Consider the following 44,682-nt stretch of genomic DNA (forward strand, 5'->3'; position numbering starts at 1 on the left):
ATGCTGGTGCGGGGGGTGGGGTTACTCGGAGAGGGGGGCGGCGGCGATCGTGGCGCGGGCGTTGGCCGCGCGGCGGTCGATCTCGGCGAGGGAGGCGGGAGCCGCCGGCAGGGTCTCACCGCGACGCTTCAGCGCAGCCGCGAGCAGCCAGTCGGCCAGCGCCGGGTTGTTCGCGAGAACCGGCCCGTGCAGGTGGGTTCCCACCAGGTTGCCGACCCAGTAGCCCTCGACCCGGGCATCCGGAGCCACCCGGACGGTGCCCTCAGCGGTCGCGCCCGAGGCCGCGATCGCCGCTGCACCTGCCGTCGCGCCCGCACCGGTCGCCGCGACGTTGCCGCGCCCGTAGACCACCCGGCCGACAGGCGCCGCGTCACGGATGTCGATGTACGACCCGCGGTTCTCGAAACCGACGAGGGTGCCGAGCACCGGCGACTCGACGACGAAGTCGCCGACCACGCGCTCACCGGCGACCACGGTGCTGACCGGGAAGACGCCGGCACCCGTGAGCACCGTGCCCTCCGCGAGCGTCACCGTCTCGCCGAGCAGCTGAAAGCCGGCTCCGACCGCGAGGAAGGGCACTCCGTGCTGCGCCAGCGCCCGCAGAGGGGGCGCGACGACGCTCAGCCACGGGTGCGTCTCGAGCTGCGCCGAAACGGGGCCGCTGCCGATGAAGACCAGGTCCACCGCCGCGGGCAGGGAGTCGCCGTCTTCGTAGCGCTTCACGTTCACGCTGAGCCCCCGGGCTTCGGCCCGGTGCACGAGGATGTCGACGTTGCCGTTCTCCCCGTTCATGCCGAGCGTGCGCGGGAACAGGTGCAGGATGTTCAGTCGCTCTGCGGCCGGGTGGGCCGAGAGCACGTCTGACCGGTCGCTCATGCCTGCCCTCCCCCCTCGAGGTCTTTGAACCCGAGGATCTTGCGGATGCCCATCATCTGCTCGTAGTTCAGGATCATCGTCTTGCGGCCCTTCGTCGGCTTCGGCAGCGCGAGGAACTGCCGCACGGCGGCCCGCACGTCGAGATCCACCGTGCCGACCGGGATGCCGGCGTAACCGAGGCGAACCGCGAACTGCCAGGCCTTCGAACCGGTGATGACGTCGACGTGCGACAGGTTCGACAGGTCGATGTCGTAGATCCACGACGGATCGGGGGTGCCTTCGTCGATCGCCATGAAGACCTGCTCCGGCTCGGCCTCGAGCGAGTCGAGGTTCAGCTGCAGGCTCGCCGGGTTCTTCATCATGATGATCTCGATGCTCTCCCCGCCGACCTGCAGCAGTTCACCGCGGCCGTACACGGTCGAGAGACCGCCGAGGGCCGAGGCGACGCGCTCGGGCTGGAAGTCGCTGCCGAGAATGGATCGGGCCGTCGCGGCGGCGCCCGCGGCATCCAGAGCGTAGTGCAGCCCCCGCGCGGGCAACCGCACCTCGACCTGATGGCCGTCGATGCTCAGAACCGCGCTGGAGTCGCCGAGGGAGACGACCGTGACTGAGGCCTCGCGCTCCCCGGCGCCGGCGTGCGAGCTGCCGAAACGGTCGGCCGATGCGACACCGTGCGCGGCACCGGCGATGAGCTCGGGCGAGGCGCCGAAGAACGACACGGCGCGAGACCCCGGAATACGCTGGTCGAGGTCGACCAGATGGTTGTCGTCGCGGTTCAGGATGAGCGCGTCGGTCGACGTCATGGCGACCTCTTCGAGCATGCGCACGACCCTGTCGGGCTCGTGGTACCGGTTCAGCTGGTCGATCTGGATGTTCAGGAGCAGCACTGTTCGCGGCTGCAGCAGCTTCGCGATCTTCGGGCCGTAGCCCTCGTCGACCTCGAGGATCGCAATGTCGGCGTCGAGCTTGCCCGAGAGCGAGACGCTCGACAGCACCGAGGAGGCGATACCCTGCGGCAGGTTGCCGCCGGACGGGTTCGTGAAGACCTTCAGCCCGTGCTCGCGGAGGATCGCCGCCAGCATGTTCGTGGTCGTCGACTTGCCGTTGGAGCCCGACACGGCCACGACGCCGCGCGGAATGGCGGCGATCGTGTTCTGGAGGAACCGCGGCGAGATGTTCAGCGCCACCGTTCCGGGAATCGCAGAACCGCCCCCGCGCAGACGCGCGGCGACTCGTACAGCGCGGCCGACTGCGACGGCAGCGCTGGTGCGAACGCCCACCGGTCTACTCGAGGTAGTCGCGCAGCGACTGCGACCGCGACGGGTGCCGGAGCTTGGCCATGGTCTTCGACTCGATCTGACGGATGCGCTCGCGCGTCACACCGAACGTGTCGCCGATCTGGTCGAGGGTCTTCGGCATTCCGTCGCCGAGGCCGAAGCGCATGCGGATCACGCCGGCCTCCCGCTCGGAGAGCGAGTCGAGCAGCGACTCCAGCTGCTTCTGCAGCATGGTGAAACCGACGGCGTCGGCGGGAACGACCGCCTCGGTGTCTTCGATCAGGTCGCCGAACTCGCTGTCACCGTCTTCACCCAGTGGAGTGTGCAGTGAGATGGGCTCGCGGCCGTACTTCTGTACCTCGACGACCTTCTCGGGTGTCATGTCGAGTTCGCGGCTCAGCTCTTCGGGCGTGGGCTCGCGACCGAGGTCCTGCAGCATCTGTCGCTGCACGCGGGCGAGCTTGTTGATGACCTCGACCATGTGCACCGGGATGCGGATAGTGCGGGCCTGGTCGGCCATGGCACGCGTGATCGCCTGCCTGATCCACCAGGTGGCGTAGGTGCTGAACTTGAAGCCCTTGGTGTAGTCGAACTTCTCGACGGCACGGATGAGGCCGAGGTTGCCCTCCTGGATCAGGTCGAGGAACTGCATGCCGCGACCGGTGTAGCGCTTCGCCAGGCTGACGACCAGGCGCAGGTTGGCGCCGAGCAGGTGGCTCTTGGCGCGCTGGCCGTCTTTGGCGACCCACTGCAGCTCGCGCTTGACCTGCGGGGTGAGGTTGTCGGCGTTCGCCAGCTTGTCTTCGGCGAACAGGCCCGCCTCGATGCGCATGGCGAGCTCGACCTCCTCGGCAGCGTTCAGCAGGGCGACCTTGCCGATCTGCTTCAGGTAGTCCTTGACGGGGTCGGCTGTCGCGCCGGTGATGGCGCTCGAGTAGACCGGAACGTCGTCATCGTCGTCGACGATCGAGAGCACGAGGGCGCCCGAGGGCAGCGTCTCTGCGCCGGCCGGGGCCTTGGTCTCCTCGTCTGTGTCGTCGTCGGTCGCGACGGCCTCGGGGTCGACGACGACCACGGCGGCCACGACGTCGTCGGTGTCGTCGCCGCTGGTCTCGTCGGTGCTCGAGTCGTCGGTGTCGACCTCTGTCACGTCATCGATGTCGACGACGTCTTCTTCGTCGGACTCGGGGCCGGCCTTCGCCTTGCTGGCGGTCGCCTTGCCCTTGGCGGCGGTCTTGGTCGCCGTGCCGGCGGGCGCCTTGGCGCCGGCGGCGGTCTTCGCGGCGGCGGCAGCCTTGGCGGCAGCAGCCTTCGTCGGAGCCTTGGCGGCGGGGGTCTTGGTCGCGGATGCGGGAGTCTTCGTGGCAGCGGCGGTGGCCGCGGGAGCCTTCGTGGTGGCCATACTGATCACCTTTCACACTGGAGGAGGTAACGGGAGGAACCGAACGGCACCCCCGCGCCAATGTCAACCAGAGTTGTTTTTTGACATTACTAAGACCCATGTCAAGTGCCGGGTTTTTGCGTGGCCGACGTACAGGCCACCCCAACACAAGAACGGGTCTCTGGTGACAATTATTGCACGGATTGCGAACCTTGGCTGACAAGTGGCGCTCTTGTCAAGTCCGCTTTCTGGTCCATGCTGCAGAGAGTGCAACCCACAGGGGGCCGACCGATATTCCCTCGTCCTCCTCCAGCTGCAGTCGCGCCCGGCGTCGTGCGTTCAGCAGGAACAGCACTCCGATGCCGATCACGACGTACTGAACGGCGAACGCGACGCGAAAGGCGCTGACGTCGTAGAGGTTGGCGCTCCACCCGGCGCTGTGCAGGGCATCCAGAATCACCCCGATGAGAAAGAGCATCACGAAGCTCGCCGTGAACCCGCCCACGTTCACCACGCCGTTCGCCGACCCGAGCGTCTGCGGGGGGTTGAAGGTGCGGGCGAAGTCGAACCCGATCAGCGAGCCGGGGCCGCCCGCTCCCATCGCAACGACCAGCAGCACGATCAGCCAGAGCGGTGGAGTGCCCGGCCAGACGAGCACCGCCGTCCACACGACGCCCAGCATGACCACGATGCCGAGCACCAGGTTCGAGCGGCGCATCGGGAACCGCGCCGTGAGCAGCCCGAGGATCGGTCCCGAGATGAGACCGACCACGACGATGACCACGAGCAGCCCCGAGGCGAGCGTCGGGCTGTACCCGAGGGCCGAGACCATGAACGGAAAACCCCAGAACAGGGCGAAGACCGTTCCCGACGACTGGGTCACGAAGTGCGACCAGAAGCCCAACTGTGTGCCCGGTCGCCGCAGGGTCGGGCCGAGGCGCTTCAACACCGCCGCGAGCGTGGGCGTCTCGATCGCCGCGACCCCGGCCGGCCGGTCGCTCAACACGATCAGGCTCAGGATGAACGCCAGCAGCGCCACGGAGGCCGCCGAGGTGAACGCGACCGACCAGCCGGCGGAGTGCAGCACGATCGCGAACGGAACGGCGCTCAGAATCTGCCCGATCGCCCCGAGGTTGCCCATCCACTGCGACAGCTGAGGCACGATGCGACCCGAGAACCACGAGTTCACGAGCCGGATGACCGAGATGAAGATCGCCGAGTCGCCGGCGCCGACCAGCACGCGGCCGAGGATGGCCGGACCGATGTCGGTCGAGAACGCGAGAGTGAGCTGGCCGACCACCATAATGGCCGTGCCGGCGACCACCAGGGCCTTCGGCCCGATCCGGTCGATCAGGATGCCGTTCGGAATCTGCAGTGCGGCGTACACGATCAACTGGACGACGGCCAGACTCGACAGAACAGCCGCCGACGCGTCGAACCGTTCGGCCGCAGAGACGCCGGCGACCCCGAGGGTGCTCCGTTCGAGCACGGCGGAGACATAGGCCACGGCGGCCACGGCGAAGACGAACCACGACCGCTTTGAGTTCACCCACCAAGTTTACCGGCGGGGCGGGAGGGGCGCGTCTCAGCCGGCCCTCCCCGTTTGCCGCTACAGCCCGACGAAACCGGGACCCGAGTCATCGCCCCGGCGCTTGATCGCGAGAAAGTTCTCGAGCTCGGCGGCGATCTCGTCGGCCGACGGCAGCTCGCCGTCTTCATCGGTGAGCGGCGACCGCAGGCCGGCGTTCTCCATATAGCTGTCGTGCCGCTCTTCGAGGGTGCCGACGAGCTTCTCGAGTTCGGTGTTCGACTTCACCTGCTGGTCGATCTTCGTCAGGAACTCCCGACCCTCTTCGCGCAGCCGGTCAGTCGGAAAGATCAACCCGGTCGCCGCACTGATGCTCTCGAGGGAGGCGACCGCGGCCAGCGGGTACTCCGTGTCTGCGAGGTAGTGCGGGATGAGCAGAACGAACCCCGCGACCGGGTGCCCGAGCTGCTGCAGCCGATACTCGACGAGGTGCAGGGCGTTGGCCGGCACCTGCGTGTGCGGCCGCCAGACCGACATCGCATCGGTCAGCTCGACACGGTTGCCGCTCACGGTCACACTGATCGGCCGCGTGTGCGGAACGGGCATCGGAATGGCGTGCACCCACGTCGTGGTCTTCACCTGGAAGCGATCGACAAGGCCGAGCACGGCCGCCGTGAACTGCTCCCAGCGGAAGTCGGGCTCGAAGCCGTGCAGGAACAGGAACTGCTGCCCGATCTCGTCGCTGACGAGAAAGAGACGGAGGGTCTGCGGCTGGTAGTCGGTGAGGTGGTCCTGGTCGAAGTCGACGATCGGCCGGCGAGCCCGGTAGTCGAGCAGGGTGTCGGCGTCGAACTCGGCGACCACACGGTTGTTGAGCGTGTCGAGCACGTAGTCGCCGAACTGGCTGACGGCCGCCCCCGCGTCTGTGAAGCCCGTGAGGGCGGCCACGAGCGGCAGGCCCTCCGGGATCATGCCGACCTCGTCTGCCAATTCGAACAACTCAGTCGGATCCTTCATGTTTCCACTCTAATCAGCTTGCCGCCCGGCTGGCCCGGGTGGCGTCCGCCCGTGGCGAACGTTCCCCCGGCACAGCGGGAAGGCAGGCCCGGGCGGCCCGCCTCGCACTGCACATCGGCGTAGCTAGGGTTAAGCACATGAGTCTTCCGAGTATTTCCGTCAGCCCCCAGCCCGCCGCAGAGATCGACGCCGACGCCCTCGTGCTCGCCGCCGCGAGTGTCGACGATCGTGTGGTGATCCTCGGCGACGATGCCGTGCCCCACGAGGCGCGATCCGCGCTCGAAGCCCAGTTCGAGGGCCTCGGGTTCGGCGGCAAGAAAGACGAGGTGCAGCGCATCGGGTCGGTCGCCGGCATCCATTCGCCCATCGTGATCGTCGTCGGGCTCGGCCAGCAGGAGGCGACTCCGGATGCCCTCCGGTACGCCGCAGGTGCCGCAACGCGCCGGGCGCGGGGCTTCGAGACGGTCGCGCTCGGTCTGCCCGTCACGAGCGCTGCGGATGCTCGGGCCGTGCTGGAGGGCGCAGCCATGGGTGCCTACGACTACACCGAGTACCGGGCCTCGTCGCTCGAGGGCCGCCCGGTCGCTGCCTCATCGCTCGTGCTGGGCGCATCCGGAACCGCCTCTGTCTCGACCGACGACCTCGAGGCGGCCGTCGCGGCCGCCCTCGAGACCGCCCGGGCCGTCGCGCTCGTGCGCGACCTGGTCAACGCCTCGCCCCTCGATCTGTACCCGGCGTCGCTCGTTGAGCGAGCGCAGGCCGCGGCGGAAGGCCTCCCGGTGACGCTGAAGGTGTGGGAGGTGCCGGAGCTCGAGGCAGACGGGTTCGGCGGCATCCTCGGTGTCGGGCAGGGTTCGACCCGGCCGCCCCGCCTGATGCGCGTCTCGTACGAGCCCGAGGGAGCATCCCAGCACCTGGCCCTCGTCGGCAAGGGCATCACGTTCGACTCGGGCGGACTCTCGCTGAAGCCGGCCGCCTCGATGATCGGCATGAAGAACGACATGACCGGGGCCGCCACCGTTCTGGCCGTCGCCCTCGCCGCCGCTGCTCTCGCTCTGCCCCTGCGGGTCACAGCCTGGCTCTGCATCGCGGAGAACATGCCGTCGGGGTCGGCGATCCGGCCGGGCGACGTGCTGACGATCCACGGAGGGAAGACGGTGGAGGTGCTGAACACCGATGCGGAGGGTCGCCTGGTGCTCGCCGACGGGCTCGTCGCCGCCAGCGAGGAGCAGCCGGATGCGATCATCGACGTCGCCACCCTCACCGGCGCCCAGGTGACGGCCCTCGGCAACCGGTACGTCGGAGTGATGGGCTCGAACGAACTGGTCGCGTCGGTACTGGCGTCGGCGGCGGGCACGGCGGAGACGCTCTGGCACATGCCGATGCCTGCAGAGCTCCGACCCCTGCTCAACTCGGACATCGCCGACCTGCAGAACATCAAGCCCGGCAACACCGCAGGCGGCATGCTGATCGCGGCAATCTTCCTGCGGGAGTTCGTGGGGCAGACCGCAGACGGCAGCGGGCCGATCCCGTGGGCGCATCTCGACATCGCGGGGCCGGCCGTGAACGGCGGCGACGGGTACGGCTTCACCGGGAAAGGCCCCACGGGAGTGGCCGTTCGCACCCTCATCGACCTGGCAGAACGGATGTCGGGGAAGTGAGTCGTAGTAGGCTCGGAAGGGCGAAAAAATAACTCGCCGTCAAGACACCTGCGCAGCTGCGGGTGCAGTCACCATGCTCGATGCATAAGGGAGTCTCTCAAGTGTCGGAAACCAATTTTGACATCGTCGTTCTCGGCGGGGGAAGCGGTGGCTACGCTGCTGCCCTCCGAGCCGTTCAGCTCGGCTTCACCGTCGCACTGATCGAGAAGGACAAACTCGGCGGCACGTGCCTGCACCGCGGGTGCATCCCGACGAAGGCGCTGCTGCACTCGGCCGAGGTCGCCGATGTGTCGCGCGAGTCGGCCAAGTACGGCGTCAACACGACGTTCCAGGGCATCGACATCGCCGCGGTCACCGCCTACCGCGAAGGCATCGTCTCCAGCAAGTTCAAGGGCCTCGAGGGGCTCATCAAGGCGCGCAAGATCACGGTCGTGCGCGGCGAGGGCAAGCTCGTCGCCCCGAAGACGGTGCAGGTCGGCGACGATCTCTACACCGGCAAGAACATGATCCTCGCGACGGGCTCGTACTCGCGCACGCTCCCCGGCCTCGAGATCGGCGGGCGCGTCATCACGAGCGAGACCGCTCTGGCCCTCGACTACATCCCGAAGAAGGTCGCCATCCTCGGCGGTGGCGTCATCGGCGTCGAGTTCGCCAGCGTGTGGAAGTCGTTCGGCGCCGACGTGTCGATCATCGAGGCGCTCCCCCACCTCGTTCCGAACGAGGAGGAGTCGATCTCGAAGCAGTTCGAGCGCGCGTACCGCAAGCGCGGCATCGAGTTCTCGCTCGGCATCCGGTTCCAGAGCGTCACGCAGAACGACCAGGGAGTCGTCGTCACGCTCGAGAACGGTGCGACCGTCGAGGCCGACATCCTTCTCGTCGCCGTCGGCCGTGGCCCGTCGACCGCCGGGCTCGGCTTCGAAGAGGCCGGCATCACCATCGACCGCGGCTTCGTCATCACGAACGAGCGGCTCCAGACCAACGTCGAGGGCGTCTACGCGGTCGGCGACATCGTGCCCGGCCTGCAGCTGGCCCACCGCGGCTTCCAGCAGGGCATCTTCGTCGCCGAGGAGATCGCGGGCCTGAAGCCGCAGATCGTCGAAGACGTGAACATTCCGAAGGTGACCTACTCCGACCCGGAGGTCGCCTCCGTCGGCTACACCGAGGCGAAGGCTGCCGAGAAGTACGGCGTCGACAAGATCTCCTCCTACGACTACAACCTCGCCGGCAACGGCAAGAGCCACATCATCGGCACCTCGGGGTCGGTCAAGGTGGTGCGGGTGAACGACGGCCCTGTCGTCGGGATCCACATGATCGGCGCCCGCGTCGGTGAGCTCATCGGTGAAGGCCAGCTGATCGTCAACTGGGAGGCCTACCCCGAAGACGTCGCCTCGCTCGTTCACGCGCACCCGACGCAGAACGAGGCCCTCGGTGAGGCCCACCTCGCTCTGGCCGGCAAGCCCCTGCACGCCATGTAGTACCGGAGGTCCGCTGCCCGATCGGGCGACGGGCCTCCACCGGTCGGCGCGCATCCTGCGATGTGCCCGACCGGGCTTCACCCTGCGAGGGGGCTGCCAGCCTAAACTCGTATCGACACACTGAAAATGCAGACAGAATCTGTTTTTCGAAGAGGAGACAAACTGATGAGCGAATCCGTCAACCTTCCGGCACTCGGCGAGAGTGTAACCGAGGGAACGGTGACCCGCTGGCTCAAGAACGTGGGCGACCGCGTCGAAGTCGACGAGCCCCTACTCGAGGTATCGACAGACAAGGTCGACACGGAGATCCCCTCCCCCATCGCCGGTGTGATCGAGCAGATTCTGGTTCAGGAAGACGAAACCGTCGAGGTCGGTACGCCCCTCGTGACGATCGGCGACGGATCGGGTGCCGGCGCAGCCGAGCCCGAGGCGCCCGCCGCTGAGAGTGCGCCCGCCGAGGCCGCACCTGCTGAGGCTGCACCCGCTGAGACCGTGCCCGACGCTCCCGTGCAGGCGTCGACCGACGCCGCCGCCCCCGCGGCTCCGGCCGCCTCGGCAGAGATCCCCTCGTCGGATGCTCCGACCGAGGCCGAGGCGCCCGCCCCGGCACCCGCAGCGCCGGCCGCTCCCCCGGCACCCGCCCAGGCTGCAGCCGCCGCCTCGACGTCGGAACCGATGCCCGCCGCTCCGGCCGCGCCGTCTGCTCCCACGTCGACCCCCGCTGCCGCCGCCGCCCCGGCCCCGGCCGCTGCTGCAGCTCCGGCTGCCAGCTCGGCCCCTGCCGCCGATGCGGGCAGCAACGCCGGCTACGTGACACCCCTCGTTCGCAAGCTCGCCAATGACAACGACATCGACCTGAGCACGGTGACCGGCTCGGGTGTCGGCGGCCGCATCCGCAAGGAAGACGTGCTCGCCGCTGTCGAGGCCAAGCCCGCCGACGGTGCGACCAGTGCGGCCGCGGCTCCTGCCGCAGCTGCCGCGCCCGTGAAGCTCGAGACCTCGCCCCTCCGCGGAACCACGGTTCCGATGTCGAGGCTCCGCAAGGTCGTCGCCGAGCGCGCCGTCATCTCCATGCAGACGAGCGCCCAGCTCACCTCCGTCGTCGAGGTCGATGTGACGAAGGTCGCCGCCTTCCGCGACTCGGTCAAGGGCGAATTTGCCGAGAAGACCGGCACGAAGCTGTCGTTCCTCCCGTTCTTCGCCATGGCCGCCGCCGAGGCGCTCAAGGCGTACCCGATCGTCAACGCGACCATCGACGGCGACTCGATCGTCTACCCCGACCACGAGAACATCAGCATCGCGGTCGACACCGAGCGCGGCCTGCTCACGCCCGTCGTGCGGAACGCCGGCGAACTCGACCTCGCGGGTCTCGCCAAGGAGATCGCCGACCTGGCAGCCCGTACCCGTGACAACAAGCTGAAGCCCGACGAGCTCGGCGGCGGAACGTTCACGCTCACCAACACCGGTTCGCGTGGCGCCCTCTTCGACACCCCGATCGTCTTCCTCCCGCAGGTCGCGATCCTCGGCACCGGCATCGTCGCGAAGAAGCCCGTCGTCGTGACGGTCGACGGCTCCGACGCCATCGCCATCCGCTCGACGGTCTACCTGGCGCTCAGCTACGACCACCGCATCGTCGATGGTGCAGACGCTGCTCGCTTCCTCGTCGCGGTGAAGAACCGCCTCGAAGACGGCAACTTCGCCGCCGACCTCGGCATCTAGGCCGGCAGGCGCGCCGCTACTCGCGGCGCCGCCGGCCGCTCTCAGGGTCACTGCTACCCCTCGAAGATCGCCCTGATTCGCCAACCGGCCTCGCCCTTCACCAGAAGGAGCGAGGCCGGTTCTCGTTGTGCGGCCTTCGCCTTGTCGCTCAGCGCGGCGTCGGCCGCCACGGCGCTCGGACCAGCTGCCGCTGCGGCGCCCGAACCAGCCGCCGCGCCAGCGCTCTTCGTGGATGCAGACCCCGCGCCGACCTCTGCTCCGCTTGGCTCCGCGGCCATTGGTGACGCAGTGCCCTCCCCCGACGAGGCGTCGGTCTCCGTCGTCTCCAGCAGCGCAGTAGCGCCAACGGTCTGCACGAGTCGCAGCGCGGCCCCGGCGACATCCGCGCCGGCGGTTGAGCCAGGGGTCGCGATGCGGGCGTTGATGGCGGCGCTGTCTGCGGAGATCACAGCCGACCCAGGCTGATCGGCTCCGTCGAGGCACGGTACCGACAACGCGGCAAGGCAGCGCGCCCGAACAGCCAGCAGCGCCACCCCGGCGGCCACGGGGTCGGAGCCGGTAACGGCGGCGCGATCGACCTCGCTCTCGGCAGCAGCTGCTGGCCCGCTGTCCTGCCGACCCATGCTGCCAGGCCGGGCCACTGTTGCGACCGGCGACATGATGTCGGACGAGGTCGCATCCTCCGCTCCGACGTCCCGCGTCTTGGTGCCTCCTGGCGGGGAGTCACTAGGTGCGACGATGCCCGGTGCGTTGTTACCCGGGGTCTCGCGGGACCCGACCGCAGGCGGGGCGGGCGGGGAGGCGGTCGACGTGGAGCCGCGCGCGCCGACCGCGGGTGGTGTGGACTCGGCAGGCGTCGAGGCAGAGGGCGCAGTGTCCGCGGGTGCGGAGCCAATGGGCGCGGCGCCTGCGGGCGAAGTGTCCGCGCGCACAGTATTGGCGGGCGCAGTGACGGCGGGCGGGGCCGTTTGGCTCGGGGCTGCTGGTTGCCCGCGACCGGGAGGGGCGTCGGGCGCATCGACACGCTGGGGTTCGGCGGATGTCGGGGGAAGTGCGAACGTCGCACCGGCGACGGCACAGCCTGCGACGAGAACGGCGACGAGGACGGTTCGCGGCTTGGGGCCTCGTCGGGCGCGGCCGGCGGGCGTGTCACCGCTGGCACCGGTCGCCCAGCCACGCAGCGCGGCGGCACGCTGGACGATGGCGCGTCGCGACCATGCGAAGAACACTCGAAGACGCACACGAAGGCGTCGTGCCTGCAGGTCGTCGCGCTCCAGTTCGTTCACGTCGTCCGTGACAGCAGCCAAGACAGCGGCACGCTGCGCACCCCAGTCGAACTCCGGCTCGTGCGGGCCAGCCCCGGAACTGTCTGCACGACCGGCTTCGGCGCTGGCTCCGGGGCGAGCCTCGGAGGCGAACGGCGACGCCGCCGCCTGGGCAGTGTGCCCATCGGCAGCATGAGCTGGCAGAGGCTCGCCGAGATTGATGGGCAGCGGGGAGGCCAGGGCGAAGAGGGCCGCCTCGCACTCGCGCACGAAGGGTTCGCGGCGGCCCCGTTCCAGCCGTGCCAGCTCCGCAGCGAGAAACGCTGGAGAGCGCGGCGCCACAGCAGTCCGGTCCGCGAGGCCCGCGCGGTCGAGTGTTGCCCTGGCCAGCGTGACGAAGGCGCGATAGTCGTCGACCATGGCCGCGCGGAAGGTCGGTGCCCGCGTCTCGCCGCGGCGGTGCTCGACGCATCCCTGCCAGTCGGCGAAGGTCGGTCGGCCGCCTGGGTCGAAGACCACGGCCTCGAGCGACACGCGGCCATGGGTGCAGTCGAGCGCGTGCAGGTCGTCGAGGGTCTGCAGCAGGGGCACCAACACGGTGACGGCTTCACCCAGCTCGAGTCGACGCCGAGCGAGAAGCGCCGCAAGCGTCACGCCGACGGTTCCAGGGCTGGCGGGAGCCGAAGCCACCCCAGACGCCGAAGACGGCGGAGACGCATCAGACGCCACAGAAGACACAGCCGACGAAAGCCGCGACGACACGGATGCGCGAGTCAGGGCAGAGGGGCGGAAAGGGGCGGGAGCAGGTCGGGTCATGACCACAGCGTGCCTCCGTGAGGGCGCTGCCGAGCATCCAGAACCGGGATCTGTGGAGAGTTCGCCCAGAGCACCACAGGTGGAGGAGGAGACCGGCCCTGAAGAGCATCCAGTGTCGGTGCGACTCGGTACCATAGAGCTATGGCACGCAGTAATGAGAAGGCTCCGAAGGCTCCCAAGAAGCCGAAGGAAGACGGTCGCATCAAGCAGATGTGGCAGGTCTTCCAGATGACCCGTCGGTACGACAAGAACATCGTGCTGCTGCTGGTCCTCAGCATCCTCGTGCCTGTGGCCATCGGCCTCGTGCTCGCCCTGCTGCTGAGCGAAGGCAACGGTTTCGTCATTGCCATGTGGGTCGTCGCGGGGCTGCTCGCGGGCATCCTGATCGCCCTCATCGTGCTCGGGCGACGTGCCGAAGCAGCCGCCTACGGGCAGATCGCCGGCCAGCCCGGTGCCGTGGGCGCCGTGCTCCGCAGTTCGCTGAAGCGCAGCTGGCGCGGCAGCGAGATGCCGGTTGCCGTGAACGGCAAGACTCAGGATGCCGTCTACCGCGCCGTGGGGCGCGGCGGTGTCGTTCTCATAAGCGAAGGCCCCAAGTCGCGCACAACGCGCATGCTCGAGGACGAGCGCCGCAAGGTTCTGCGCGTGCTGCCGAACGTTCCCGTGACATTCCTCTACGTGGGTCCCGACGACGATTCGGTTCCGCTGCACAAGGTGCCGGCGCGACTGAACCGCATCAAGCCGAACCTCACCAAGCCCGAGGTGCTGGCCGTCAGCAACCGGCTCACCTCGCTCGGCGCGGGCAACCTGCCGATCCCCAAGGGTGTCGACCCGATGAAGGCGCGTCCGCAGCGCGGGCGCTGACCCGCACCGCCACTTCCGCAGCGCGGGCGCTGACCCGCACCGCCACTCCCGAACCGCGGCGCGCTGACACGTACCGGCAGAACCCAAGCGGGGCGGCCTAGCGGCGAACGAGCACCGTTCCCGCGAAGACATCGTGCAGTCCGCGCTGGTCGGAATCCCAGATCAGGGCGGGAATGGTCAGCACCAGCAACCCCGTGCGGATGATGGGGCGCCACCAGCCCGCGAAGGTGCCGTCGACCTTGACCAGCCGGAGGCCCAGGATCAGGTGGCCGAATCCGCTGCCCGTGAAGGCGAGCAAAATGACCTGCTCGATGATGAAGATGATCGTGGCGGCCCAGGGGTTGCCGAAGAAGAACGCCGCGTACACGACGAAACAGACCGCCCAGTCGATGAGCAGGGCGAAGATTCGACGGCCGGGCCGGGCGACCGAGCCGCGCCCCTCCTCGGGGAAGCCGAGCCGCTCACCGGGCCAGACGCTCGGTGCGGCGCCGGACCATCGGGCAGGGGGCTTCGTGTTCGACACCCGACGATTCTAGGTGAGACACCTGCGGCCTTCCTGCGCGTAACAAGCCGGAAACAATGGCGACACGGCCGAGTAATGGCCGCCCTGTACCCTGACGGAGGTTGTACCAACAGCCCGAACGTACAAAGCCATTCAGTACCAAGCCATTTGGAGTCTCTCAAATGTTCAGCGATTCTTCCGAGGTGCTCAAGTTCATCAAGGACACCGACGTCAAGTTCCTTGATATCCGCTTCACCGACCTTCCCGGCGTGCAGCAGCACTTCAACATCCCTGCCTCAACTGTTGACGAGGACTTCTTCTCCGTCGGCCAGATGTTCGACGGCTCGTCGATCCGTGGGTTCGCGTCGATCCACGAGTCCGACATGCAGCTCATCCCCGATGTCTCGACGGCATACATCGACCCCTTCCGCGTCGAGCGCACCCTGATCGTCATCTTCGACATCTACAACCCGCGGAACGGCGAGATCTACTCGCGCGACCCGCGCCAGGTTGCCAAGAAGGCCGAGAAGTACCTCGCCTCGACGGGTATCGCCGACACAGCGTTCTTCGCCCCCGAGGCCGAGTTCTACATCTTCGACGATGTGCGCTACGAAGTGAAGCAGAACAAGAGCTTCTACTCGGTCGACTCCAGCGAGGGCGCCTGGAACTCGGGCCGCGAAGAAGAGGGTGGCAACCTCGCCAACAAGACTCCCTTCAAGGGCGGCTACTTCCCGGTCAGCCCCGTCGACCAGCACGCTGACCTCCGCGACGACATCTCGCTGAAGCTCATCGACTCCGGCCTCATCCTCGAGCGCGCCCACCATGAGGTCGGCACCGCCGGCCAGGGCGAGATCAACTACCGCTTCGACACCATGGTGCACGCGGCAGACGACATCCTCAAGTTCAAGTACATCGTGAAGAACACGGCCAGCCAGTGGGGCAAGACCGCCACGTTCATGCCGAAGCCGCTTTTCGGTGACAACGGATCGGGCATGCACACCCACCAGTCACTCTGGAACGACGGTTCGCCCCTGTTCTACGACGAGGCCGGCTACGGCGGGCTCAGCGACATCGCGCGCTGGTACATCGGCGGCCTGCTGAAGCACGCCCCCGCAGTGCTCGCCTTCACGAACCCGACAGTCAACTCGTACCACCGTCTGGTGCCCGGCTTCGAGGCTCCGGTGAACCTGGTGTACTCGGCCGGCAACCGTTCGGCGTCGATCCGTATCCCGATCACGGGAACGAACCCGAAGGCGAAGCGCATCGAGTTCCGTGCTCCGGATGCCTCGGGCAACCCGTACCTCGCATTCGCCGCGCAGCTCATGGCGGGCCTCGACGGCATCCAGAACCGTATCGAGCCGCACGAGCCCGTCGACAAGGACCTCTACGAGCTGCCGCCCGAGGAAGCGAAGAACATCCCCCAGGTTCCCGCATCGCTCGGCGAGGCCCTGCTGGCCCTCGAAGCCGACAACGAGTTCCTCACCAAGGGAGGCGTCTTCACGCCCGACCTGATCGAGACCTGGATCGAGTACAAGCGCGAGAACGAGATCAAGCCGATCGCGCAGCGCCCGCACCCGTTCGAGTTCGAGCTCTACTACGGCGTCTAGTCGTCGCACCACCTCGGCAGGGCCGCGCTTCTTCTTCGAGGCGCGGCCCTTCCTTGTGAGTGCGGTCTGAACCTCAGGCCCCACTCTTCGAAGATTCTCAGCCGTGTCACCCGAATGGGGGGTGTCGATGACCTAGGCTGGATGTGTCCGGGTACGGCATCCGGTCCGCACTCGCAGGTGCGCGCGGGCCGCGGGCGGCCATCGAAGGGGTCTTCATGTCGTCGAGCAGCAACGGGCACAGAATCCGGCTGAAGGGTTCGTTCTGGCGCAGCCAGACCTGGGTCGCGCTACAGATCGGTGGGCTCCTGGTCGGCGCCGGTATCGCGCTGACACTCGTACTGCTGGCGCTCCGCCGCTGACTCGCCCGCCGCTGACTCCCCCGCCGCTGGCAGGCGACTCAGCTGAGCACCCGCCGGGCGACGACCGGGCTCAGGATGCTCTGCCGACGGGCCTGGAACTCCCGTTCCGAGAGCTCCCCTTCTCGACGGAGTCGGCCGAGTTCGTGCAGGTCGTCATCGATGGCACGGAGATGCGACCGTTCCGCTGCTGCCGCCAGCGCCCGCTGGGCGCGGCGCTGGGCCTTGAGAAGTCGGGAAGCTTTCACAAGAGAGTGTTTCGGAGCCCTCCGAAAGTCGGTTTGCACCCATCAACAAACTTTTCGAAACCGTTTCCGCCGTCAACCGATCTCGACGATGATGTTCATCTCGTGCAGCACGGCGCCGCGGAAGAAAGCTTCCAGTGTCGTCAACTCCTCTGCGCACTGAGCCAGTAACTGCTGGATCGCGTCGGTGGACCAGTGCGCTCCCGGGTAGATCGCCGCCTGTCTGAACTCCTCCACGGTGCGTCTGGCCAGCAGGCCGGGCACGTCCTGCTGCTCGAGAGCGCCCACGATTGCCCTCAGTCGTTCTGTAGTCGTATACGCGACGAAGCTGACATCCGATCCGAGCAGACGCCCCTCACCCGTGATCGCTTCGCTCAACGCATCGCCGTGTCGTGCATGGCGAGCCGATACCCCGGTCAGGAGAAAATGAACACCGTCCCACGCCGTACCGATATCCAATTCGGGTACGTTTTCGCCCTCTGATAAGTCGAAGACGCGGTCCTCGATCTGACTCAGAGGCAGCGATCTGATGTCAACCAGCTCGGCATCGCTGACCTGCGTGTAGATCCCGTAGAGGCCCACAGTGCGCGCGCCCGATCACTGCTGGTTCTGCGTCAGCGTCACCCCGTACGACGCCTCCGCGCTGTTGAAGAAGGTGTCGCGGTCGCGCACGATCGCCTGGGGCGGCAGTTGCTCCGAGCGCGTCGTCGCAGTCGTCGAGCGTGCGACGGCCGTGCCGATCGCCAGGAACTCGATGAGCCCACCGCCGAGGTCGTAGACGTACGTCTTGATGCCGATCACATCGTCGGCGCCGACCGCGGTGGCCTGCTGCTGCACCTTGGCGAGCGACTCCTCCCTGGCGCCGTAAATCAGCTGAGTGAGCTCGCTGATCTCCCCCTTCACCAGGTTCTTGAAGGCCGACGTGATGCCCCCCACGAATCCGAGGGAGTAGACCGATGTGCCCATCACGAGTTTGAGCGGCACGTAGCCGATGCGCGCGAGACTCCACATCTCTTCGGCCGTGAGATCGCTCGTCACCACCCCGATCGCCTCGACGAGCGGGTCGCGGTTGTCGTGCCGCGAGGCCGTGCCCACCATGAGCATCTCCTGCACGGCGGTGCCACCGAAGGGCAGGATGTTCGTGGTGATCCCGACGACCGCGTTGGCGCCGACCGACTGCGCCTCCCCCACGATGCGCTGCAGGGCGAGGTTTCGCGTGTGCGAGAAGAGGTCGCTGTATTCCTTCACCTCTCCGCGGGCGAGCTGCCGGAAGGCGCCGGTGATGCCGCGCCCGACACCGATGGAGTAGGCGACGTTACCCATGACGAACGAGACCGGCTGGTAACCGGCATCCATCTGGCAGAAGAGCTCCTGGCCGTCGCTCGACGTCGTGAACGCGACCGCCGGCACGCCCTCCTTCTGGTGAACCGTCGAGGCGACCGACAGGAACTCGATGTTCTGGGCGTGGAAGATGAGCTCGGTGGTCACGCTGGTCGCCCCGTGGCCCTGGCTCTGCTGCATCTCGCCGATCAGGCGCTGCATCGAGAGGTGACGGCCCTGGGTGATCATCTCGGTGATGGCGGTGACCTCACCCCCGACCATCCCGCGGAACCCCGCGCTCAGCGACCCGAGAAACCCGCGCGAGAAGACGCTGTTGCCGACCAGGAGGTTGCCCGGGTGGTAGCCGAGCAGGTCGATGCAGTACATCTCGTTGCCCGACAGCCCGCTGAGCACGGAGGGTCGCCGGGTGGGTGTCGTCGGGTCTGTCATGGTCGTCCTTCCAGAACGCTCGGAATGAGTGATGCTCAGTCTAGAGCGAACCGTAGAAGTCCCGCTCGAAGACGGCGCGGGACCGACGCGTGACGGCGAGATAGTCCTCTTCGAGGGCGGTGGCCGACCCGGGCGGGTACTCCAGGAGGCGGGCGACACCCTCGAGTTGGCGACGGTCGACGGGCAGCACGTCGCCCGTGCGGTTCGTCCACAGGGTCATCGCCGAGCGCGCCCGCGACGCGAACAGCCAGGCATCACGGAGCTTCGCGGCATCCCGCTCATCGACGAAGCCTGCGGCGACCTCTGCATCGAGCGCGTCGAGCGTCGACGTCGTACGGAAGGAGGGATGCTCGGCTCCGTGCTCGAGCTGCAGCAGTTGCACGTACCATTCCACATCGCTCAGCGACCCGCGCCCGAGCTTGAGGTGCCGTGCAGGGTCGGCTCCCTGCGGCAGCCGCTCCTTCTCGACGCGGGCCTTCAGACGCTTCACCTCGCGCACCGCATTCGCGTCGATGGCCCGGGGGTACCGCACGTCGTCGGCGACCCGCTCGAAGTCGCGCATGAGCGCGGCATCACCCGCGACACCGCGCGCCCGCAGCAGAGCCTGCGCCTCCCAGGTCAGCGACCAGCGCTGGTAGTAGGCCCGGTAGCTGTCGAGCGACCGCACGATGATGCCGTTCTTGCCCTCGGGGCGCAGGTCGATGTCGAGCTCGAGGGGCAGCCGGTGGTCCTCGGTCAGCCGAACGAGTTCGTTCACGATGAACCGGGCCACCGACTGCGCTGTCTCCGGGTCGACGGAGACCGGGCGGTATACGTACATCACGTCGGTGTCGGAGCCGAAGCCGATCTCCCGGCCGCCGTAGCGGCCCATGCCGATCACGGCGAACTCGATGCCGTCCCCTCGGGCGAGCGCCGCGGAACCCCGGATGGCGTCGAGCGTGCCCTGCAGGAAGACCGTGGTGATGTCTGTCAGGCCGCGCGCGATCTGCTGCACCGAGATGAGGCCGAGAATGCCTCCGCAGGCGACCCGCAGCACCTCGCGCCGGCGGGCGGTGCGCAGGGCGGCGGCCACGGCATCCGGCGTGTCGTGCCGCGCGATGATCGCCGCGGTCTCGCCCAGCAGTACCTCGAAGGGCCGGGGCACGAGTTCGTCGTCGTTCTCGAGCCACGCGGCGGCCTCGGGGATGCGTTCGAGCAGCTCGGCCGCGAACCGCGAGCCCGAGAGCACCTGGGTGAGCCGCGCGGCCGCACCCGACGAGTCGCGCAGCATGCGCAAGAACCAGTACGTCTCCCCCAGCGTGTCGCTCAACCGCCGGAAGGCGAGCAGCCCGTAGTCGGGGTCGGCGCCGTTGGCGAACCACTGCAGCATCACGGGCAGCAGGTGGCGCTGGATGGCGGCCCGCCGCGAGACCCCCGCCGTCATGGCGCGAATGTGCCCGAGCGCCCCCTTCGGGTCGAGAAAGCCGATGGCGGCGAGCCGCGCGACGGCCTGTTCGCTCGTGAGGCTGATCTCGTCGGGGCCGAGCGCGGCGACGGCAGCCAGCAGCGGACGATAGAAGAGGCGCTGGTGCAGCGAACGCACCCGCAGTTTGATTCCGTTCCAGATCTCGAGCAGGGCGGGAGCGCTCGGCGCCAGCTCCGTCGCGCGGGCCAGCACGCGCTGGCCGAACTCGTCGCGGGGCACGAGGTGGGTGCGGTGCAGGGCCCTCAGTTGCAGCCGGTGCTCCATCAGGCGCAGAACCCGGTAGTCGCGCCCGAACTCCCTGCTCTCGACCCGGCCGATGTAGCCCTGGTCGGCGAGGGCCTCGAGCGCGGGCAGGGTTCCGGCCTGCCGGACCAGGGGGTCGTTCTGGCCGTGCACGAGCTGCAGGAGCTGCACGGTGAACTCGATGTCGCGAAGGCCGCCGGGCCCGAGCTTCAGCTGGTAGTCGACCTCATCGGCGGGAATGTGGTCGGTGACCCGTTCCCTCATCTTCTGCACCGACTCGACGAACCCCTCACGCGAGGCACTCGTCCACACCATCGGGCCGACCGCGGCAACATAGCGTTCGCCGAGCTCACGGTCGCCGGCGAGCGGTCGCGCCTTCAGCAGAGCCTGGAACTCCCAACTCTTCGCCCAGCGCTCGTAGTAGGCCACATGAGAGGCAAGAGAGCGCACCAGGGCACCCGCCTTGCCCTCGGGCCGGAGGTTGGGGTCGACCTCCCAGAGGGCCGGCTCCATCGTCGTCTCCATGATGCCGTGCATGGTCATCATGGCGAGGGCCGTGGCGATGTCGATGGCTCGGGCTGCATCGAGGCCGGCCGCCTCGTCGCCCTCTGCGACGAAGATCACGTCGACATCGCTCACATAGTTCAGTTCGTGAGCGCCCGACTTGCCCATGCCGATGATGGCGAGCCTGGTGGCGGCGACCTCGGCGTGGGTGAAGTTCCAGCGGCTCCGACCGGGGGTGGATGCCCGGCTCCGCGCGCACGCGAGCGACGCGTCGAGGGCGGCCGCGGCCAGGTCGGCGAGCGTGTGTGCGATGGCGTCGACCCCCGCCACCGCATCGGCCTGTTCGAGGTCGAACGCGGTGATCTGCGCCAGCAGCCGGCGGTAGCGGATGCGGAGCAGCGTCCAGTCCGCGTCGGGCGCACCGGCACCGGCGCCGCGCACCCCGGACTCGCCGCCGACGATGGTCGCGAAACCGTCGACCGACGCGACGGCGTTCAGCAGATCATCCTGCAGCTCGCCGGCCGTCGGCAGCCGGTCGATGCGCGAACCGAGGCAGCCGAGCTCTTCGGGGTGCCGGAGGAAGAAGTCGCCGAAGCCGGCCGACGCGCCGAAGACCCGCAGCAGCCGGGTTCGCGACGGTTCGTCGGCGAGCAGGACCACGACCGGGGTCGCCGGCAGGCGCAGAACCCGCACCAGGAAAGTGAGCGCCTGGTCGGGGTCGGCGGTGAGCCGCAGCGAGGCCAGCAGCTCTTCGATGCCGACCGCGCCCAGCTCGCACGCGAGTTCGAGGTCGCGGGTGGCCTGCTCCAGTTCGGAGAAGCCGACCCGCGCCAGCTCGGTGAGGCTCAGAGGGCCCGTGATGCGCGCCATCGGGGCCTCGCTACAGCATCTCCAGGTTGCTCTGCAATTCGAACGGCGTGACCTGGTCGCGGTACGCAGCCCACTCCTGCCGCTTGTTCAGCAGCACGTAGTTGAAGACATGCTCGCCGAGCGTCTCGGCGACGAGCTCGCTCTTCTCCATCTCGCTGATCGCCTGGTCGAGGCTCGCCGGCAGGGCGTTGTAACCCAGTGCGCGGCGCTCGGTGTCGCTGAGGCTCCACACGTTGTCTTCGGCCTCTGCGGGCAACTCGTACCCCTCCTCGATGCCCTTCAGCCCGGCTGCGAGCAGCAGGGAGTAGGCGAGGTACGGGTTCGCCGCCGAGTCGATGGCGCGGTACTCGACCCGCGACGACTGGCCCTTGTTCGGCTTGTAGAGCGGAACGCGCACGAGGGCCGAACGGTTGTTGTGCCCCCAGCAGACGAAGCTCGGCGCTTCGTCGCCGCCCCAGAGGCGCTTGTACGAGTTCACGAACTGGTTGGTGACGGCCGTGATCTCGGGCGCGTGCTTCAGCAGGCCGGCGATGAACTGGCGGCCGATCTTCGACAGCTGGTACTCGGCGCCCGCCTCGAAGAACGCGTTCGAGTCGCCTTCGAAGAGTGACATGTGGGTGTGCATGCCCGATCCCGGATGCCCGGAGAGCGGTTTCGGCATGAAGGTGGCGTAGACGCCCTGCTCGATCGCGACCTCTTTGACCACCGTGCGGAAGGTCATGATGTTGTCGGCGGTCGTCAACGCATCCGCGTAGCGCAGGTCGATCTCGTTCTGGCCGGGGCCGGCCTCGTGGTGGCTGAACTCCACCGAGATGCCGAGGTCTTCGAGCATCCGCACCGACCGGCGACGGAAGTCGTGCGCCGTGCCGCCCGGAACGTTGTCGAAGTAGCCGGCCTTGTCGACCGGCTCGGGGCCGTCTTGCCCGTACTGCGACGACTTCAGCAGGTAGAACTCGATCTCGGGGTGCGTGTAGAAGGAGAAGCCCCTGTCGCCGGCCTTGGCGAGGGTGCGCTTCAGCACGTTGCGCGGGTCGGCGACGGCCGGCTGCCCGTCGGGCGTCGTGATATCGCAGAACATCCGGGCGGTCGGGTCGACCTCGCCCCGCCACGGCAGGATCTGGAAGGTCGTGGGGTCGGGATGCGCGAGCACATCCGCCTCGAACGAGCGCGTCAGGCCCTCGATCGCCGAGCCGTCGAAACCGAGGCCCTCGGCGAACGCGCCCTCGACCTCGGCCGGGGCGATGGCGACGGACTTGAGGGTTCCGACGACGTCGGTGAACCACAGCCGAACGAACTTGACACCGCGTTCTTCAATGGTTCGAAGAACGAAGTCGCGCTGCTTATCCATCGACGGCTGATACCTCTTTCCGGCACGTGTTCTGCCGCTATTAGGCTAGTGGCTATGCCGAGACTTCGCTTAGCGCTGGCCCAGACCAACCCGATCGTCGGCGACCTCGAAGGCAACTCCGCCGAGATCGTCGCTGCGGTGCGCCGAGCCCGGGATGCGGGCGCCGACCTGGTCGCGTTCGGTGAGATGGCGCTCTCGGGCTATCCCATCGAAGACCTCGCCTCGCGGCCGTCGTTCCTCGCCGCCTGCCGGGCGCGGGCCGACGCCCTCGCCACCGAGCTCGACGAGGCCGGTCTCGGCGACATCGTGGTCGTCGTCGGGCACCCCGACGGGCCGTTCGAACCGCGGGCGTTCACGACCACCAACGCGCCCACCGCGATCGCCCAGAACGTGGCCTCGATCATCCAGAACGGACGCATCAAGGCGCGCTACGCGAAGCACCACCTGCCGAACTACTCCGTCTTCGACGAGTACCGCATCTTCATCGCGGGCGACGAGCTTCTGGTGCTGCGGATGCGCGGGGTCGACGTCGCCCTCATCATCTGCGAAGACCTCTGGCGTGACGGGGGGCCCGTGAACCGGGTCGCGTCGGCCGACGCGGGCGTGCTGCTGGTCATCAATGCGTCGCCGTACGAGCGCGACAAGAACGAGGTGCGCCTGCCGCTCGTGGTGCGCCGGGCCGTCGAGAACGACACGATCGTCGCCTACGTCAACATCGTGGGCGGGCAGGATGATCTGCTCTTCGACGGCGACAGCGTCGTCGTCTCGGCCGAGGGGTCGATCCTCGCCCGCGCGCCGCAGTTCCAGCCGCACCTGCTCGTGGTCGACATCGACCCCGAAGCGGCCACGCTCGACGACCTGCCGCCCGATGTCGCCCGGGTCACTCTGGCACTGCCCCCGACCGGTTCCGAGACGCCGCAGACCCCGCTGAGCGCCGACATCGCCGTGGTGCCCGACGAGCTGGAGCAGGTGTGGAACGCCCTGGTGCTCGGCCTCGGCGACTACGTGCGCAAGAACGGATTCCGCTCGGTCATCCTCGGGCTCTCGGGCGGCATCGACTCCTCCGTCGTCGCCTCGCTGGCAGCCGACGCGATCGGCGCCTCGAACGTGTACGGCGTCTCGATGCCGAGCCGCTGGTCCTCCGACCACTCCCGCTCCGACGCCGACGACCTCGCCGAGCGCATCGGCGTGCACTACGAGACGCAGGCGATCGCCGACCTCGTGCTGCCCGTCGAGAGCCAGCTCGGCCTCGACGGCGTCGCCGCCGAGAACCTGCAGGCGCGCATCCGGGGCATCATCCTGATGGGGCTCTCGAACCAGAAGGGGCACCTGGTGCTCACCACGGGCAACAAGAGCGAGCTGGCGGTCGGCTACTCGACGATCTACGGCGACTCGGTCGGTGGGTTCGCGCCCCTGAAAGACGTGCCGAAGATGCTGGTCTGGCAGCTCGCCCGCTGGCGGAACGCCTTCGCGGCCCGCCGGGGCGAGACCCCGCCGATCCCCGAGAACTCGATCTCGAAGCCGCCCTCCGCCGAACTGCGGCCCGACCAGACCGACCAGGACTCGCTGCCCGAGTACGAGATTCTGGATGCCCTGCTGGAGGACTACATCAACGGCGGCTTCGGGCGTGACGAACTCGTCGCCCGCGGCTTCGACGCGCCCACCGTCGACCGCATCATCTCGCTCGTCGACCACTCCGAATGGAAGCGGCGGCAGAGCGCGATCGGCACCAAGATCTCCCGCACCGCCTTCGGCCGCGACCGCCGCCTCCCCATCACCTACCGCCCCACCGCCGTCGACTGAGGCCGGGCCGGTAGAGTGGGGATATGACGGAGCAGTCCCCCGCACCCCGCAAGCGCGTTCGCACCCGGCACTTTCAGAACGCGAAGGAGCAGGGCATCCCGATCGTGGGCCTGACCTCCTACGACATGCTGAGCGCAGCCATCTTCGATGCCGCCGACATCGACTTTCTTCTGGTCGGCGACTCCGCGGGCAACAACGTGTTCGGCAACGAGACCACGCTGGCTGTCACGGTCGACCAGCTGATCCCCCTGGCCCGCGCCGTCGCCGGAGCCGCGAAACGCGCACTCGTCGTCGCCGACATGCCGTTCGGCTCGTACGAGGGCGGCCCCGACGATGCCCTGCACACCGCCGTGCGGTTCATGAAGGAGTCGAACGCGCACGCCGTGAAGCTCGAGGGCGGCGTGCGGAGCGCGCCGCAGATCCGCCGCATCGTCGACGCCGGCATCCCGGTGATGGGCCACATCGGCTTCACCCCGCAGAGCGAGCACGGGCTCGGCGGCCACATCATCCAGGGCCGCGGGGAGGGTGCAGAGCAGCTGCTCGCCGACGCCCACGCCGTGCAGGACGCGGGAGCGTTCGCCGTGGTGCTCGAGATGGTGCCGAGCGACATCGCCGGGCGCGTGACGAAGGAGCTGAGCATCCCGACCATCAGCGTCGGAGCCGGCCCGAACACCGACGGCCAGCTGCTCGTCTGGACCGACTTCGCCGGCTTCTCGCAGGGCCGCACGCCGCGCTTCGTGAAGCAGTACGCGAACCTGACGCAGGTGCTGTCGGATGCCGTCACCGCGTTTCGCGCCGACGTCGCGTCAGGCGCCTACCCGGCCCCCGAGCACGAGTACACCGACTAGCACGAGCCACCGACCAGCACGGGCATACCCGAAAGCGCGGGGCGCCGCGGCGGCTACTCGTTCGCTGCGTCTTCCTCGGCCCACTTCGCGGAGTTGGCGCGGAGCGTCTCGAGGGCGTGCTCGGCCTCGGCCTTGGTCGCGAACGGGCCGACGCGCTCGGGCGCGGGCGACACGTAGCCGAACTCCACGTCACCGGTGGTGAGGTTGTACCAGTACTGCTTCGAGGGGTCGCCTGACATGAGATCTCCAAGGGTCGTGACACGGATGTCGCGGGCGGCCAGAGCGTCACCGCCGGGGCCGCGGCTACGATAGATCCTATGCCCAAGGACTCCGCCGGCCACATCACTCCGGGCCGGGTCTCCCCCCTCCGCCCCGTCCCCTCCGACATCGAACGACCCGAGTATGTGGGGCGCCGCGAGCCGAACGAGGGCGGCGGCAGCGACGTCTACTCCGGCCGGCAGCTGCAGAGCATCCGCGAGTCGTCGCGCATCGCCGCAGAGGCCCTCGCGTATGTCGGTGCCCATGTGCAGCCCGGTGTCACGACCGACGAGCTGGATGCTCTCGGCCACGCGTATCTCGTCGAGCACGACGCCTACCCCTCGACGCTCGGCTATCGCGGCTACCCCAAATCGCTCTGCACGAGCGTGAACGAGGTCATCTGCCACGGAATCCCCGACAGCACCGTGCTGGCCGACGGCGATCTCGTCAACATCGACATCACCGCCTACCGAGGCGGCGTGCACGGTGACACCAACGCCACGTTCTTCGCCGGCACCCCGAGCGATGAGGCCCGCCTGCTGGTCGAGCGCACCCGCGAGGCGATGAACCGCGGCATCAAGGCGGTTGCGCCCGGGCGGCAGGTGAACGTGATCGGCCGCGCGATCGAGTCGTACGCGAAGCGGTTCGGCTACGGCGTCGTGCGCGACTACACGGGGCACGGGGTGGGCACCCAGTTCCACTCGGGCCTGATCATCCCGCACTACGACTCGGCCCCCCGCTTCGACGACGTGATCGAGGTCGGCATGGTCTTCACGATCGAACCGATGCTGACGCTCGGCGACCAGGCGAGTGAGCTGTGGAGCGACGGCTGGACCGTCGTCACCCGCGATCGCAGCCTCAGCGCCCAGTTCGAGCACACACTTGTGGTCACCGAGCGCGGCGCCGAAGTGCTGACCGTCGCCGGCACGACAGAATAGAACCGCCGGCCGCGTCTCACGGCCGAGACAGAGAACGAGGGAACACGATGACTGGCAGCACAGACTCACCGATCGCCATCGGTATCGACATCGGCGGCACGGGCATCAAGGGTGCCATCGTCAACACCGAGACGGGAGAGCTGCTGAGCGACCGCATCAAGCTCGACACGCCGGAGGGCGGCAAGCCGAAAGATGTGGTCGCGACGGTCGAGAAGCTGCTCACGCAGCTGACGGATGCTCCCGCCGACGCCCCGATCGGCATCGACTTTCCCGCCGTCGTGCAGAACGGCAAGACCATGTCGGCCGCGAACGTGTCGAAGAAGTGGATCGGTCTCGAGGCCGAGAAGCTGTTCGAAGACGCCCTGCAGCGCGACATCACCTTCGTGAACGATGCTGATGCCGCCGGCTACGCCGAGGTGCGCTACGGGGCAGCGAAGGGCAAGAACGGCCTCATCGTGATGACCACGCTCGGCACGGGCATCGGTACGGCGATCATCTACAACGGCGTGCTGATCCCTAACGCCGAGCTCGGCCACATCCAGATCGACGGCGGCGACTACGAGCACAAGGCCTCGTACGCGGCCAAGGAGCGCGACGATCTCAACTGGACGCAGTGGGCGGCGCGGCTGCAGACCTACTACGCCGAACTCGAGAAGCTGCTCTGGCCCGACCTGTTCATCGTCGGTGGCGGAGTCTCGAAGAGCTACCAGGAGTTCCTGCCGAAGATCTCGATCAACACCGAGATGGTGCCGGCGACGCTCCGCAACAACGCGGGCATCCTGGGCGCGGCGTCTCTCGCACTCGAGCCGAAGGTGCTGCCCAACGCGAACCAGCTCGTCGGCGAGGTCGGCGAAGACGCCGTCAGCGTGCGATAGCAGCACCGCCCAGCCAACGGGGGGGGCCGGGCACGAAAGGGCCGGCTGCTACGCCGGGTTCTGTCTTGGGCGTGCGTGCCGGAGCACGCGCGCCCATGGACGGCCATCTATCTACGACGTACGTTGCCGCACGCCTCCAGCGGTCTACCCGAAGGCACGACGAGCAGCCGTGTCGCCTTCTGTCTGACCTTGCTCCGGGCGAGGTTTACCGAGCCCGCCATGTCACCATGGCCGCTGGTGGTCTCTTACACCACCGTTTCACCCTTACCCCACACACCGCGAGCGGCGCCTGGGGCGGTCTGTTCTCTGTGGCACTGTTCTCTCGGGTTGCCCCGGGTGGGTGTTACCCACCGCCCTGCTCTCTGGAGCCCGGACGTTCCTCGGCATCTCCCGCAGTCGATTCGTTGAATCGTCTACTGAGAGATGACGCGACCGTCTTGCCGACCCTTTCGCGCTCCTCAGTCTACGCGGCCGAATCGACTCGTCGATTTCTGTCGCTCTGGCCGGCTGCAGCCGACAGAAATCGCCGAGTCGATTGCGTCAGAGGCCGGACTCCTCCGTGCGCACCAGGATGCAGCTGCTGTCGGGGTCGAGCACCACATCGTCTGGTGCGGCCAGCCTGATCTTCGCAAGGTCGCTCTCGTGCAGCTTCACGTTGCTGCCCATCGACACGCCGCGTGTCAGGAGCGCCGCCCCGATGCCGTACCGCGCCCGCTGCCGGTCGTAGAGAGCCAGCAGTTCGTCGCCGATCGCGCCCGCGATGAGGTCCCGGTTGACCTGCACGCCCTTGCGTTCGGCGTCGAGCGTCGCGAGCGATGCGTCCCGACTGGTGCGGAGGGCATCCTGCTCGGCTGTGAGCCGACCCATCTCCTCGGTTACGACCGCGAGCCGGGCAGAGATCTCGTCGATGCGCTCCATCACGGCGAGCTCGATGTCTTCGAGGTCGCTCTGGCGCTTCTCGAGCGAGGCGATCTCGTGCTCGAGGCCCTGGATGTCTTTCGGGGAGGTGCTGGTCTGCAGTCGCGACCGGTCCCGATCCATACGGGTGGTCACCACGGCGACGTCGGACTCCACCCGGGAGATCTCGAGTTCGGCGTCTTCGAGTTCGCCCCGAACCGATGCGAGCCGGTGGGAGACCAGGCCGATCTCGGTGGCCAGTTCGGCCAGTCTCTTCAGCTCGGGAAGCGTCTTGGCCTGGTGGCCGAGCTGGCTGAGCCGCGTATCGGCGGCCTGCAGGTCGAGCAGTGACCGTTGCTCAGAGACAGGTGCTTTCATGGGGTGTCCTTCGGTTCTGTATGGAATTCTGCGGTGCTGCCGTGCTGCGGTGTTGCGCCGGGGTGGGCCGGTTCTGGATGCCGGGGGCCGGCCTACTGCGTCACGACGAAGTCCCACGGGTCGGTGCGCAGGTCGCTGACCGTGACGGTCGTGCCGGGCAGCGCCTTTCGCAGTTGCGCGGCCGCGACATCCAGCCACAACCACTCGCTGGCCCAGTGTGACACGTCGATGAGGGCGGGGCCTCCGCCGAGCGCGGCCTGTTCCTTCGCCTCGGAGGCGGGGTGGTGCCGGAGGTCGGAGGTGATGTAGACGTCGGCGCCGAGCACCGCGGGCTCCCGCAACAGCGAGTCGCCCGCCCCACTGCAGAGCGCCACGCGGGAGATGGGCCGGTCGTAGGAGCCCGCGACCCGGATGCCGGTGGCGGTGGCCGGGAGCAGTTCGGCGAGTTCCAGGGCGAGGCGGCCGAGGGCGACGGGTGCGGCGAGCGACCCGACCCGGCCGATTCCTGTGCCCGGCACCGCCGAGGGCCCGGAGGCGGGAACGATGGGCCGGGCATCCAGAACCCCGAGCCGCGACGCGATCACGTCGGAGACCCCGTTCTCGACGATGTCGGCATTCGTGTGGGCCGCGACCAGCGCGCAGCCGCCGCGGATGAGGCGGGCGAGCAGCGCACCCTTGTACGTGGTCTCGGCCACGGTCATCACGCCGCGGAGGAGGAGCGGATGATGCACCAGCAGCAGGTCGGCACCGAGCTGCAGGGCCTCGTCGACGGTCTCGGCGACGGCGTCGACGGCGAGATGGATGCTCGTCACCGGCGCTTCGGGCGAGCCGCTCAGCAGCCCCGGTGCATCCCAACCCTCTGCATTGGCGAGCGGCCAGAGGCTCTCGATGAGGGCATTGACGCTCGCGACGGTGGATGCCGGCTCGGTGGAAGTCACGTTCCGATCCTAGCGAGGTGGCCGTGGAAGGCGGGGTGTGCCGGGGTGAAGCGCTTGGCTTATACGGGCCGAATATCAGCTGTGGGCTGATATCGCGATGAGGCCGACGGCCGCTCCCGCAACCGTCCAGCTGACCAGACTGCCGACGAGGAAGTACTCGGCCTTCGTCCCCGAGAGGCCGTCGCCCTTTCGCACGTCGTCGGCGATCTCCGGGAAACGCACGATTCCCTTCGCCGCGACGAGGGCGGCCACGATGGGCGGGAAGCCGGTCAGCACGAGGGCCACGATGAGCAGCCGCTCGAGCGGCCCGATGAGGCGCCCGCCCTTCAGGTCGACCCGGGTGAGATCGGTCTCCTCGGGCTCGGCGCGGGACGACTGCGCCGGGGAGCGCAGGGCAATGCGCACGACGATGTTGGCGCTCTCGCAGAGGAACAGGGCCGCCCCGAGCACCGTGGCGACGGCGGCCAGCGGCGCCTCCCGGAGCAACGCCGACGCGGACCCCCGGTGACCGTCGACGAGGTACCCCGAGGCGCCGAGCGCGGTGCGATCGAAGAGGAAGAGGAGCACGACCAGCGCGAGCAGCCCCACGACCGCCGCGCGACCGGCGCGACCGGCCTCGTGCTCGTCGGGAGTGGTCAGCCAGAGCCAGGCTCCGGCGGCGAGCACGCAGAGGGCGACCAGCTGCAGCGGAACGCCCAGCCCGGTCGTTGCGAGCACCACCACCGCGACCCACCCGGCCGCGATGCCGACGACGACGAACACGGTGCCCCGCGCCCTCCCCCAGCTGCGCCAGAGGTCGGCAGACCCGATGAGCGCCAGCAGCACCGCGGTCAGCACGGCGCACCCTCAGCCACACCAGCTCGTGCGCCCGCACCCGCGTCCGCGTCCGCTTCCGCCTCCGCCTCCGCACCCGCGTCGCGCAGCTGCTGCATGCCGGCCTGCAGGGCCGTCACCCCCGACCGCCTCAGCGACTGCGACACGGCGGACTGCGAGATCTGCTCCTCGGCGGCCAGCGCGGCCTGCGAACGACCGAGCCAGGTGCCGAGGGCAAGCCGCCGCTCACGCGCACCCATAGCGCTCACGAGATGGTCCCGGGAGAGGAGGTAGGCGTTCACCGTCGCCATCGCAGAAGCATCGCCCGCAGATGACCGATACCAGCTGCGCAGCGACGGCACGCGGGTGTCGGCGCGCCGATGCGCCTCGTCGATCGCTTCGCGGGCCGCCCACCACGCGGTACCGTCCTGCAGAATGCCGGTCATGCCGGTGCCCACGGGCCGGATGTCGCCGGCCCCGATTCCGAAGCGGCAGTCGACGGCATCGGGCATCGCGAGCCGCGCGAGCAGCGTGGCCTCGAGCGCGTCGGTGAGGTTCGCGTACACCGCCTGGAACTCGTCGCCGACGGTCGCGGTCAGCGGCTCGACCGGCGCCGTTCGTTCATCGACGACGGCGAAGGCCCGTTCGAGGTCGGCCTGAACCCGCGACCGGTCGGCGAGCTGCCGCGAGTCGACGATGTCCAGAATCACCGCGATCTTCTTTCCCTGCGTCATATCTTAATCCTAGCGCTTATATTCAGCATTTATAAGCTGTGATCTGATACCTAAGTAGGCGGCGCAATAGAGGCAATCACCGTGAACTTCGGATTCTGCCCCCAGACCTCCGAGGAGCCGACGAGCCGCTGCAGCTCGCTCCGGTGGGCGAGGTGCGAGTTGAAGACCGTGACCAGCAGGCCCCCCGGCCGAAGCACCCGGCCCGCCTCACGGAACAGCGCCAGCGCCACCCCCGTGTGCACCGCGCTGCCCACATGGAACGGAGGATTGCAGACGATCAGCGCCGCCGATCGGTCGGCCTGGTTCGAGAGACCGTCGTCGCGCACCACCCGCACCCGGTCGTCGAGACCGTTGGCACGCATCGTCGCCGACGCCGACGCGACGGCCGCCGCGGACTGGTCGGTCGCCAGCACACGGAGGCCGGGATGCCGCTCGGCCAGCCGGGCGGCGATGATGCCGGTTCCGCAGCCGAGGTCGATGGCCGTCGCATCGGGGCCGAGGCCCTGCACCGTCTCGACCGCCCGGTCGACGAACTCCAGCACGAAGCGGGTGCCGATGTCGAGCGTCGCCCCGGCGAAGGCGCCGCCGTGCGCGGCCACGACCAGCCCGAGCTCGGCGTTCGGCACCAGCACAGGGTAGGGAACGGCATCCACAGGTCGCCGGGCACCACGCGCGACCAGCACCCGCGACTTCTGCCGGGCCAGCGACGCCCGTACGTCGTCGAAGTGCACGGCGAGCGTGTCGTTCATGGCCCGGGTGAGGTGCTTGATACGGCCACCGGCGAACAGCACCACGCCCGGGTCGGCCCAGCGCGCTATGGCGTCGGCGATCTCGTCGAGCTCGACCAGCCCGCGCGGCAGCTGCAGCAGCACGACGCGGGCGCCCGTGAGCAGTTCTTCGCCGAGCGGGAGCGACACGAATCGGTCGGAGAGACCGGCCCGTTCGGCATTCTGCGCGAGGGCGATCTCGCCCACCAGCCTGTCTTGGTGGCTTCGGATGCCCGACAGCGCGTACGCGTCGGCCGCGCCGAGCGTCAGCGCCCCATACCGGTCGCCGATCACCACCACCTCGCCGGGCCCCGCTGCCGACAGCGCGCCGGCCGCCTCGTCGAGCACCAACCGGTCGGCCGTGTCGCTCGCGAACAGGTTCGGCGCCTCGATGTCGGGGTCACGCCGCAGCGTGTCGAGCAGTTCGTACATGCCCTCAGTCTCGCGCACACCACCGACATGTCCGGCACGCCAGAGAACCCGCCGGTAGCATCGTCGCATGAGCGATGGGGGCATCCGGGCAGCGACCAGACGACCACACGGCCGTCGGCGGGTCTCGCGCTCCCGCCCAACCGGGCGCCTCGTGGGGCTCGACATCGCGCGCGGCATCGCCGTTCTCGGCATGTTCGTCGCGCACACCTGGCCCGACTCCCCCGGGCTCTTCTCGACGGTGCTCACGAACCTCGCCGGCGGAGAACGCCCGCGCACCCTCTTCGCCGTCGTCGGCGGCATCTCCCTCGCCCTGTTCGTGCAGAGCCTCGCGGGCCGGCCCGGCTTCGACAGCCGTCGCATCCGGCAGACGGTGGCGGTGCGCGGCGTCGGTCTCGTCGCCCTCGGCCTCTTTCTCCAGACCATGTACAGCGGCGTCTCGATCGTGCTCGACACCTGGGGGCTGCTCTTCCTCTTCTTTCTGCCGTTGCTGAGGGTGCCGACCCGCTGGCTGGTGGGCGGCGCCGTCGTTGCTCTTCCCATTGGTGTCGCCCTGCAACTCGGCAGCGAGGGCTGGGACGCACGCCTCCGACTGAACGGTAGCCTCTTCACGCAGCCACTCGACTGGTTCGTCAACGGCAGCTACCCTCTGCTGATCTGGATCGCCTTCCTCGCGGCAGGGTACGTGTTGGCCCGTTTCGACATCACGCGTCGACGCACGCAGCTCTGGATGCTCGGCGGCGGGCTCATCGTCGGCGTGCTCGGCCAGCTCGTGCAAAAGTTCGCCCTCACCCCGGAGTCCTACCCCGCCGAGGTGGTGCTGCACCTCTCAGCGGTCGGAGTCGCGGCCGCGATCGTCGGCGCCCTGTGCCTCGCCTCTGCGAGCAGGATGGTCCGCGGCATCCTGTACCCGCTCGCCTCGGTGGGGATGATGCCGCTCACGATCTACACCGGCCACGTGCTCGCCCTGTCGTACCGGTACTGGCTCGACCCCAGCCAGCCCGTGAAGAACCAGCTCGTCTGGGTGGTGCTGACGCTCGCCAGCCTGCTGTTCGCGACGGCGTGGCGACTGACTCTCGGCCACGGGCCGCTCGAACGGGCCCTGCGGGCGCTCGACGGCAGTCGGCGCTGAGCGCGGGCTGACCTCCCTCGTTCGAGCGAGAATTACGAGGGCCAGGCGACCGTCTTCACCGCGGTGCCGAAGTCGTCCACCGTTCGGATGCCGCTGTTCGCGACCACCGTGTCGTAGCTCGCAGAGGAATCGTTCGGCAATGCCACACGCTCCACCCGCGTATCGATGGCGTCGGGACCGACGACCACCGCCTTCTGGGAGGGATAGAGGTTCTGCCCCATGAACATCGTGCCTCGGCCGATGAGCGAGTTGCGCGCGGTTTTCGTTCCGCCCAGCTGCGTGACCCCTACGCCGATGCCGTGCGCACCCTTGTCTCCCGAGGTGATGATGTTGTAGCCGTTGACAGTCGCCCCGACACCGCCGCCCAGCTCGAGCTGGTAACCACCCAGTGCTGAGTTGCCTTCGAGCCGGAGGCCGTTGATGTTCAGCTCGGAGACGCTCGATGCCGTATTGCTGGTCGGGATGGCCAGGAATCCCCGGCCGGCCTTGTTGCCTTGCCCACAACCAATGATGCGAACGTTGTCGAAGCGAGCGTTCGTCGGAGCGATGCGCACCCCGCCCGAGACGCAGTTGATGATCTCGGTGTCCCGCATCACCACGTCGATCGCGTTGATCCCATCGCAGTCGAACCCCCACGTCGCTGCGTTGATGATGCGCAGTCCGTCGATCACGTTCGCATAGTAGTACTCGTCGTTCGCGACGGTGAAGACGGCCCTTGCGGCGAGGAAGCCTGCCTTCCCTGCCCCCGAGATCTCGAGATCGATGAAGCGGCTGTGCATCAGAGAACGGGTGTAGAGCCCGTGGCGACCCGACGGCGTGCCGAAGATGCTGAAGTTCTTAAGCGTGACTCTGGCCTTGTTGTTCGCGCCAGGGCCGGTGTTGGTGCTGGTCTTGCCTTTCACGACGAAGACATCGCCGGTGGCACCGGAGATCTGCCGGATTCGGGTGACCCCCCGGCCATATCCCTCGAGGACCACCTCGGGAAAGCCGTAGGGCACACCCGACCCGACCTGCTTTGCGATGGCGGCGTTGTCGTAGTCCAACCCGATGCTCCGCACCCGGATGTCGCCGGGCGGAAGGTAGCCGTGCCCGCCTGTCTTCATCAGCGCCAGGAAGAAGGCATTCATTGCCACCGTGTGGTCTGCATCACCCGCTTTGAAGCCGAACTGCTCTGGGTAGTAGACGCGAGAGAGATCACCGACCACCGTCGCGGCCTCCGCACTCGACGCGGGCAGTGCCACGGCGGCCACCCCGGCGGTGGCCGCGGCGGCTTTGAGGATGCCCCGGCGACTGAATGCCCGCCGAGTGGTCAGAGCGTCGTTCTCAGGGTTCGATTCAGGAGTCATGGGCGTATCTCTCTTCGAGTGTTGAAGCACCTACAAGGGGAGATGGACGAGCAAGGTGGGCCCTACCGGGATCGAACCGATGACATCCACGGTGTAAACGTGGCGCTCTACCAGCTGAGCTAAAGGCCCTGGTGCGAAAAGACTACACGGAGGCCGGTTCGAGCTCGTCGAGCGCCGCCCGGTAGGCCTCGATCGAACGGGCCTCGCCCGGCGCGGTGATGAAGGAGGCGCGGATGATGCCGCGCGTGTCGATGACGAACGTCGCGCGGTTCGAGAAACCCTTGCCGTCGAGGAAGACGCCGTACTCCTTCGCGACCTCGCCGTGCGGCCAGAAGTCGGCGAGCAGGTTGAAGTCGAAACCCTTCTCCTCGCTCCAGGCGCGGAGGGCCGACTTCGAGTCGACCGAGATGCCGAGCAGCTCGACGCTGTTGTCGCGGAACATGCCGATGTTGTCTTCGAGCGTGCACAGCTCGCTGGTGCAGACGCCCGAGTAGGCCAGGGGGAAGAAGACGAGAACGACGGGCTTGATGCCCCGGAACTGGCTCAGCCGCACCTTCTCGCCGAACTGGTTCGACAGTTCGAAGTCGGGGGCGAATGTGTCGTTTTCGAGTGCCATGACGGCGATCCTTCCGGTGGCGGGTACCTTGCCCGCCAGACCCAAGCCTCCAGTCTATTCCTCCAATCCGCCTGCAATCCCCTCGCAACCCCGCCCGAGGGCGTGTCTGCCGGTCGTGATTCACTAGGCTTGTCGGTGGTGTGGATTCCGTGAACCGGAGCCGCTGCCCATGAATGATCTCTACAACCCAGAAGAGAGAGGTTGACGTTGACTGTCAACGATCAAGACCCCTATTCGGTCACGAACATCGATGCCGATCCCGACGAAACCGCCGAATGGTCTGAATCCCTTGATGCCCTGGTCGCTGCGCGTGGCCACGGTCGCGCACGGGAGATCATGCTCAGCCTGCTGAAGCGGAGCAAGGAGCTCCACCTCGGGGTTCCGATGGTTCCAACCACCGACTACATCAACACGATCGCCCCCGAGAACGAGCCTGAGTTCCCCGGCAACGAAGACATCGAGCGCCGGTACCGCGCGTGGATCAGGTGGAACGCCGCGATGCTCGTGCACCGCGCCCAGCGCCCCGGCATCGCCGTCGGTGGCCACATCTCGACCTACGCCTCGAGCGCGAGCCTCTACGAAGTCGGCTTCAACCACTTCTTCCGCGGCCAGGACCACCCCGGCGGCGGCGACCAGATCTTCGTGCAGGGCCACGCCTCGCCCGGCACCTACGCCCGCGCCTTCCTCGAGGGCCGGCTCGACGAGCACAAGCTCGACGGCTTCCGCCAGGAGAAGTCGCACCCGGGCGGAGGCCTCAGCTCCTACCCGCACCCGCGGCTCATGCCCGAGTTCTGGCAGTTCCCCACGGTCTCCATGGGCATCGGCCCGATCAACGCCATCTACCAGGCGCAGGCCAACAAGTACCTCACCAACCGCGGCATCAAAGACGCGAGCGACCAGCAGGTCTGGGCGTTCCTCGGCGACGGCGAGATGGATGAGGTCGAGAGCCGCGGCCAGTTGCAGGTGGCGGCCAACGAGGGCCTCGACAACCTGAACTTCGTCATCAACTGCAACCTGCAGCGCCTCGACGGGCCTGTGCGCGGCAACGGCAAGATCATCCAGGAGCTCGAGAGCTTCTTCCGCGGTGCCGGCTGGAACGTCATCAAGGTCATCTGGGGCCGCGAGTGGGACTCGCTGCTGGCGAACGACACCGACGGCGCCCTGCTGAACCTCATGAACCAGACTCCGGATGGCGACTTCCAGACGTACAAGACCGAAGACGGCGCCTACGTTCGCGAGAACTTCTTCGGGCGCGACCCGCGCGCGCTGAAGCTCGTCGAGAACTACAGCGACGACCAGGTCTGGGGCCTGAAGCGCGGCGGCCACGACTACCGCAAGGTGTACGCGGCGTTCAAGGCGGCCAGCGAGCACAAGGGCCAGCCGACCGTCATCCTCGCCCACACCATCAAGGGCTATGGCCTCGGCAAGAGCTTCGAGGGCCGCAACGCGACCCACCAGATGAAGAAGATGACGCTCGACAACCTCAAGCAGTTCCGCGACGAGATGCACATCCCGATCACGAACGCCCGCCTCGAGGAGAACCCCTACCTTCCCCCGTACTACAACCCGGGTGAGGGCGACGAGGCCATCGAATACATGCACGAACGCCGCCGCGCGCTCGGCGGCTACGTGCCGGAGCGCCGCACGAAGCACACCGCGATCACGCTGCCCGACGACTCGGCCTACGCGATCATGAAGAAGGGATCCGGAACGCAGGAGATCGCCACCACCATGGCCTTCGTGCGCCTGCTGAAGGAGATGACCCGTTCGAAGGACTTCGGCAACCGGGTGGTTCCGGTCATCCCCGACGAGGCCCGCACCTTCGGAATGGATGCGTTCTTCCCGAGCGCGAAGATCTACAACCCGAACGGCCAGCACTACACCAGCGTCGACCGCGACCTGCTGCTCGCCTACAAGGAGAGCCCCCAGGGCCAGATCGTGCACGTCGGCATCAACGAGGCCGGCGCCCTCGCTGCATTCACCGCGGCGGGAACCTCGTACTCGACGCAGGGCGAGCCGCTCATCCCGGTCTACGTCTTCTACTCGATGTTCGGGTTCCAGCGCACCGGCGACGCCCTCTGGGCTGCCGGCGACCAGATGACCCGCGGGTTCATCATGGGCGCCACGGCCGGTCGCACCACGCTCACCGGCGAGGGCCTGCAGCACGCCGACGGCCACAGCCACCTCCTCGCCTCGACCAACCCGGCGGTCGTCTCGTACGATCCCGCGTACGGTTACGAGATCGGGCACATCGTGCGCTCCGGCCTCGAGCGGATGTACGGCGGAACCCACACCGACCCGAACGTCATGTACTACCTGACGCTCTACAACGAGCCGATGGTCATGCCGGCCGAGCCGGAGAACGTCGACGTCGAGGGCATCGTGAAGGGCATCCACCACCTGAAGTCAGGGTGGGTCGACGGCCCGAAGGCCAACGTGCTCGCTTCGGGCGTCGGCGTGCCGTGGGCCCTCGAGGCCCAGCAGCTGCTCGCCGACGACTGGGGCGTGTCGGCCGACGTCTGGTCGGTGACCAGCTGGACCGAGCTCCGCCGCGACGGTTTGAAGGCCGAGGAGCACAACTTCCTGAACCCGAGCGAGCAGCCGCACGTGCCCTACCTGACCGACAAGCTGTCGGGGGCCCAGGGCCCGTTCGTCGCCGTGAGCGACTACATGCACGCGGTTCCCGACCAGATCCGGCAGTTCGTGCCCGGCGACTTCGCGACGCTGGGCGCCGACGACTTCGGCTTCAGCGACACCCGCCCCGCCGCCCGCCGGTTCTTCAAGATCGACGGCCCGTCGGTCGTCGTGCGTGTTCTCGAACAGCTGGCCGCTCGCAACGAGGTCGACCCGAACGCCCCGCAGTGGGCGATCGACAAGTACAAGCTGCACGATGTGACCGCCGGCACCTCGGGCTCAGCGGGCGGCGAGAGCTGAGCCGCACCGGAGTGATCGGCATCACGAGGGCGCGGGCTGATGGCCCGCACTAAAGAACAGACGCTCGCCTGGCTCCGAACGGTGTCGGGCGAGCTGTCGACGGCGACAATCAAGAAGCTCGACGAGACGCTTCCCTGGTACGGCGACATGCCGCCGGGGAGGCGCTCGGCCGTCGGGCTGGTCGCCCAGGCGGGCATCAAGTCGTTCATCACCTGGTACGACGACCCGACGACGACAACCTGGATCGCCTCCGACGTGTTCGGTTCGGCCCCGCGGGAACTCCTCCGCTCGGTCAGCCTGCAGCAGACGCTCCAGCTGATCCGGGTCGTCGTCGAGGTGGTCGAGGAGCGCATCGCGAACGGCGACCAGTCCCTTCGCGAGGCCATCCTGCTCTACTCGCGCGAGATCGCCTTCGCGTCGGCCGACGTCTACGCCCGCGCCGCGGAGGCACGCGGCCTCTGGGATGCCCGGCTCGAAGCTCTCGTCGTCGACTCCATCCTCTCCGGGGAGTACGACGACGAACTGCCGAGCCGCATCGCCGCCCTCGGCTGGCACGGCCACGGCGCCGTCAGCGTGCTCGTCGGCACCACGCCGCGGATGCTCGACGTCGACCAGTTGCGCCGCACGGCCCGCCACCTTTCGGCCGACGTGCTGATCGGCGTACAGGGCGGTCGACTCGTGCTCGTCATCGGCCGATCGCAGCCCGCGGTGGGAGCGGCCGACGAACCGCTTCCGGGCGCCGCTCCCCTGCCCACCCTTTCGTTCATGGACATCGCCAAGGCGCTGGAGCCGGGCTTCGGCCCCGGCCACCTCGTTCTCGGCCACGAAGTCGCCAGCCTCGTCGATGCATCCCGGAGCGCAAAGGCGGCCCTCGCCGGCTTCGCGGTCGCGAAGTCGTGGCGGAACGCCCCGCGCCCGGTCTACGCCGACGATCTGCTGCCCGAGCGCGCTCTCGCGGGCGACCCGCTCGCCCGCTCGACCCTCGTCAACCGCGTCTACAAGCCGCTGCAGGATCAGAGCCCCGAACTGATGACCACCCTCTGGTGCTACCTCGACAACGGCCGTTCGCTCGAAGGCACCGCCCGCGAGTTGTTCGTGCACCCCAATACCGTGCGCTACCGCCTGAAGCGGGTCTCCCAGGTGATCGGCTGGGATGCGACGGGTGCCCGTGAGGCGCTCATTCTGCAGTCCGCCCTCATCCTCGGCTCGATGAACGAGCCCGACCCCTCCGCCCGCAGGCGCTGACTCAGACCCCGACACCGATTCTGGCGGGCCCCTTCCGCCTGTGTCGGAGGGTTCTGACAGGCTTTCCTTGAATCTTCGATAGCTTTTCCACACCGCCATCTCGCCAATCCTTGAAAGACTGAACAACATGATCGTGATCGTCTGCCCCGGCCAGGGCTCCCAGACACCCGGCTTCCTCGCCCCCTGGGTGTCGGAACCCGCGTTCGCCGAGCATCTCGGCGCCCTCTCCGAGCTCGCAGGCCTCGACCTGCTGAAGCACGGCACCGAGAGCGATGCCGACACCATCCGTGACACCCGTATCGCCCAGCCGCTGATCGTGGCTGCGGGGCTGGTCGCACTCGGCGCCCTGCTCGCAGACGGCCGCCGGGCGAGGGTCGGCGGGGTCGCCGGCCACTCGGTGGGCGAGATCACCGCCGCGCAGGCGGCGGGCATCCTGAGCGAGAACGACGCGATGACGTTCGTGCGGGAACGCGGCAGCGCGATGGCAGACGCCGCCGCACTCACCCCGACCGGTATGAGCGCCGTCGTCGGCGGCGACGAAGACGAGCTGATCGCAGCGCTCGACGGCCTCGACCTGCAGCCCGCGAACTTCAACGGTGGCGGCCAGATCGTCGTCGCCGGCGCACTCGACAGGCTCGCCGAGCTCCCCGCGGTCGCCCCGCGAGGTGCCCGCGTCATTCCACTGCAGGTCGCCGGAGCGTTCCATACCCGCTACATGCAGCCGGCGGTGGAGCACCTCACCGAGGTTGCCTCGACACTCACCCCCGAGCATCCGACGCTCACCATCTGGACGAATCGTGACGGCGGTGTCGTCGACACCGGCGACGCGTTCCTCGACCTGCTCGTGGGCCAGGTCTCCTCCCCCGTGCGCTGGGACCGCACCATGGCGTCGTTCCTCGACGCCGGCATCACCGGCATCATCGAGGTCGCGCCCGCGGGTGCGCTCGTCGGGCTCGCCAAGCGCGGGCTGAAGGGCATTCCGTCTGTGGCGATCAAGACCCCTGACGATCTGCCCGCCGCCTACGAGATGCTGGCCGCGTCATGACCCAGCCCAGACTGCAGCAGTCCGTCGGCCATGAGTTCACCCGCATCTACGCCCTGGGTGCGGCCCGCGGCGATCTCGTCGTTCCGAACGACGAGCTGATCGAGGCGATCGACAGCTCGGACGAATGGATCCAGAAGCGCACCGGCATCATCGAACGCCGGCGTGCGCCCAAGGAGGTGACGGCTGTCGACCTCGCCGTCGAGGCCGGCCGTGAAGCGATCGAGAAGTCGGGCGTTCCCGCCGAGCAGATCGGCGCCGTCATCGTCGCGACCATCAGCAACCCGGTCGTCACCCCATCCGTCTCGACGCTCGTCGCCGAACGGGTGGGGGCACGCACCGCCGCCGCCTACGACATCGAAGCCGCGTGCGCCGGGTATGCCTACGCGATCGCGCAGGCCGACTCGCTGGTGCGGGCCGGTGTCGCCGAATACGTTCTCGTGATCGGAGCCGAGAAGCTGTCGGACTTCGTCAGCCCGACCGACCGTTCGATCTCGTTCCTGCTCGGTGACGGTGCCGGAGCCGCCGTCGTGGGGCCGAGCGACTTCCCCGGCATCTCGAAGTCCATCCTCGGGTCAGACGGCTCCAAGTGGGATGCGGTCGGCATGAACGGCACCTACACGGGGTTCCGCGCCGGCGAGAACGAGTGGCCGACCATGCGCCAGGAGGGTCAGACCGTCTTCCGCTGGGCCGTCTGGGAGATGGCCAAGGTGGCGCAGCAGGCTCTGGATGCCGCGGGCATCACCGTCGACGACCTGACCGCCTTCGTGCCGCACCAGGCCAACATGCGCATCGTCGACGAGTTCGCGAAGGTGCTGAAGCTGCCCGAGACCGTTCTGATCGGGCGGGACATCGCCACGACCGGCAACACGTCGGCGGCGTCGATTCCGCTGGCGACGCATCGACTGCTCTCCGAGCATCCGGAAGCCGCTGGCGGCCTCTGCCTGCAGATCGGCTTCGGCGCCGGGCTTGTTTTCGGCGCGCAGGTCGTCGTACTACCGGGGAACGGCCCCGCTCTCACCTAAACTGAATGTCGCCTCAAACGACACCGCCTCACCAGAGAGACCAACACCAGCCCTCTCGGGGCACCACCCAAGGAGAAAAAACAATGGCATTGTCCACCGAAGAAGTTCTCGCCGGCCTCGCCGAGCTCATCAACGACGAAACCGGCATCGCGGCTGACACGGTGGAGCTCGACAAGTCGTTCACCGACGACCTCGACATCGACTCCATCTCGATGATGACCATCGTCGTCAACGCCGAAGAGAAGTTCGACGTCAAGATCCCCGACGAAGAAGTCAAGAACCTGAAGACCGTCGGCGACGCCGTCACCTTCATCGCCAACGCCCAGGGCTAGGTTGCGGATGACCGGGGTCGACCTGCTCGCCCCCGGTCTCCGTGCCGCCCCGCACCACCCGATCCACCGCCTCTGATCCACAGGAAGTCCTCACATGAGCAAACGAATCGTCGTCACCGGCATCGGTGCGACCTCTCCCCTCGGCGGAACGGCCGAGGAGAGCTGGCAGGCCCTTCTGGGTGGCGCATCCGGCAACCGAACGCTCGAACAGGACTGGGTTGAGAAGTGGCAGGTGCCCATCACGATGGCCGCCCAGATCAAAGTGCCGTCGGTCGACGTTCTCTCACGCCAGGAGACGAAGCGCCTCGACCCCAACAGCCAGTTCGCCCTGACCGCGGCTCGCGAGGCCTGGGCCGACGCGGGTGCCCCCGGGGTCGAGCCCGAGCGTCTCGGTGTCGACTGGGCAACCGGGATCGGCGGCCTCTGGACCCTCCTCGACGCGTGGGACACGCTGCGAGAGCGCGGCCCGCGCCGCGTTCTGCCGATGACCGTGCCGATGCTGATGGCCAACGGGGCCGCAGCAGCGATCAGCATGGACATCGGGGCGCGCGCCTTCAGCCGCACTGACGTCTCCGCCTGTGCATCGAGCACCGAGTCGATCGCGAACGCCTACGACCACCTGCAGGCCGGCAACGCCGACGTCATCATTGCGGGCGGCTCCGAGGCGTGCATCCACCCGCTCCCCATCGCCTCCTTCGCCGCGATGCAGGCCCTCTCGAAGCGGCTCGACGACCCGGCGACCGCCTCGCGGCCGTACGACGTCTCCCGTGACGGCTTCGTGCTCGGCGAAGGGGCCGCAGCCGTCGTTCTCGAGACCTACGAACACGCTGTCGCCCGGGGAGCGAAGATGTACGCCGAACTGCTCGGCGGTTCCGTCACCAGCGACGCGTACCACATCACCGCTCCCGACCCCCAGGGGTCTGCTGCAGCCCGCGCGATGAAGGCCGCTGTCGAGAACGCCGGTTACGCCCTCTCCGATGTCGCCCACATCAACGCCCACGCGACCAGCACACCGGTCGGCGACATCGCCGAGTACAACGCTCTGCGCCGCGTGTTCGGCGAGGCCGTGGAGGGCATCCCGGTCTCGGCGACCAAGGCGTCGACCGGCCACCTGCTCGGCGGGGCCGGAGCGATCGAGGCGATCTTCGTCATCAAGGCACTGCAGGAGCGGATTGCACCGCCGACGATCAACCTGTCGGAGCAGGATCCGGAGATCCACCTCGACGTTGTGACGTCGCCGCGGGCACTGCCGGCCGGCGATGTGGTCGCGATCAGCAACTCGTTCGGCTTCGGCGGGCACAACGCTGTCGCCGCCTTCAAGACGGTCTGATTCAGTTCCGGCTTCGAGCCGGGTAGGGAGAGGGGCCACGACATCCCGTGTCGCGGCCCCTCTTCTGCGTTCTGCCCGTCGTCAGCCGACGGAGTGCAACCAGACCACCGGGGCGAAGTCGCTGGCGTAGCGGAACGGCTCGAGCTCGTCGTCCCACGCCTGGCCGAGCGCCAACCGCAGCTCCCGGTGCAGTTCGAGCGCGTTCGTGCCGGCCGACTCCATGGCGGCGCGCACCCGGTCTTCAGGGATGACGGTGTTGCCGGCACTGTCGGTCTGCGCGAAGTAGATGCCGAGGTCGGGCGTGTGCATCCACCGGCCACCGTCGCGCCCGGGCGCCGGGTCTTCGGTGACCTCGTAGCGCAGATGCTCCCAGCCGCGCAGAGCTGAGGCGATGGCCGCGCCGGTGCCGGCTGCGCCCTCCCAGTAGAACTCGGCGCGTTGCGAGCCGCGGAGTACGGGCTGCTCGATCCACTTGAAGTTCACGGCACGACCAATTGCGCGACCTGCAGCCCACTCGACGTGAGGGCAGAGCGCGCGGGGAGCGGAGTGAACGTAAATCACTCCGCGTGCGACTGATGCCACCATCTTCTTCTCCATTCGTGAGGTACGTCTTCCCCAACGACCTGTGAATGGATGCCCGGGCCGACGGCCCTCGAACGGTGACACGTGTGTTCAATTGTGGGTGGTGCTGGTCTCAGTATGCACGACCGGCCGCGCACATCACAAGGCGGCGAATCGAGCAACCCTATACTCAGTAGGTCATTCACGGTTTCGGGAGGTGTGCAGGTGTCGGTTCGGTCGAACATCCTCGCCGTGCTGACGCTCGGGCCGGCGTACGGACTGCAGTTGCATGCCGAGATCGAGGCCCGCACCGACCGCGCCGGCCGCATCAACGTCGGGCAGATCTACTCGACGCTCACCCGCCTCGTCGAGGCCGGGCTGGTGGGCTCTGCTCCGCGCGGGGAGGACTCGCTGCCGCTCTACGAGTTGACCGACGCGGGGCGCCGCGAGGCTGCGGCGTGGCTCGGGGAGATCGGCACGGCCGCTCCCTCGTGGGCCGAGATGGTGGAGCAGGTGCTGCTCGTCGCGTCCCTCCCCGGGGTGTCCCTCGATGCGCTGCTCGACGACTACCGGGCCTTCTGGTGCGGAGTGGTCGGGGCGGTGTCGGAGGGGCGCGACGAGCAGCACCTGCTCCACCATCTCGGCCCACGAG

The 44,682-nt window shown here is 68.1% G+C and carries 39 protein-coding genes, 1 tRNA gene and 1 other RNA gene; 18 read left to right on the forward strand and 23 right to left on the reverse strand.

All coding sequences use genetic code 11. The annotated features are described in order from the left end of the window. Positions 1 to 21: 21 nt before the first annotated feature. The 5 genes from C5B96_RS06460 to C5B96_RS06480 all read right to left on the reverse strand — a co-directional run bounded on the left by C5B96_RS06460 (position 22) and on the right by C5B96_RS06480 (position 6,079). Complete coding sequence (locus C5B96_RS06460) at positions 22 to 876, reverse strand: type 1 glutamine amidotransferase (protein ID WP_104244122.1); 855 nt, start codon at positions 874 to 876, stop codon at positions 22 to 24. Beyond that, on the reverse strand, positions 873 to 2,156 hold the full coding sequence (locus C5B96_RS06465; RefSeq protein WP_104244124.1) for a MurT ligase domain-containing protein: 1,284 nt from the start codon (positions 2,154 to 2,156) through the stop codon (positions 873 to 875). The genes C5B96_RS06460 and C5B96_RS06465 overlap by 4 nt, the downstream gene beginning before the upstream one ends. Before the next feature lie 4 nt (positions 2,157 to 2,160). Further along, the gene (locus C5B96_RS06470) at positions 2,161 to 3,555 is read right to left on the reverse strand and encodes an RNA polymerase sigma factor (protein WP_104244126.1); all 1,395 of its coding nucleotides are present in this window, start codon (positions 3,553 to 3,555) and stop codon (positions 2,161 to 2,163) included. Between the two features lie 214 nt (positions 3,556 to 3,769). Further along, the gene (locus C5B96_RS06475) at positions 3,770 to 5,083 is read right to left on the reverse strand and encodes a nitrate/nitrite transporter (RefSeq protein WP_104244128.1); all 1,314 of its coding nucleotides are present in this window, start codon (positions 5,081 to 5,083) and stop codon (positions 3,770 to 3,772) included. 60 nt (positions 5,084 to 5,143) lie between these two features. Then, entirely contained in the window at positions 5,144 to 6,079 is a 936-nt protein-coding gene (locus tag C5B96_RS06480; protein ID WP_104244130.1) for a proteasome assembly chaperone family protein, read from the reverse strand. A 137-nt stretch (positions 6,080 to 6,216) separates the two neighbouring features. Between C5B96_RS06480 and C5B96_RS06485 the strand changes: the two genes are divergently transcribed. The 3 genes from C5B96_RS06485 to sucB all read left to right on the forward strand — a co-directional run bounded on the left by C5B96_RS06485 (position 6,217) and on the right by sucB (position 10,934). Further along, the gene (locus tag C5B96_RS06485; protein ID WP_104244132.1) at positions 6,217 to 7,740 is read left to right on the forward strand and encodes a leucyl aminopeptidase; all 1,524 of its coding nucleotides are present in this window, start codon (positions 6,217 to 6,219) and stop codon (positions 7,738 to 7,740) included. An 80-nt stretch (positions 7,741 to 7,820) separates the two neighbouring features. Next, positions 7,821 to 9,215 (forward strand): dihydrolipoyl dehydrogenase, encoded by a 1,395-nt coding sequence (lpdA, locus tag C5B96_RS06490; RefSeq protein WP_199176569.1) that lies wholly within the window; start codon positions 7,821 to 7,823, stop codon positions 9,213 to 9,215. Between the two features lie 165 nt (positions 9,216 to 9,380). Then, complete coding sequence (gene sucB, locus C5B96_RS06495; RefSeq protein ID WP_104244136.1) at positions 9,381 to 10,934, forward strand: 2-oxoglutarate dehydrogenase, E2 component, dihydrolipoamide succinyltransferase; 1,554 nt, start codon at positions 9,381 to 9,383, stop codon at positions 10,932 to 10,934. A gap of 53 nt (positions 10,935 to 10,987) precedes the next feature. Here sucB and C5B96_RS06500 read toward each other — a convergent pair whose 3' ends face one another. Beyond that, positions 10,988 to 12,853 (reverse strand): hypothetical protein, encoded by a 1,866-nt coding sequence (locus C5B96_RS06500; RefSeq protein ID WP_104244138.1) that lies wholly within the window; start codon positions 12,851 to 12,853, stop codon positions 10,988 to 10,990. Positions 12,854 to 13,156: 303 nt separating this feature from the next. Here C5B96_RS06500 and C5B96_RS06505 point away from each other — a divergent pair, with 303 nt between their 5' ends. Continuing rightward, a complete protein-coding gene (locus tag C5B96_RS06505) occupies positions 13,157 to 13,879 on the forward strand; it encodes a DUF4191 domain-containing protein (protein ID WP_104244140.1) in 723 nt (240 codons plus the stop codon). A 97-nt stretch (positions 13,880 to 13,976) separates the two neighbouring features. On the opposite strand, the gene C5B96_RS06510 is transcribed toward C5B96_RS06505, so the two are convergent. Continuing rightward, entirely contained in the window at positions 13,977 to 14,402 is a 426-nt protein-coding gene (locus C5B96_RS06510; protein ID WP_104244142.1) for an RDD family protein, read from the reverse strand. A 161-nt stretch (positions 14,403 to 14,563) separates the two neighbouring features. Between C5B96_RS06510 and glnA (C5B96_RS06515) the strand changes: the two genes are divergently transcribed. Beyond that, the gene (gene glnA, locus C5B96_RS06515) at positions 14,564 to 15,988 is read left to right on the forward strand and encodes a type I glutamate--ammonia ligase (protein WP_104244144.1); all 1,425 of its coding nucleotides are present in this window, start codon (positions 14,564 to 14,566) and stop codon (positions 15,986 to 15,988) included. A gap of 215 nt (positions 15,989 to 16,203) precedes the next feature. Next, positions 16,204 to 16,347: a hypothetical protein gene (locus tag C5B96_RS17340; RefSeq protein ID WP_158507132.1), complete on the forward strand. Its 144-nt coding sequence runs from the start codon at positions 16,204 to 16,206 to the stop codon at positions 16,345 to 16,347. A gap of 38 nt (positions 16,348 to 16,385) precedes the next feature. Here C5B96_RS17340 and C5B96_RS06525 read toward each other — a convergent pair whose 3' ends face one another. From C5B96_RS06525 to glnA (C5B96_RS06545), 5 genes are all read right to left on the reverse strand, one after another. Next, positions 16,386 to 16,592 (reverse strand): hypothetical protein, encoded by a 207-nt coding sequence (locus tag C5B96_RS06525; protein WP_104244148.1) that lies wholly within the window; start codon positions 16,590 to 16,592, stop codon positions 16,386 to 16,388. A 72-nt stretch (positions 16,593 to 16,664) separates the two neighbouring features. Then, a complete protein-coding gene (locus tag C5B96_RS06530; protein ID WP_104244150.1) occupies positions 16,665 to 17,171 on the reverse strand; it encodes a DUF1877 family protein in 507 nt (168 codons plus the stop codon). Positions 17,172 to 17,186: 15 nt separating this feature from the next. Beyond that, positions 17,187 to 18,359: a heavy metal-binding domain-containing protein gene (locus C5B96_RS06535; RefSeq protein WP_104244152.1), complete on the reverse strand. Its 1,173-nt coding sequence runs from the start codon at positions 18,357 to 18,359 to the stop codon at positions 17,187 to 17,189. Positions 18,360 to 18,399: 40 nt separating this feature from the next. Continuing rightward, a complete protein-coding gene (locus C5B96_RS06540; RefSeq protein ID WP_104244154.1) occupies positions 18,400 to 21,441 on the reverse strand; it encodes a bifunctional [glutamine synthetase] adenylyltransferase/[glutamine synthetase]-adenylyl-L-tyrosine phosphorylase in 3,042 nt (1,013 codons plus the stop codon). A gap of 10 nt (positions 21,442 to 21,451) precedes the next feature. Beyond that, positions 21,452 to 22,789, reverse strand: coding sequence for a type I glutamate--ammonia ligase (gene glnA, locus C5B96_RS06545; protein WP_104244156.1), 1,338 nt, complete (start codon positions 22,787 to 22,789; stop codon positions 21,452 to 21,454). Between the two features lie 54 nt (positions 22,790 to 22,843). Here glnA (C5B96_RS06545) and C5B96_RS06550 point away from each other — a divergent pair, with 54 nt between their 5' ends. Further along, the gene (locus C5B96_RS06550; RefSeq protein ID WP_104244157.1) at positions 22,844 to 24,592 is read left to right on the forward strand and encodes an NAD+ synthase; all 1,749 of its coding nucleotides are present in this window, start codon (positions 22,844 to 22,846) and stop codon (positions 24,590 to 24,592) included. A gap of 23 nt (positions 24,593 to 24,615) precedes the next feature. Next, the gene (panB, locus tag C5B96_RS06555) at positions 24,616 to 25,440 is read left to right on the forward strand and encodes a 3-methyl-2-oxobutanoate hydroxymethyltransferase (protein ID WP_104244159.1); all 825 of its coding nucleotides are present in this window, start codon (positions 24,616 to 24,618) and stop codon (positions 25,438 to 25,440) included. A 53-nt stretch (positions 25,441 to 25,493) separates the two neighbouring features. On the opposite strand, the gene C5B96_RS06560 is transcribed toward panB, so the two are convergent. Beyond that, entirely contained in the window at positions 25,494 to 25,679 is a 186-nt protein-coding gene (locus C5B96_RS06560; protein WP_104244161.1) for a hypothetical protein, read from the reverse strand. 78 nt (positions 25,680 to 25,757) lie between these two features. On the opposite strand from C5B96_RS06560, the gene map reads away from it, so the two are divergent. After that, positions 25,758 to 26,636, forward strand: a complete 879-nt coding sequence (gene map, locus C5B96_RS06565) for a type I methionyl aminopeptidase (protein WP_104244163.1) — start codon at positions 25,758 to 25,760, stop codon at positions 26,634 to 26,636. 47 nt (positions 26,637 to 26,683) lie between these two features. Beyond that, positions 26,684 to 27,511, forward strand: a complete 828-nt coding sequence (gene ppgK, locus C5B96_RS06570; protein WP_104244165.1) for a polyphosphate--glucose phosphotransferase — start codon at positions 26,684 to 26,686, stop codon at positions 27,509 to 27,511. 33 nt (positions 27,512 to 27,544) lie between these two features. Here ppgK and rnpB read toward each other — a convergent pair. The 6 genes from rnpB to C5B96_RS06600 form a co-directional block, all read right to left on the reverse strand. Further along, positions 27,545 to 27,959: RNase P RNA component class A (rnpB, locus tag C5B96_RS06575), an RNA gene on the reverse strand. Positions 27,960 to 28,051: 92 nt separating this feature from the next. Continuing rightward, positions 28,052 to 28,786, reverse strand: a complete 735-nt coding sequence (locus C5B96_RS06580) for a zinc ribbon domain-containing protein (protein WP_104244167.1) — start codon at positions 28,784 to 28,786, stop codon at positions 28,052 to 28,054. A gap of 92 nt (positions 28,787 to 28,878) precedes the next feature. After that, entirely contained in the window at positions 28,879 to 29,724 is an 846-nt protein-coding gene (locus C5B96_RS06585) for a Nif3-like dinuclear metal center hexameric protein (RefSeq protein ID WP_104244169.1), read from the reverse strand. A 75-nt stretch (positions 29,725 to 29,799) separates the two neighbouring features. Next, the gene (locus C5B96_RS06590) at positions 29,800 to 30,561 is read right to left on the reverse strand and encodes a hypothetical protein (RefSeq protein WP_233189041.1); all 762 of its coding nucleotides are present in this window, start codon (positions 30,559 to 30,561) and stop codon (positions 29,800 to 29,802) included. Then, positions 30,555 to 31,271, reverse strand: coding sequence for a SatD family protein (locus C5B96_RS06595; protein ID WP_104244171.1), 717 nt, complete (start codon positions 31,269 to 31,271; stop codon positions 30,555 to 30,557). Before C5B96_RS06595 ends, C5B96_RS06590 begins: the two co-directional genes overlap by 7 nt. A 50-nt stretch (positions 31,272 to 31,321) precedes the next feature. After that, on the reverse strand, positions 31,322 to 32,470 hold the full coding sequence (locus C5B96_RS06600) for a methyltransferase (protein ID WP_104244173.1): 1,149 nt from the start codon (positions 32,468 to 32,470) through the stop codon (positions 31,322 to 31,324). A gap of 67 nt (positions 32,471 to 32,537) precedes the next feature. Here C5B96_RS06600 and C5B96_RS06605 point away from each other — a divergent pair, with 67 nt between their 5' ends. Continuing rightward, positions 32,538 to 33,599: a DUF418 domain-containing protein gene (locus C5B96_RS06605; RefSeq protein ID WP_104244175.1), complete on the forward strand. Its 1,062-nt coding sequence runs from the start codon at positions 32,538 to 32,540 to the stop codon at positions 33,597 to 33,599. A gap of 32 nt (positions 33,600 to 33,631) precedes the next feature. Here the strand turns inward: C5B96_RS06605 and C5B96_RS06610 are convergent, their stop codons facing one another. The 3 genes from C5B96_RS06610 to C5B96_RS06620 form a co-directional block, all read right to left on the reverse strand. Continuing rightward, the gene (locus C5B96_RS06610; protein ID WP_104244177.1) at positions 33,632 to 34,945 is read right to left on the reverse strand and encodes a hypothetical protein; all 1,314 of its coding nucleotides are present in this window, start codon (positions 34,943 to 34,945) and stop codon (positions 33,632 to 33,634) included. Positions 34,946 to 35,001: 56 nt separating this feature from the next. After that, a tRNA-Val gene (locus C5B96_RS06615) sits at positions 35,002 to 35,074 on the reverse strand. A gap of 13 nt (positions 35,075 to 35,087) precedes the next feature. Continuing rightward, positions 35,088 to 35,561, reverse strand: coding sequence for a peroxiredoxin (locus C5B96_RS06620; protein ID WP_104244179.1), 474 nt, complete (start codon positions 35,559 to 35,561; stop codon positions 35,088 to 35,090). Between the two features lie 207 nt (positions 35,562 to 35,768). On the opposite strand from C5B96_RS06620, the gene aceE reads away from it, so the two are divergent. The 6 genes from aceE (at position 35,769) to C5B96_RS06650 (ending at position 43,469) form a co-directional block, all read left to right on the forward strand. Beyond that, positions 35,769 to 38,495, forward strand: a complete 2,727-nt coding sequence (gene aceE, locus C5B96_RS06625; protein WP_104244181.1) for a pyruvate dehydrogenase (acetyl-transferring), homodimeric type — start codon at positions 35,769 to 35,771, stop codon at positions 38,493 to 38,495. A gap of 39 nt (positions 38,496 to 38,534) precedes the next feature. Continuing rightward, positions 38,535 to 39,740 carry a CdaR family transcriptional regulator gene (locus tag C5B96_RS06630; protein WP_104244183.1) on the forward strand — a complete coding sequence of 402 codons (1,206 nt, stop codon included), beginning with the start codon at positions 38,535 to 38,537 and terminating at the stop codon, positions 39,738 to 39,740. Positions 39,741 to 39,867: 127 nt separating this feature from the next. Beyond that, positions 39,868 to 40,785, forward strand: coding sequence for an ACP S-malonyltransferase (locus tag C5B96_RS06635; protein ID WP_104244185.1), 918 nt, complete (start codon positions 39,868 to 39,870; stop codon positions 40,783 to 40,785). Beyond that, complete coding sequence (locus C5B96_RS06640) at positions 40,782 to 41,807, forward strand: beta-ketoacyl-ACP synthase III (protein ID WP_104244187.1); 1,026 nt, start codon at positions 40,782 to 40,784, stop codon at positions 41,805 to 41,807. Before C5B96_RS06635 ends, C5B96_RS06640 begins: the two co-directional genes overlap by 4 nt. An 83-nt stretch (positions 41,808 to 41,890) precedes the next feature. After that, entirely contained in the window at positions 41,891 to 42,139 is a 249-nt protein-coding gene (locus tag C5B96_RS06645) for an acyl carrier protein (RefSeq protein ID WP_104244189.1), read from the forward strand. A 94-nt stretch (positions 42,140 to 42,233) separates the two neighbouring features. Further along, a complete protein-coding gene (locus tag C5B96_RS06650) occupies positions 42,234 to 43,469 on the forward strand; it encodes a beta-ketoacyl synthase (protein WP_104244191.1) in 1,236 nt (411 codons plus the stop codon). An 81-nt stretch (positions 43,470 to 43,550) separates the two neighbouring features. Here the strand turns inward: C5B96_RS06650 and C5B96_RS06655 are convergent, their stop codons facing one another. After that, complete coding sequence (locus C5B96_RS06655; RefSeq protein WP_104244197.1) at positions 43,551 to 44,054, reverse strand: DUF3145 domain-containing protein; 504 nt, start codon at positions 44,052 to 44,054, stop codon at positions 43,551 to 43,553. A 201-nt stretch (positions 44,055 to 44,255) separates the two neighbouring features. Here C5B96_RS06655 and C5B96_RS06660 point away from each other — a divergent pair. Then, positions 44,256 to 44,682 (forward strand): PadR family transcriptional regulator (locus C5B96_RS06660; RefSeq protein ID WP_158507133.1); only part of this gene is annotated, 427 nt, incomplete at its 3' end.

The sequence above is a fragment of the Subtercola sp. Z020 genome (assembly GCF_002931235.1).
In the GTDB taxonomy this organism is placed as follows: Bacteria; Actinomycetota; Actinomycetes; order Actinomycetales; family Microbacteriaceae; genus Subtercola.

Coding starts and splice junctions, on each gene's coding strand:
- sucB (WP_104244136.1), top strand. CDS start 9,381: ATGAGCGAATCCGTCAACCTTCCGGCACTCGGCGAGAGTGTAACCGAG.
- ppgK (WP_104244165.1), top strand. CDS start 26,684: ATGACTGGCAGCACAGACTCACCGATCGCCATCGGTATCGACATCGGC.
- C5B96_RS06485 (WP_104244132.1), top strand. CDS start 6,217: ATGAGTCTTCCGAGTATTTCCGTCAGCCCCCAGCCCGCCGCAGAGATC.
- C5B96_RS06655 (WP_104244197.1), bottom strand. CDS start 44,054: ATGGTGGCATCAGTCGCACGCGGAGTGATTTACGTTCACTCCGCTCCC.
- C5B96_RS06650 (WP_104244191.1), top strand. CDS start 42,234: ATGAGCAAACGAATCGTCGTCACCGGCATCGGTGCGACCTCTCCCCTC.
- panB (WP_104244159.1), top strand. CDS start 24,616: ATGACGGAGCAGTCCCCCGCACCCCGCAAGCGCGTTCGCACCCGGCAC.
- glnA (WP_104244144.1), top strand. CDS start 14,564: ATGTTCAGCGATTCTTCCGAGGTGCTCAAGTTCATCAAGGACACCGAC.
- lpdA (WP_199176569.1), top strand. CDS start 7,821: ATGCATAAGGGAGTCTCTCAAGTGTCGGAAACCAATTTTGACATCGTC.
- C5B96_RS06550 (WP_104244157.1), top strand. CDS start 22,844: ATGCCGAGACTTCGCTTAGCGCTGGCCCAGACCAACCCGATCGTCGGC.
- C5B96_RS06630 (WP_104244183.1), top strand. CDS start 38,535: ATGGCCCGCACTAAAGAACAGACGCTCGCCTGGCTCCGAACGGTGTCG.
- C5B96_RS06600 (WP_104244173.1), bottom strand. CDS start 32,470: ATGTACGAACTGCTCGACACGCTGCGGCGTGACCCCGACATCGAGGCG.
- C5B96_RS06640 (WP_104244187.1), top strand. CDS start 40,782: ATGACCCAGCCCAGACTGCAGCAGTCCGTCGGCCATGAGTTCACCCGC.
- glnA (WP_104244156.1), bottom strand. CDS start 22,789: ATGGATAAGCAGCGCGACTTCGTTCTTCGAACCATTGAAGAACGCGGT.
- C5B96_RS06460 (WP_104244122.1), bottom strand. CDS start 876: ATGAGCGACCGGTCAGACGTGCTCTCGGCCCACCCGGCCGCAGAGCGA.
- C5B96_RS06605 (WP_104244175.1), top strand. CDS start 32,538: ATGAGCGATGGGGGCATCCGGGCAGCGACCAGACGACCACACGGCCGT.
- C5B96_RS06620 (WP_104244179.1), bottom strand. CDS start 35,561: ATGGCACTCGAAAACGACACATTCGCCCCCGACTTCGAACTGTCGAAC.
- C5B96_RS06635 (WP_104244185.1), top strand. CDS start 39,868: ATGATCGTGATCGTCTGCCCCGGCCAGGGCTCCCAGACACCCGGCTTC.
- C5B96_RS06470 (WP_104244126.1), bottom strand. CDS start 3,555: ATGGCCACCACGAAGGCTCCCGCGGCCACCGCCGCTGCCACGAAGACT.
- C5B96_RS17340 (WP_158507132.1), top strand. CDS start 16,204: ATGTCGTCGAGCAGCAACGGGCACAGAATCCGGCTGAAGGGTTCGTTC.
- C5B96_RS06540 (WP_104244154.1), bottom strand. CDS start 21,441: ATGGCGCGCATCACGGGCCCTCTGAGCCTCACCGAGCTGGCGCGGGTC.
- C5B96_RS06535 (WP_104244152.1), bottom strand. CDS start 18,359: ATGACAGACCCGACGACACCCACCCGGCGACCCTCCGTGCTCAGCGGG.
- C5B96_RS06505 (WP_104244140.1), top strand. CDS start 13,157: ATGGCACGCAGTAATGAGAAGGCTCCGAAGGCTCCCAAGAAGCCGAAG.
- map (WP_104244163.1), top strand. CDS start 25,758: ATGCCCAAGGACTCCGCCGGCCACATCACTCCGGGCCGGGTCTCCCCC.
- C5B96_RS06645 (WP_104244189.1), top strand. CDS start 41,891: ATGGCATTGTCCACCGAAGAAGTTCTCGCCGGCCTCGCCGAGCTCATC.
- C5B96_RS06580 (WP_104244167.1), bottom strand. CDS start 28,786: ATGAAAGCACCTGTCTCTGAGCAACGGTCACTGCTCGACCTGCAGGCC.
- C5B96_RS06595 (WP_104244171.1), bottom strand. CDS start 31,271: ATGACGCAGGGAAAGAAGATCGCGGTGATTCTGGACATCGTCGACTCG.
- C5B96_RS06610 (WP_104244177.1), bottom strand. CDS start 34,945: ATGACTCCTGAATCGAACCCTGAGAACGACGCTCTGACCACTCGGCGG.
- C5B96_RS06480 (WP_104244130.1), bottom strand. CDS start 6,079: ATGAAGGATCCGACTGAGTTGTTCGAATTGGCAGACGAGGTCGGCATG.
- C5B96_RS06560 (WP_104244161.1), bottom strand. CDS start 25,679: ATGTCAGGCGACCCCTCGAAGCAGTACTGGTACAACCTCACCACCGGT.